Here is a 57,464-nt window from a genome sequence, read left to right as displayed (position 1 = left end):
CGTCGGCCAGCGTCATCGCCCGCACCCAGGCGTCGGCGCCGACGCCGACCGCGGCCCCGACGAGCAGCCGGCCGTCACTGTCCTTGGTGGCCAGCGGGTGCTGCTCGGTCTTGACGAAGTCCTTGACGGTGATCAGCCCGGTCAGCTTGCCGCGGCCGTCGACGATCGGCAGCTTCTCGATCTTGTGGCGGCGCAGCAAGCCCAGCGCGGCGTCGGCGGAGACGCCCTCCTGGGCGGTGATCAGCGGCGCCTTGGTCATCACCTCGGCGACCGGTTTGTTCTGGTCCACCTCGAAGCGCATGTCCCGGTTGGTGATGATGCCGACCAGTGAGCCGTTCTTGTCGACGACGGGCAGCCCGGAGATCCGGAACCGCGCGCACAGCGCATCCACCTCGGCCAGGGTGTTCTCCGGCGTGCAGGTGACCGGGTCGGTTACCATCCCGGCCTCGGAGCGCTTGACGGTCTCGACCTGACCGGCCTGCTCGGTGACCGGCAGGTTGCGGTGCAGCACGCCCATCCCGCCGGCGCGGGCCATCGCGATCGCCATCCGGGCCTCGGTGACGGTGTCCATGGCGGAGCTGACCAGCGGCACCTTGAGCGCGATGTTGCGGGTCAGCCGGCTTGAGGTGTCGGCGGTCGCCGGCACCACGTCGGAGGCCGCCGGTAGCAGCAGCACATCATCGAACGTCAGCCCCAGCATGGCGATCTTGGGTGGATGCCCACCGGCGACACCGCCGGTGGGCATCGCATCGTCGAACGTGCCGGCGGCACCGGGTGCACCGGGGGCATAGGGAATCGTCGGGGCACTGGGGTCACCAACGGACATCGGGAGCCTCCACTACGCAGCCGGGGTGAGACATCCATCCTAATCGCGGCGCGCGGCGGCGTTCGTTCCCCACCTACCCTTGCCGGTCATGCGGGCCGCTGAACGGCTCCGGGCACCGGCCGCTGGCATTCTGTCGTGACCTCTGCGTACCCTGAGGGCGTGCGTGACCACCTGCCACCCGGTTTGCCGCCTGACCCGTTCGCCGACGATCCCTACGACCCGTCTGCCGCGCTGGACGCCGTCGAACCGGGGCAACCGCTGGATCCGCAGGAGCGGACCGCGGTCGAAGCCGACCTCGCCGATCTGGCGGTCTACGAAGCACTGTTGGCGCACCGGGGCATCCGCGGCCTGGTGGTGTGCTGCGACGACTGTCAGCAGGACCACTATCACGACTGGGACATGCTGCGCGCCAACCTGCTGCAGCTGCTCATCGACGGCACCGTCCGCCCGCACGAACCGGCTTACGACCCCGAACCCGACAGCTACGTGACGTGGGATTACTGCCGCGGCTACGCCGATGCGTCGCTCAACGGGGCGACCTCGGAGGCCGACGGCTACCGCTGAGCCGCCGAGTCAGCCGCGCTGCCACCTACCGCCGCGGTGACGCACCAGCTCGGCGGCGTCGTCACGCAACTTCAGCAATTCCTCGACCGTGTCCCGCGCGCCGGCCGCATCGACCAAGTCGATCAACATGCAGGCCAGTGCCCATCGCAGCGGGACCAGACCCAGCCGGTCGGCGTCGTGTAGCGCCGTGTCGGCCACCGCGCGCGCTTTGTCGACGCTGCCGGCGCAGCACAGCGCCCCGGCCAGCACCACCCGGCTTTTCACCCGATGGCGCGCCATCGTCTCGGGAGTCAGTTCCAAGGCGTGCTCGGCGTGGCGCACCGCGGTGGCGCCGTCGCCGGTGACCATGGCCAGTTCGGCCGTCACCCAGTTCCGGCGCACCGCCAGGCGCGCCGGCGCCGTCGGTTGCGGCAGCCCTACCGCCCGTTCCAGCAGTGCCGCCGAGGCCGCGAAGCGCCCGACGCCCAGCGCGTCGGCGGCCAGCCCGACCAGCGCATCCGCGGTGGCCTCGGTGGTCTCCGGGTCGGCCTCGTGGTCGGTGCAGGCCAGCGCCAGCGCCCGGCCGTCGAGGCCGCGGGCCCGCTCGTGCCCACCGAGTTGGCGCAGGAACGACGCCTGCGTGCTGTGCGCCAGCGAGGCCAGCGGTCCGGCCGGCGCCTCGCGCAGCAGCGCCGCCAGATCGGTGCCGGCGCTGGCGTAACGCCCCTGGCCGCCGGCGGCGACCGCACGCAGCCACCGCTGCCGGGGGGTGGTTGCGGCCGGCAACGGCCAGCGGCCGGGCGCATCGCCGAACGCGGCGGCGGCCAGCGCCGCGTCTGGGTCCTCGGTCATCGCTGCGCGACGTTACGCGGCCGGGTCAACGTCGCGCCGTCCGCCCGGAAGAACATCCGCTCTCAGGGAATGTCCACCGCCTTAGGCCAGCCTTTCTTAACCGTCCCGTAGGTCTAACTTCAGACGCTTTCGTTACGGTCCCCCCAGCGCCGGATACCGCCGGCGCTGTTTTACGCGCACCACCAGACACCTCAACGGCCGCAACCGATCCGGTCGACCAGTTTTGAGAGGGGTTCCCATGCCACAGGTTGAGCAGCTGCCCGGCCGCAATGCGGACGTATGGGATTGGCAACTCCGAGGAGCGTGCCGGGGCGTTGACTCGTCGGTGTTCTTCCCGCCCGATGGGGAGCGCGGCCGCGCCCGGGCTCAGCGGGAGCAGAACGCCAAACGGTGGTGCCGCAGCTGCCCGGTGCTGGAGCAGTGCCGTGCGCACGCACTTGCCGTGGGTGAGCCCTACGGGATCTGGGGCGGCATGTCGGAATCCGAGCGGCACGCCGCGCTGCGCTGCCTGCGACCCAGCGGCTGAGCCCGGAAAACCCCGGTGACCCCGCTGGGCTGAAATCGCGCCGTTATCCGGTTTCACCGGCGGCAACACCGTTACGCTTCCCGCACGGCGCAGGCCGGCGACGGCGAGGGGAGTCACATGCGTAATCAGCTGCTGTTCGGGACCCTCGCGGCGGGGTGCGCCCTCGGCTTCCTTGCCGCGCCGGCGGCCAGCGCCGACGAGGAAGGGTTTCTCAATGAACTGCGGGCCAACGGCTTCCCCGGTTTGACGGTCGGCGACGCCCAGCTGCCCGACGGTGTGGTCGTGGCGAACGGGTGGATGGCATGCAACCGGCTGCATCTGGGCGAGAAGCCCGAACAGACGCTGGCCCAGGTGAGCCCGAATGACGTCGAGAAGGGCCGCATGCTGATCAACGCCGCGCAGCATAATCTGTGCCCCGACACGCTCTGAAACGTCGCCGGCGTCAGCGATCGCAAAAAACCACCGGGCGCAGTATCAGCGTGTGATAAGCACAAGCGGTGAAAAAACGGGGCGGGATCAAAAGCACGGTTGCGCAGGCCGCCGTCGTCGCCATGATGGCGGCTACGGCCGGGGTGGGGGTCGGCTCGTCGGTGCACGCGGCGGCGGCACTGCTGGCCGCCGAAGGCCCGCTGGCGGGCAGCCTGACGGCGCTCATCCTCGGCGGAACGACCGAACCGACGCCGTCGCCTGAATTCGCGCGGTCCGCCGAGAGCCTGTACCTGAATCCGCTGGGGTTCAACGGCGGCTCGACCGATTCGACGGTCTGCTACATGGACGGTACCGACCCGTGCAGCGCCCCACTGCAGGTGCTGACGACACCGGAACTGGTCCAGCAGGGACCGAGCAGCCTCACCGCCGCGTCGGCGATCGTGCTCGCCGTGCAGAACCAGTTCGATGCCAACCCCGGGGCGTTCGATGCCGAACACCCGCTGACGATCTTCGGCTACTCCCAAAGCGCCACCGCCGAGTCGATCGCGATGACCCGACTCGCCGAGGCGGGCATCCCGCTGGACTCGCTGCACTTCGTCTTCATCGGCGACCCCTCCACCCCGGACGGCATCTGGCAGCACCTGGAAGCGGCGATGCAGGCGACGCTCGGCCCGGATCTGACGAGCTATGTGCTCAACCTGTTCGGTATGACCGACGTGCTGGGGAACCTGACACCGAATGACCTGTATGCGGCAACCATTTACGGGCTGCCCGGTGACCCGGTCTCCAACTTCGCCGACGTCTTCGACGAAAAGGGACTGCTCGGCGCGATGCTGGATATCCTCTGGCCGCACGTGTGGTACCTGGGGCTGACACCGGAGCAGGTCGCCGACGCCACCACCACAGTCGACGGCGCCCTGACCTACGTCAACATCGACGACACCGACATCAACGGCCTCACCGCCTGGCTCGACGCGGTGCTCAGCGGCGGGGCCGCCAACAGCGGTCTGTTCGAGAGCCTCTGGGATTCACTGCAGTTGCTGTTCGGCAACTTCTTCTGAGTTGCCCACCGTCACCCCGGCGGCCCTCTCCAGCACCTTGACGATGCAGGTGAAGTCCGATTCGGGGCCCTGTTCTCGCAGCGTCGATTCCCACAGCGCGGCCACCGCGTCGGCGAGTTGGCTCGGCAGGCCCAGGGCACCGGCCTCGGCCAGGTACAGCCGTACGTCCTTGACCATCAGTCCGGTCGCGAAGCCATAGTCGAACGTCCTGGGCAACACCGCTTTTGGGAACTTGTCGCGACTGGCATGGGTTCCGCCCGAGCCGGCGTTGAGCACGTCGATCATCGCCTGCGGGTCGAGGCCGGCCTTGACGCCCATCACCATGACCTCGGCGGTGGCGGCCAGCGTGGTGGCCGCCATCAGATTGTTGACCAGTTTCATCGTCTGGGCGGCGCCGGGCTTCTCACCGACGAACACCGGGCGGCCGAGCTCGCCGAGCAGCGCCTCGGCGGTGTCGAACGCGGCGCGTGGCCCGGAGACCATGATGGCCAGGCTGCCCTGCGATGCCCCGCCGACGCCGCCGCTGACCGGGGCATCCAGGGCCGCGACGCCGCAAGCCTGCAATGTGGCGTGATTGCGCTGCGCGACAGCGCTTCCCACGGTTGACAGGTCGATGAACAGCTTGGTCTTCGCGTCGCCGGCCACCGCCTCGGCGACCGCCTCGACGACCGCCGAAGACGCCTGCAACGACGGCAGGCTGGCCAGCACGATCTCCGCCCGGTCGGCCACCTGCTGCGGCGAGGAGGCAGCGTGGGCGCCGAACTTCGTTGCGCGGTCGATCACTTCGCCGCGGGTGTCGTAGACCACCAGTTCGCGACCGGCTGCCGCCAACCGGCCCGCCATGGGAAACCCCATGTTGCCAAGGCCGATGAAGCCGATCATCGGCTGCTGTCGTATTCGGCGAACGCCTCGCGGGCGATCCGGAAGCTGTCCACCGCCGCCGGAACGCCGGCGTAGATCGCCACGTGCATGAAGATCTCGCGGATCTCCTCGCGGGTGACGCCGTTGGTGAGTGCCCCTTTGACGTGGGTGCGCAGTTCGTTGGGCCGGTTGAGCACCGCGATCATCGCGAGGTTGAGCATGCTGCGGGTCTTGCGCGGCAGGCCGTCGCGTCCCCACACCGCACCCCAGCAGTATTCGGTGACCAAGTCCTGAAACGGCGCGGCGAAGTCGTCACCGGCGGCGGCCTGGGCCACATACGCTTCGCCGAGCACGGCCGCGCGGATCTCGCGGCCCCGCTCATAGGTCTGTTGGTCCATGGGCCCTCCTAGTTCGATGCCGAACGCACCTTCTCGACGATGGCGAGAACGCTAGACTCAAAGATAAGAATGTGATAATCACATGTGATGCACAGCATGGGGGGTTGCCCTAAAACCCTGAAACCGCGGCGTCGGGGCGTCAACAAGGCAATTTCCGGGTTCGCCGCCGCCGGCCTGATCGTCGCCTCGACCGGCGCCGCGGTCAGCACGCCGGTCGGTTCGCTGCTGCTCGAGGCGGCACTGCTGGCCGTCGACGGCCCGCTGGCCGGCAGCCAGACCGCGCTCATCCTCGGCGGCACCGGCCAGCCGACCCCGTCGCCGGAATACGCGCGATCCGCCGAGAACCTGTACCTGAATCCGCTGGGATTCAACGGCGGCTCAACTGACTCGACGGTCTGCTACATGGACGGCACCGACCCCTGCAGCGCCCCGTTGCAGGTGCTCACGACACCTGAGTTGTTTCAGCAGGGCCCGAGCAGCCTCACCGGCGCGTCGCTGATCACGCTCGCCGTCCAGAACCAGTTCGCCGCCAACCCGGGCGCATTCGACGCCGATAACCCGCTGACGATCTTCGCCTATTCCCAGAGCGCCACCGCAGCGTCGATCGCCATGTCCCGACTCGCCGAAGCGGGCATACCCGCCGATTCGCTGCACTTCGTGTTCATCGGCGACCCGTCGACCCCGGACGGCATCTGGCAGTACCTGGAAGCCGCCATGTACGCAACGTTGGGCCAGGATCTCTCGGACTACCTGCTCAAGCTGTTCGGCCTGACCGAGGTGCTGGGCACCCTGACGCCCACCGACCTGTACTCGGCGACCATCTACGGTCTGCCCGACGACCCGGTCTCCAACTTCGCCGACGCGTATGACAACTACGGCCTGTGGGGCGCACTGCTGGGGATCTTCGGCCCCCACGTGGAGTACCTGGGCCTGACCCCCGACCAGATCGCCGACGCGACCACCACCGTCGACGGCATGCTGACTTACATCGAGATCGACAACAGCGAGATCAACGCCTTCGACGCCTGGCTCAGCGCCTTACTGTGGCACGGGGTCGCCAACAGCGATCCGTTCCAGGCCCTGTTCGACTCGATCAACCTGCTTTTCAGCAACTTCTTCTAGCACCCAGCCCGTTTTCGGGTCATTCCGGCGACCATTCCGGCCCGGCGCAGATCGCAGTGCGCCGGGCCGGAATTCCGGGTGTCACAGCGTGCTCAGCCGTGCGGCGCCTCGGATATCTTGCTGTCCGGCGTTCCCACCGTCTTGCAGTAAGTCGAAACCGACAGCCGGGTCGCCGAAATCTCCAGATTGGAGGGGTCCGCGCCGCTCTTGTCTTTGAGCATCTTGCTGATTTCGTCGTCCTGCTTCTTCTCGTCCTGCTCGACGAAATCCTTGCATCGGGTGTCGCCTCCGGTATTCATCACCTTCGACGCCGAGCACCCACTGGACAGCAGTACACCGACGGCCATGGCCGCAACCGCAACGTATTTCACCATTTCTCTTGCCCCTTACGCCTCGCGGCCGAACAGGCGCAGCAGCCACAGCAGGATGATTGCGCCCAGGATTGCAGTGAACAATGTGAACCACCAACCGCCGCTCGCGGTGTCCACGACGAAGCTCAGCAGAAAACCGCCGATCAGCGCGCCGACAACGCCCACAACAACGTCGGTGAGCAGGCCGTACTTGGTCTTCATGACCATGCCTGCTATCCAGCCGGCAATGGCTCCGATAATGATGTAACCGATCCACCCGACACTGGTCAACGTGCTGGAGCGGGCCAGAAATTCAGTTGCCGCCACTGGGTCCATGGTGATCTCCTTTACAGCGCCTTCAATACACCGTCCTGATCGACGACGCGGAGAATCAATACCCGTTCTCGGCGGTTATAAACGGACCGGCTCATCAAGGCCGCCGAGCAGTCCCCCGTAAGCGGGCGGTACCCCCAGCGAAAGCCCCCATTCCGGAGCCGGAATGGGGGCTTTCGCGTCTTGTCGCGCGGCAAGCGCGGTGGCTAGTGCGCGTGCCCGTGGTGCCCGTGGGCGTCGGCGGCCTCCTCGGCCGGCTTGTCCACCACCGCGGTCTCGGTGGTCAGCACCATGCGTGCCACCGAGGCGGCGTTGAGCACCGCGGACCGGGTCACTTTGACCGGGTCGACGATCCCGTCGGCGGCCAGGTCGCCGTAGGTCAGCGTCGCGGCGTTGAAGCCCTGCCCGGCCGGCAGCTCGGCGACCTTGCTGACCACCACCGCGCCGTCCACACCGGCGTTGCTGGCGATCCAGTACAGCGGTGCGCTCAGCGCGGCGGCGAACACCTCCACGCCCAGCTTCTCATCACCGCTGAGCGAGGACGCCAGCTCCGACAGCGCCCCGCGGGCCTGCACCAGCGCGGCCCCGCCGCCGGTGATGATGCCCTCCTCGACGGCCGCCTTGGCCGCCGCCACCGCGTCCTCGACCCGGTGCTTGCGCTCCTTGAGGGCGGTCTCGGTGGCCGCGCCGACCTTGATCACCGCCACGCCGCCGGCCAGCTTGGCCAGCCGCTCCTCGAGCTTCTCGCGGTCCCAGTCGGAGTCGGTCGCCTCGATCTCGGCGCGCAGCTGCTTGACGCGAGCGGCGATCGCCTCGGCGGTACCGGCGCCGTCAACGATGACGGTGTCGTCCTTGGAGACCACCACCCGGCGTGCGGAACCCAGCACATCCAGGCCGGCCTCCCGCAGCGTCAGGCCGACGTCGGGGTTGATCACCTGGGCGCCGGTGACGATCGCGAGGTCCTCCAGGAACGCGTTGCGCCGGTCGCCGAAGTAGGGTGCCTTGACCGCGACGGCCTTGAGCGTCTTGCGGATCGCGTTGACCACCAACGTCGACAGCGGCTCGCCCTCGACGTCCTCGGCGATGATCACCAGCGGCTTGCCCGCCTCGACGACCTTCTCCAGCAACGGCAGCAGGTCGGGCAGTGAGCTGATCTTGTCGCGGTGCAGCAGGATCAGCGCATCCTCCAGGACGGCCTCCTGCGAGTCGAAATCGGTGACGAAGTAGGCCGACAGGAAACCCTTGTCGAAGCCGACGCCGTCGGTGATCTGCAGTTCGGTGGAGAGCGTCGAGGACTCCTCCACGCTGACCACGCCGTCGCTGCCGACCTTGGTCATCGCCTCGCCGACCATTTCACCGATCTCCTCGTCGCGCGAGGACACGTTGGCCACCTGGGCGATCGACTCCTTGCCGGAGACCGGGGTCGCCGCGGCCAGCAACGCCTCGGATACCGCGTCGGCCGCCTTGGCGATACCGGCGCCCAGCGCGATCGGGTTGGCGCCGGCCGCGACGTTGCGCAGCCCGCCGGAGATGATGGCCTGGGCCAGCACGGTGGCGGTGGTGGTGCCGTCGCCGGCGACATCGTTGGTCTTGGTGGCCACCGACTTCACCAACTGGGCGCCGAGGTTCTCGAACGGGTCCTCCAGGTCGACCTCACGGGCCACCGTGACGCCGTCCATGGTCACCGTCGGGCCGCCGAACGACTTGGCCAGCACCACGGCGCGGCCGCGCGGGCCCAGCGTGACCCGGACGGCGTCGGCCAGTTTGTCGACGCCGGTCTCCAAGGCCCGGCGGGCGGCCTCGTTGAACTCAATCTGCTTGCTCACGAATGTCAACCCTTTCCCGTCACGCGTGCCGCCCCGGACATCACCCGTACTACGGGGACCTCCGGGGCGGGCACGGTGTCTGCTTTGGCTACTTGCCGACGATGGCCAGCACGTCGCGCGCGGACAGGATCAGGTACTCCTCGCCGGCGTACTTGATCTCGGTACCGCCGTACTTGCTGTAGATGACGACGTCGCCTTCCTTGACATCAAGCGGAATCCGCTTGTCGCCGTCCTCATCCCACCGGCCGGGGCCGACGGCAACGACGGTGCCTTCCTGCGGCTTCTCCTTGGCAGTGTCCGGAATGACCAGACCGGAAGCGGTCGTGGTCTCGGCCTCGTTGGCCTGAACGAGGATCTTGTCCTCGAGTGGCTTGATGTTCACGCTCGCCACGATTGGAGCCCTCCACATTGTCTGGATGCGACCCGGTTCGCTGCCTGGTCGCATCGGAACGTACTTACTTAAGGTGTTCGGCATTCGTGCGAACCCTCGCGTCGTCGTCGCGGGTGCCGAGCCAGGAATCGTCCGACTGCCACCTAGCACTCTATACACGAGAGTGCTAGCACTCAAGGTGGGGGCGGTGCTTCCTCGGTATCGGGCCTGCTCACCCGCGAGCGTGCGCAGAAACGGCAGCTCACCCGGCGTGTCGACCGGGGACCCGCACGCTCGCGCAAACGACCGGCAGACCGGGATCGGTGGCCACATCCAGCGGCGACGGCGGCACCCCGGCCGCGATCAGCTGCGCTGCGAACGCCGCGATCATCGCCCCGTTGTCGGTGCACAACCGCAGCGGCGGGATCCGCAGCGTCAGGCCCGCCGCGGCGCAGCGCTGCTCGGCCAGCTCGCGCAGCCGGGAGTTGGCCGCCACCCCGCCGGCGATCAGCAGCGTCGACACCCCCAGCTCCGTGGCCGCCCGCACCGCCTTGGCCGTCAAGACGTCGGCCACCGACTCCTGGAAGCCGGCCGCCACATCGGCGGGGACGAAGTCGGGGTTGGCCTCCACGTAGCGGGCCACCGCGGTTTTGAGCCCCGAGAAGCTGAACGCGTAGGGGGCGTCGCGCGCACCGGTCATCCCACGCGGGAACACCACGGCGCCGGCGTCGCCGGTGCGGGCCAGCTCGTCGAGCACCCGCCCGCCCGGGTAACCCAGCCCAAGCAGCCGGGCCACCTTGTCGTAGGCCTCCCCCGCGGCGTCATCGACGGTGCTGCCCAGCTCCACGATCGGCTCCCCGAGCGATCGCACGTGCAGCAGGTGGGTGTGGCCGCCGGAGACCAGCAGGGCAACACACTCGGGCAGCGGCCCGTGGGCGTAAATGTCGGCCGCCAGATGCCCGCCCAGGTGGTTGACCGCGTAAAACGGCACCCCCCAGGCGGCCGCATAGGCCTTGGCCGCGGCCACGCCCACCAGTAGCGCGCCGGCCAGACCGGGCCCGATGGTGGCAGCCACCGCATCGGGACGTTGCACCCCGGCCGTCTCGAGTGCGCGGCGCATGGTCGGGCCCAGCGCCTCCAGGTGGGCGCGCGAGGCGATCTCGGGCACCACCCCGCCGAACCGGGTGTGCTCTTCGACGCTGGAGGCCACCTCGTCGGCCAACAACGTCAGCGTGCCGTCGGCCGCCAGCTGGGTGATGCCGACACCTGTTTCATCGCACGAGGATTCGATGGCCAGAACTGTTGTCACGAGGGCGCCTCCCGCCGCATCAGGTAGGCGTCCGCGCCGTTGCGGTAGTAGCGCTTGCGCACACTGGTCTCGACGAAGCCGACGTCACGGTAGAGCCCGATCGCCGCGGCGTTGTCGGTACGGACCTCCAGGTGCACGACGCCGCCGTCGGCGTATTCCAGTAGGTCGGCCAGCAGCCGCCGCCCGATGCCACGGCCCTGGTGAGCCGGGTCCACCCCGATGGTGTGCACCTCGAACTCGAACGGCGGGGTGCGCCCCAGCCGGGCGATCCCGCCGTAGCCGACCAGCCGGTCACCGAGCCGGGCCGCGACATAGTGGTGGTCAGCGGCGCCGATGGCCCGGCTGAACGCCGCGGGCGGCCACGGGTCGTCACCGCCGAACAGCTGGGCCTCCAGTTCGGCGCAGCGCGCCGCATCGCTGTCGAACAGCGCACCGATCACCACCGGCGGCACCGCAGCATCGCGCGGTTTGGCATCGGGGCGGCGCAGGTACAACGGCACCAGCGGCGCCGGCTCGCTGTCCCAATCACGCACCGCCGCAACCAGTCCCATCGGTGTGGGATAAGCCACGTCGATCACCGGCAGGCCGAACAGGCCGGCGTGCGCCGGCGAGCCGGCCACCGCCGCGGCATCGCCGAGGTCGACGTCGGCCGGGGAACTGACCGCGGGGCCGGCCACCCGGACCCCGTCGCGGTAGCGCGCCCAGTACACCTCGCGACGCCGTGCGTCGGTGACCACCAGGGTCGCTCCGGTGGTGCAGACCCCGATGGCGTCCAGGCTGCAGACTCCGTGGACAGCGATGCCCAACGCATGTCCGTAGGCGGCGGCGCTGGCCATGCCGACCCGCAGCCCGGTGAACGGCCCCGGCCCGCAGCCCACCACCACCGCCGTCAGATCGTTCATGCCCAGCCCGGCGTCGGCCAGTGCGGCAATGACATTGGGGGTGAGCCGCTCGGCGTGCGCGCGCGCATCCAGGGTGACCCGCTCGGCGAGCACGCTGCGCCGGCCCGTCTCCGCTAGCACCAGTCCTGCGGTGACCGCCGGCGTGGCGGTGTCGATGGTCAGGATCGGCCCGATCATGGTGTGTGCCATCGCCAGGTCGCGGTGCGGGTCTCGGTGTCGGCGCCGCGGTCCAGCCGGATGTCCAGGTGCCGCTCCGAGAGTCGCTCGGCCAGTCCCTCACCCCACTCCACCACCACGACGGCGTCGTCGAGTTCGGTATCGAGATCCAGCGAGTCCAATTCAGCCAGCAGGTCCAGTCCCGATTCGTCGAGCAGCCGGTAGAGGTCGACGTGGATCATCGCCGGGTCACCGGGTCGGCGGGGCCGATGTTCGCGGGCCAGCACGTATGTCGGCGAGGTGACCGGACCCTCGACGTCCAGTGCCACGGCGATTCCCTTGGCCAGCACCGTCTTTCCGGCACCGAGCGGTCCGGACAACACCACGACATCGCCGGCGCGCAGCTGCGCGCCCAGGCGCGTTCCCAGCGCCACGGTGTCTTCGGTCGTCGCCAGGTGCTGCGTGTCAGCCACTGCGCCCGGCCTTCCGGCGCAGCCGGCGGGTCAGCGTGACCCGGCGGGGGGTGGCCCGCTCCACCAGCCGCACCAGCGCGTCGTCGATGATGTCGGGTTCCTCCAGCTGCACCAGGTGCCCCGCTCCGGGCACGATCACCAGCTCACAGTCCCACAGCGCGGCCGCCATCGCCCGTGAGTAACCGTCCGGGGTGAGCAGATCGCGGTCGCCGCAGGCAACCAGGGTCGGGATCTTGGCCAACGTCTCCAGTGCGGCACTCTCGTCGTGAACCTCCAGTGCATGCAGAAAACCGACCATGGTGGCCACCGGGGTGGTGTGCATCATCTCCTCGGAGAACGCCACCACGCTCGGGCTGATCTGGTCGGTGCCGTAGGAGGCGGCGCGCAGGATCGGCGCGATCACCCGGCGGGCCGCACCGCGGCCGCGGTGCACCAGGCCCGGGGCGTAGCGCACGGTGAACTGAACCGCCTCCAGGGCCGGGTTGCGCAGGATCTCCCCCAACGGTGATCGGGAAACACCTTTGGCCGCCGAGGAGATCAATGCCGCACCCACGATCCGGTTGCGGTAGCGCTGCGGAAACTGCCGGGCATGCGACAACACGGTCATGCCGCCCATCGAATGCCCGACCAAGACCACCGGCCCACGCGGCACCGTCGCGGTCAGCACCGCCTCCAGATCCTGACCGAGCCGCGGCACGGTGTAGGTATCCGGCGGGGCGACCGTGGAATCACCGTGGCCGCGTTGGTCGTAGAAGACCATCCGGACCTGGCGACCCCATTCGGCGGTCAGCCGCGCCCGCTGAAAGTGGAACGAGCCCATGCGCAGGCAGAAACCGTGCGCGAACACCACGGTCAGCGGCGCGTTGCGGGGGCCCACATCGCGGACCGCCAGTTCGACGCCGTCGTCGGTGACCACCACCGAACTGTGGTCGTGCGCGAGGATCTCGAAATCCTCGGCGGCATAGGGATCGTCGGCGGTGGTGCGGCGGGTCAGCGAGCGCGCGATGGTGGATCCGGCGATGGTGCCGACAGCGGTCAGCCCGGCCGCCCCGGCCAGCCAGCGGCCGGTTCGCAGCCGGGCGCGCCGCCGCTTAACGGCCATCGGACCCGGCCCCCCGGTAGGTTCTGGCGACCCGCCCGCGCGGTGAGTTCACCACCTCGTAGTGGATGGTGCCCAGCGCGTCGGCCCAGTCCTGGGCGATCGGCTCGCCGTTGGTGCCGGGCCCGAACAGGATGACCTCGTCACCCTCGGTCACGTCGACCGGCCCGGGGCCGAGGTCGACGACGAACTGGTCCATGCAGACCCGTCCGACGCTGGGCCGGCGCCGGCCGTTGATCAGCACGTCGAACCGGCCGCTCAGCGGGCGGAACACGCCGTCGGCGTAGCCCATCGGGACCAGCGCCAGCGTGGTGTCGGCCGCGGCGGTCCAGGTGTGCCCGTAAGAGACCGCCTCGCCGGCCTTGATCGAGCGGACCAGCACCACAATGGATTTCAGCGTCATGGCGGGCACCAGGCCCATGTCGCCACGCTCGGGGAGCGGGCTGAGCCCGTAGACGGCGATACCGGGCCGCACCATGTCGAAGGCCAGGTCCGGCCGGGTCATCACCCCGGCAGAATTCGCGAGGTGGGCCACCTCGAACCTCAGGCCCTCATCGCGGGCCAGCGCGAGCATATCGGAGAACCGTTGCGCCTGAATGTTGTTCACCGGGTTGTCGGCTTCATCAGCGCAGGCCAGGTGCGACATCAGGCCCCGCACCCGGATCGCGTCATCGGCGACAGCGCGGCGCAGCGCACTCAGCAGCGCGGGGTAGCCGGCGGCGCCGATGCCGTTGCGGTTCATGCCGGTGTCGGCCTTGACCGTCACCGTGGCGGTGCGGCCGGTACGGGCCACGGCGTCAAGCAACTCGTCGAGCTGCCGCACCGAGGAGACCGCGATCTGAACGTCGGCGGTCAGGGCGGGGGCGAAGTCGGTGTCGGGGCCGTGCAGCCACGCCAGTACCGGGGCGGCGATACCGGCCGCCCGCAACGCCAGCGCCTCATCGACGGTGGCGACCCCGAGTTCGGCTGCTCCGGCCGCCAATGCCGCTCTCGCCACCTGGGCGGCGCCATGGCCGTAGCCGTCGGCCTTGACCACGGCCATCACCTCGGCGGCGCCGGCCTGGTCAGACAGCACCCGCACGTTGTGGGCGATGGCATCCAGGTCCACCAGGGCTTCGCCGAGCAGGCCCGCCGTTCGGGATGTCACAGTCATGTCGGTCTCGATTGTCCCAGAACCCGCCGGATGCCCCCGTCCCCCCGCCGAACGTGCAACCACTGCGAAAAATCGGCCGGAAAATCGCAGCCGCTACACACTCGGCGGAAAAACGGGCTGCCGGGACCCAAAATCAGTGGGCGAAGTGCTGCTGATCGTCGAAATGGCCACCGGGCTTGAGCCGGTCCAGGGCGGTCACCGCCTTCAGGGTGTCATCGAAGAGCGCCCGGGCGAGGTCCGCGGAGAGCCCCTCGCGCACCACCACGCGCAGCACGGCGACGTCCTCGGCGCCCTCGGGCATGGTGTAGGCCGGCACCTGCCAGCCGAACGTGCGCAGCTCGTGGGAGACGTCGAACTCGGTGTAGCCACGATCACCCGCGAGGCGGCAGCTGACCACCGGGATCGCCGACCCATCGCTGATCACCTCGAAGTGCTCGCTCGCGGCCAGCTGGTGCGACAGCCAGCGGGCGGTGTCGGACAGCGTCCGCATCACCTCGGTGTAGCCGCTGCGACCCAGGCGCAGGAAGTTGTAGTACTGGCCGACGACCTGGTTGCCCGGTCGGGAGAAGTTCAGCGTGAAGGTGGGCATGTCCCCGCCGAGGTAGTTGACCCGGAACACCAGTTCCTCGGGCAGATAGTCGGCGCCCCGCCACACCACGAACCCGATACCCGGGTAGGTGAGCCCGTACTTGTGGCCGCTGACGTTGATCGACACCACCCGCGGCAGCCGGAAGTCCCACTTGAGGCCCGGGTGCAGAAACGGCACCACGAACCCGCCGCTGGCCGCGTCGACGTGCACCGGCACGTCCGCTCCCCCGCCGGCGGCCAGGGCGTCCAGCGCCTCGCAGATCTGCTCGACGGGCTCCAGTTCACCGGTGTAGGTGGTGCCCAGGATCGCCACCACGCCTATGGTGTTCTCGTCCACGGCGTCGACGACCTGCTCCGGGGTGATCACGTAGCGGCCCTGCGCCATCGGCAGGTAGCGGGGTTCGACGTCGAAGTAGCGGCAGAACTTCTCCCACACCACCTGCACGTTGGAGCCCATCACCAGATTCGGGGTGCGCCCCTGCCAATCCCCGACTCGCTGCCGCCACCGCCACTTCATCGCCAGCCCGCCCAGCATCACCGCCTCACTGGATCCCACGGTGGAGACCCCGATTGCGCTGGCGGGGTCGTCGTCGCGCAGGTTCTCCGCGTGGAACAGGTCGGCGACCATGGACACGCAGCGCTGCTCGATGGCCGCGGTGGCCGGGTACTCGTCCTTGTCGATCATGTTCTTGTCGAACGACTCCGCCATCAGCGCGGATGCTTCGGGGTCCATCCATGTGGTGACGAAGGTGGCCAGGTTCAGTCGCGAGCTGCCATCCAGCATCAGCTCGTCGTGGATGAACCGGTAGGCGGCCTGCGGCTCCATCGCCTCGTCGGGCATCCGCAGCGCCGGGACCGGTGAGGTGAACAGCCGCCCGGTATAGGCCGGGGCGATGGTGTGCGCGGGGACGGACGGGTGGGAATGGGTCACAGCGACTCCTCTTCTCAGAGCTCGGCCAGAGCGGTGCGGATGTGGGCCAGGATGCGCGACGCCGACGTGGGGGTGGCGCCGGGTCCGGGGTCGGCGGCTGAGGCCGCGGCCGCCCGGGTGTGCACGAACGCGGCTGCCGCGGCGGCCTGGGTGACGGGCAGGCCGGAGGCCAGCAGGGCGCCGATCATCCCGGACAGCACGTCGCCGGAGCCGGCGGTGGCCGCCCAGGATCCGCCCGGCGGGTTGAGATAGACCGGGCCGGCCGGGTCGGCGATGACGGTGACGTGGCCCTTGAGCAGCACGGTGGCGCCGAACTTCTCGGCCAGTTCCCGAGCTGCACCGACCCGGTCGGCGCCGGGCGGGTGGCCGGCCAGCCGGGCGTACTCCCCCGCGTGCGGGGTGAGCACGGTCGGCGCCGTTCGATCGGCCAGCAGCGACGGGTGCGCGGCCAGGATGGTCAGCGCGTCGGCGTCGACGATCACCGGCACGTCGGTGCCGAGCGCGAACCACAGCGCGGCGGCGCCGCTCTCGTCGGTGCCCAGTCCCGGCCCCACCGCCCAGGCCTGCACCCGCCCGGCGGCGGCCGGGCTGGGCGCGGCCACCACCTCGGGCCAGTGCGAAACCACTTCGGCGGCAGCACTTCCGGCGTAGCGCACCATGCCGGAGGTGGCGGCCACCGCCGCGCCGGCACACAGGATCGCCGCGCCCGGGTAGGTCGCCGACCCGGCCAGCACTCCGGTGACGCCCTGGGTGTACTTGTCGTCGCGCGGGCCGGGCGCCGGCCAGCACGCCTCGATGTCGGGGGCTTCCAGCGAGTGGGTGTCGGTGGCCGGCAGGTCCAGGCCGATGTCGATGAGTTCGACCCGCCCGCACTGTCCCAGCGCGTGTACCGGTTTGAGCCCACCGAAGGTGACGGTGAGTGCAGCCCGCACCGCGGGACCCTCGGCGGCGCCGGTGTGCGGGTCCAGGCCGCTGGGGATATCGACGGCCACCACCGGGATGCCGGCGGACTCCGCCGCGGCGAACACGTCGGCGGCGTTCGGGCGAAGCGCACCCCGTCCGGAGATCCCGACCACCCCGTCGATCACCAGATCCGTTGCGGGCGGCACCGTATCGACGATCCGGCCACCGGCCCGTTTGAATGCTGCCAGCCCCTTGGCGTGGGCGCGCTCCGGGTTGAGCAACACCGCGCTGGCGGTCGCACCGCGGCGACGCAACAGCGTTGCCGCCCACAGTGCGTCGCCGCCGTTGTCGCCGGACCCCACCACCGCGCACACGCTGCGGCCGGCCACCCCGCCGGTGCGCGCAACCAGCTCGCGCGCGATCGCGGTGGCCAGGCCGAACGCCGCCCGGCGCATCAGCACCCCGTCGGGCAGGCTCGCCAGCAGCGGCGCTTCGGCCGCGCGGATCGCTTCGACGCTGTAGTAGTTCCGCATCAGTGTCAGGCTACTTTCCGGGTGCGGCGGCTGGCGTCGACTTGGCCGAGGAGCGTGGCGCAGTCGGCGGCCCTGCCGGGTGCCGGATGACGGCGGTGATCCGCACCATGCGCTGATAACGTCTCCCGAGGATGTGACGATCCAGCTGCGACCCGGCGCCGATGGGATGAAGGGCCACCGATGAACGAACCGCACCGCCCGACCCGCAATCCCTACGATCCGACGCGGCAGACGCCGACCAACGCACCCATCGCGCCGGCACCGGGCGGCCCGTTCCCGCCAGCCTGGCCACCGGGGCCGCCGGCTCCCCCGCCGCCGGGCAACCGCCGGATGATCTGGCTGTTGGCGGGTCTGGTCTGCGTGCTGACAGTGATCGCGGTGGTGCTCACCGTGACCCTCGTCGGCCGTGATCAACACGAGAGCCCGCAATCGACCACGAAATCGTCGTCGGCGGCCTCCGACCGGTCACCGGTGCCCGTCTCCGCTCTCGACGAACTGTTTCCGGACAAGGAGCTCATCCGTAGCGCCGCCGCGGAACCAGGGCTGGGCTTAGTCGACAAGGGCGACGCCATGTTTCCGCCGACCGCGGTGGATGCCAGCTGCCAGGCGACCGACTTCATCGCCGCTAACCCGGTCTATGCAGGTTCGGGCTGGAGCAGCGTCCGCTGGCAGGCCTGGAACAGTCCCCCCGAAATCGCGCCCGAAACGTTGGTGCGTTCACTGCTGATGTCGGCGGTGAGCTATCCGTCTTCGGAGTCCGCTCAGGCGTTCTACACCAAACAGCGCGCCGCCTGGCAGTCGTGTGCGGGGCGCATCGTCAACTTGCGGATAACGAACTCGGAGAATGCCGCAGACTCATTCTGGACCGTCGGCAAGGTCATCGATGCCGACGACGTGCTCAGCACCGTTGTGATCGCCGAGGGCGGCGGCGCCTGGTCGTGCCAGAGCACGATGGCGTTGCGCAACAATATCGTCGCCCAGGTCAACATCTGCGGCGAAACCACGCCGAGCACGGCAGCCCGGGACATCATCGACGCGATCACCGCGAAGGTCGACGCGGCGGCGTAGGTTGATGCGCGGCTGCGACGCCGGTTAAGCGTTCAGTCGCGACCGACACTGAGGGGTGCGATGAACCAACCGCAGCGGTTGCCACCCGATCCCTACGACCGGACGTGGTTTGCGCCCGGCACCGGGCCCATCCCACCATCGGGCGGCCCGTTTCCGCCACCGGGCGCCGCGTTCCCGCCGGCGGGCAGCGGGTTCCCGCCTCACTGGCCGCCGGGGCCGCCGCCTCCGCCGCCGCGCGGCAACCGACCGCTGATATGGCTGTTGCTGGGCCTGGTCTGCGTGTTGACGGCGGTGTTGGTCACCGTGATCTTGGTCGGCCGCGACCAGAACGGGATCGCGCGAACCCCCACCGCAACATCGAAGCCAGCACCGGCGAAGACATCGGCGCCGGCCGGTCACGCACCGGTACCGGTGTCGGCGCTCGACGGCCTGCTGCCGGACCGGGGCTTCATCTCGTCCTCGGTGGGCGCTCCCGGCATCGACGTCGTCGCTCGCGGCGAAAACATCGACGTCGAAGATCTGGTGGATGTCGATTGCCAAGGAGTCGTCTCCGTCGCCTCGCGCGCCTACCTGGGCTCCGGCTGGACTGCCATCCGCTGGCAACACTGGAGCAACCCGCCCGACATCAATGCGCCCAGATTCACCAACCGTGTTGGGCTGTCGGTGACCATTTTCCCCCAAGCGGACGCTGCCCGTGCCTTTTACAGCAAGCAGAGCGCTGCTTGGCGCAAGTGCGCCCGCCGTATTGTCAACGGCCATCCCGTCAGTGCGAAGGAATTGACGGACCAGATCTGGGTCATCGGCGAGGTCACCGTCTCCGAGGGTGTAGTCGCCACCACCGCCATCAGCGCCCTCGGACCCGACTGGTCATGTCGACACCTGCTGAGCGTACGCAACAACGTTGCTGTCCGCGCCGCAGCATGTGGACGCACCGATCCGACAGCGGCGGCACAGACCATCCTCAACTCGATCACCCAGAAGATCGACGCCGCAGCGTGAGTTGGCACGCCCCGCTGGATCGTCGTGCTGACTTCCAGCGCCCGTCCTTGATCAACCGCGGTATGTCACGTATCGTCCGAACCAATTTCGCAACGCATGGTAGCGAATAGAGGGAAGGGGTCGAGTTTGGTGCGCAGCCGCTACGCCGGGCAGCCGTTCAACACGCCGACCCCCGACATCGCCGCCGCCCTGGAGCAGGTGAGTATCCCGACCCTGCTGCTGTCGTGCGTGCACATCACCGGCGACCCGCGCTTCATCCGGGAGTTCAAGCAGAACGGCATCTTCCTCAACGAGATCCAAGGATTCATGTCCGCCGACGACAAGGCCCGCGCCCGCGCCGAGGCGCTGGCGGCGATCGTCGACTATCGCGACCGGGGCTGCCCGCCGCACGCGCCGCTGCCCGACGAGCTGATCAAGGAGATGATCGACTGGGCGGCCTGCGAGACCGTGCCGGATGCCTACCTGGGTCTGCTCGCCGAGGAACTCGACCTGTGCGGTGTCGACCCGCGCCGACCCACGCCGCTGGATCCCGAGCGCGCCGCGCAGCTGCCCACCGTGGTGATCGGCTGCGGCGAGTCGGGTGTGCTGGCCGGAATCCGGCTGGCGCAGGCCGGTATTCCCTTCACCATCGTCGAGAAGAACCCCGGGCCGGGCGGCACATGGTGGGAGAATGATTACCCGGGCGCCCGCGTGGACGTCGCCAACCACTTCTACTGCTTCAGCTTCGAACCCAACAACAACTGGGGCCACTACTTCGCCGAACAGCCGGAGCTGCGAGCGTATTTCACCGATCTGATCGCCAAACACGAGCTGGGCAAGCATATCCGGTGGAACACCGAGGTCACCGACGCCGCCTGGGATGACGACACCGGAATCTGGACGTTGACGACGCGCACCGCCGACGGGGCGGCGTCGACGATGACCGCACGCGCGGTGATCACGGCAGTCGGGCAGCTCAACCGCCCACACCTGCCCGAGCTGGACGGCGCAGCCAGCTTCGCCGGTCGAGCATTTCACTCCGCGGCCTGGGACCACAGCGTCGACGTGACCGGCAAGCGGGTGGCGCTGATCGGGGCGGGCGCCAGCGGATTCCAGATCGCACCGGCAATCGCGGGAAAAGTGGAGCGCCTCACGGTGTTCCAGCGCACCGCACAGTGGATGTTCCCCAACCCGATGTATCACGACGCGGTCCACGACGGGGTGCGCTGGGCACTGCAGCATCTGCCGTTCTACGGCCGCTGGTACCGGTTTCTGCTGCTGTGGCCCGGTGCCGACAAGGGCCTGGAGGCTGCCCGGGTGGACCCGGACTATCCCGACCAGGACTACGCCGTCAGCGAGATCAACGCGCTGGCCCGGCAGATGTTCACCGCCTGGATCACCGATCAGGTCGGCGACGACGAGGAGCTGTTGGCCAAGGTGCTGCCGGACTATCCGGCCACCGGCAAACGCACCCTGCAGGACAACGGCAGCTGGCTCAAGACGCTGCAACGCGACAATGTCGACCTGGTCCGCACCCCGATACGCGCGCTCACGCCCGACGGCGTCCGGACCGAAGACGGTGTCCACCACGAGGTGGATGTGATCGTCTACGCCACTGGGTTTCGGCATACCGATGTGTTGTGGCCGATGCGCGTCACCGGCCGCGACGGCATCGATCTGCATGCGATGTGGGGCAGTCGGCCTTATGCCTACCTGGGCATCACCGTGCCCGGGTTCCCGAATTTCTTCCTGCTCTACGGCCCCGGGGCGCACCTGGCACACGGCGGCAGCCTGATCTTCAACTCCGAGTTGCAGATGCGCTACATCGACGCCTGCCTGGCCAAACTCGCCGACGAGCGACTGCACTGCATCGAGCCGACCGCTCAGGCGGCCGCCGAATGGCATCGGGTCACGCAGCAGGGCATCAAGAACACGGTGTGGGCACATCCGGCGGTCAAGCACTCCTACTTCAAGAACGCCGACGGCGAGATCCACACCGTGAGTCCCTGGCGGCTCGACGAGTACTGGGCGATGGTGCGAGAACCGGACTGGTCACAGTTCGTCATCTGCAAAGGAGCGGTGAAGTGAGCGGAGTCGTCATCACCGGTGCCGCATCGGGAATCGGCCGGGCGTGCGCCGAGGCACTGATCGCCGATGGACGCCGGGTTGCGTTGTGGGACATCGCTCCCGGGGTTCTCGAGGTGGCCGATCGGATGGCCGTGCCGGGCGCGGTAGTCGACGTCTGCGACGATGCCGCGCTGCCCGCCGCGGTCGCGGCCGCGGCCGATGCGCTCGACGGCATCGACGGACTGGTGCACGCTGCCGGGCGGGTGCTGCCCGAGCCGGTGGGCGCCTACACCGGCGAATCCTGGGATGCCGTCATGGATGTCAACCTGCGCGCCCAGGCGATGCTGGTGCAGCTGATGCTGCCACATCTGGAGGCGGTCGCCCGCGCCGGCGGTAGCCCGGCGGTGGTCGGTATCTCCAGCATCGAGGGCCTGACCGCCAACCCCTTCATCCCGGCCTACTGCGCATCCAAGGCGGGCCTGCTGGGGCTGACCCGGTCGATGGCCGCGCAGTTGGGCCCGGCCGGGATCCGAGTCAACGCGGTCTGCCCGGGCTTCATCGAGACTCCGATGCTGCAGATCGCACTCGACGTCGAGGAGGTCGCGGCCGGTTTCGTCGCCGCCGCACCGCTGGGCCGTATCGGGCAGCCAGCCGAGGTGGCTGCGGCGGTGGCGTTTCTGATGTCGCCGCGGGCCTCGTTCGTCACCGGCACCCAACTCGTCGTCGACGGCGGCGTCACCGCCCGGCATCCGTGAGCTAGAAGACCCAGCTCTGCGGTGCGGCGATGACGAACCCGTGGATCGCGACCGGACCGTTGTACACGCTGCGGGCAACCTGGGGTTCTTTGAGCACGCAGACCACGTCGGTGGACGGCGGAGTCCCGCAGACCATCGACTGGGCGGGTGAGAGATCCCAGAACGCGATCTTGTGGCCCACCGGAAGCCTCACCGCCGGTGACGGCCCGGCGCTCGGGTCTGGCGGTGGTGTGGGCACGAAACGGGCGGGCACACTTGACTTCCCGTAGACACCGGGCAACTGCACGGCCCCGGCATCGGGCGGTGCCCCCGGGATGTCGCCCGCACAGTTGATCTCATGGGTTAACTTGCCCTGCCGCGTCCGGCAGACCAGTCCCGAGTCGGTGACGAAGGCCACCGCGGGCAACCTGGGTAGCTCGCTGACGGAATCGGGCAGCGGTCCGCTGTCGTCGATCAGCGAGTCGACATCCGGGAAAACCGGTGTAGCAACGGAATCCGGCGCCGTCACCAGGAGAGCGGCCGAGGTGACCGCCACTGCCAATGCCCACCGCGCCACGTGGGTCAGACCTTATTCGACCGTGACCGACTTGGCCAGGTTGCGCGGCTTGTCGACGTCGTAGCCGCGAGCCTGCGCGACCCCGGCGGCGAACACCTGCAGCGGAATAGTGGATAACAGCGGCTGGTAGAGCGTTGGCACAACCGGGATCTCGATCAGGTGGTCGGCGTAAGGCCGTACCGTATCGTCGCCCTCCTCGGCGATCACGATGGTGACCGCGCCACGGGCCTGGATCTCGCGGATGTTGGAGAGCAGCTTCGAGTGCAGCATCGCCGCGTTCTTGGGTGACGGCATCACCACGATCACCGGCAGGTCGTCCTCGATCAGCGCGATCGGGCCGTGCTTGAGCTCGCCGGCGGCGAAACCCTCGGCGTGCATGTAAGCCAGCTCTTTGAGCTTCAAGGCGCCTTCCAGCGCCACCGGGTAGCCGACGTGCCGGCCGAGAAAGAGCACCGCACTCGATTTCGCGAACTGCCGCGCCAGCTCCGCCACCGAGTCGATGCCCTCCAGGACGCGCGCCACCAGTTCGGGCATCGCCTCCAACTGCAGGTATTCGCGCTCAACCTCGTCGGGGTATTTGGTGCCCCGGGCCTGCGCCAGCGCCAGACCGACCAGATAGTTCGCGGTGATCTGCGCCAGGAACGTCTTCGTCGAGGCGACACCGATCTCCGGCCCGGCGCGGGTGTAGATCACCGCGTCGCACTCGCGCGGGATCTGCGAGCCGTTGGTGTTGCAGACCGCCAGCACCTTCGCCTTCTGTTCCTTGGCGTGCCGGACGGCTTCCAGGGTGTCGGCGGTCTCGCCGGACTGGCTGATCGCCACCACCAGGGTGCTGCGGTCCAAAACCGGGTCCCGGTAGCGGAATTCGCTGGCGAGTTCCACCTCCACCGGCAGCCGCGTCCAGTGCTCGATCGCGTACTTGGCCAGCAGGCCGGAGTGGTAGGCGGTGCCGCAGGCCACCACGAACACCTTGTCGATCTCACGCAACTCCTGATCGGAGAGGCGCTGCTCGTCGAGCACGATGCGGCCGTCCTCGAAGTGCCCGAGCAGCGTCTCAGCCACCGCGGTGGGCTGCTCGGCGATCTCCTTGAGCATGAAGTACTCGTAACCGCCCTTCTCGGCGGCCGACAGGTCCCAGTCGATATGAAACGGGCGGGCAGTGGCGGTCATGTCCTGGCCGGCGAAGTCGGTGATGCGGTAGCCGTCCGCGGTGATCACCACCGCCTGATCCTGGCCGAGCTCGATCGCGTTGCGGGTGTAGGGGATGAACGCCGCCACGTCGGAGCCGAGGAACATCTCACCGTCGCCGATCCCGACCACCAGCGGGGTGGACCGGCGCGCCGCCACAATGGTGCCGGGCTCGTCGGCGTGGGCGAAGACCACGGTGAAGTGGCCTTCCAGCCGGCGCACCACGGCCAGCGCCGACGCCACGAAGTCTCCGGCGGTGTCGCCGTGACGGTACGCGCGGGCCAGCAGGTGGACGGTCGCCTCGGTGTCGGTTTCGCTGGTGAACTCCACTCCCTCGCGCTCCAACTCGTCGCGCAGCGCAGTGAAGTTCTCGATGATGCCGTTGTGGACCACGGCGAACTGGGAGGCGGCATCGCGGTGCGGGTGAGCGTTCTGGTCGGTCGGCCGGCCGTGGGTGGCCCAACGGGTGTGGCCCAACCCGGTGCCACCGACCAGCAGGGCCGGATCGGTGTCGGCCAAGTCGGCTTCCAGGTTGGCCAGCCGGCCGGCGCGGCGCCGGATGGTCAGCTGCCCGATCCCGTCGACGACGGCGATTCCGGCGGAGTCGTAGCCGCGGTATTCCATACGGCGCAGCGCCTCGACGACGACCTCGCGAGCGGGGCGTTGCCCGACGTAGCCGACGATTCCGCACATAGCTGTTCAGGGTAGTGCACTGCCGGGCAAACCGAGACAATCGTGCAGGTCAGCGAAGCCGTGATCACCGTCGTCCGCGGTGCGTTAACGTCATCGGATGGCCAGCATCAAGCGCCTCTACACCACACTGACCCGGCCCGGCCCACATCGCGTGCTGCGCGGCGACCTGGCCTACGCCGGGCTTGCCGGTGTGGTCTATACCCCGGAGTCCGGTTACCGGCTGCCCGTCGTGGCGTTCGGTCACGACTGGCTGACTGGAGCCGACCGCTACGCGGGCCTGCTGGAGCATCTGGCGTCGTGGGGCATCGTGGCGGCCGCGCCCGACACCGGACGCGGGCTGGCGCCGTCGGTGCTGGAATTGGGCGCCGACCTGGGCCGGGCCCTGGAGATCGCCACGGAGATCCGGTTGGGGCCGGGCCGTATCAGCGTGGACCGCAACCGGCTGGCGGTGGCGGGTCATGGCTTCGGCGGTTCAGCGGCGGTGTTCGGTGCGGCCGGGTCGGCGGTGCAACCCAAAGCGGTGGCGGCGATCTTTCCGGCGGTCACCAGCCCGGCCGCCGAGCTGGCGGCGACGACGCTGGATGTGCCCGGTGTGGTGTTCGGCGCTCCCGGCGACCCGAAGACGCTGCGCTCCAATGCTGTCGAGCTGGCGCGGGCGTGGCCGTCGGCGACGCTGCGGGTGATCACGAAGGCCTCACCGGCCGGTCTGGCGAAAGGCCGCCGGCTGGCCGGATTCTTCGGGCTGCCGACGTCGGATCGTCGGACCCAGCGGCAGGTGCGGGCGCTGCTCACCGGATACCTGCTGGCGCAGCTGGTCGGCGACAAGACCTACGCCGAGTTCGCCGATCCACAGGTACAGCTGCCGCGCACCGAGGTGCTCGACGAGCTACCGGAGCCGGTGAGCCCCGAGGAGAAGGCCGTCGCGCTGCTCAAGTAGCGCGCCCTGTGGATAACTATCGCCCACCCGGCATTGTCCGGCGGTATTCTGCCCGTCATGGAGCCGGAGAACATCGAGGAGCGCGTCACGGCACTAGAAGCCCAAGTCGGCGAATTGAATCGACGGGTGCGGGCCAGCGAGCACGACGCTCAGGCGGCCCGGGTGCTCGCCGGTGCCGCCGACCGTGACGTTGCCGATTTAGGGGGCGAGCTGCGAGATCTCCGCGGGGAGGTCGGCACCTTCCGCGGGGAGGTCGGCACCTTCCGCGGGGAGGTCGGCGCCTTCCGCGGGGAGGTCGGCGCCTTCCGCGGAGAATTCACCGAGTCCCGCGGGGAGTTCCACGACTTTCGTCGGGCCACGGTGGCCGCCTTCAACGCGCTACGTGCGGACATGAACGACCGCTTCAGCCAGGTGAACGACCGCTTCGGCCGGGTCGACAAGGGGTTTATCGAGATGCGCGGCAAGTTCGACGCGGCCGCGGCCGGCCAGCAGGAGATCGTTCGGCTCATCCAGGGCTTGATCGACGATCGCAGCGAGAACGGACGTTGACGCAGCCAAGCATGTAGCGCTGCCGCCGCTGGGAGCGGCCACCCGAGGAGACGATCGCCGCGCAGCAAGTAGGGCGTTAGCAAACGATCGTGGCCGCCGGGCAGGGGTCCGGCGGTCGCGATCGGCCATGCGATATCTCGATGTCGGACCGCAAGTCACCGAAGAGTGACGCGACGCGGGAGCCGGCGTCGGTCATGGGCGTGCTGCTCGGCAGCGGCTGGGATGGCAAGGGCCCGCTGAAACGACCGCGGCCGCCGGATCCTTGCGGACCCGGCGACCGTGGTCGCTCTCAACTGTCGGCTAGGCGCCTGGGTTACCAGGGTTGCCCGGGGCGCCGGGGGCGCCGTTTGCGGCGCCGCCGGTGCCGGTACCGCCGGCCCCGGCCGCTCCACCAGCGCCGCCCGCACCGCCGAGCGCAGCGCCGGCGCCGTCACCGCCGTCACCGCCGTCCGCGCCGTCGCCGCCGTCACCGCCGGTGTTGTCACTGCCTTGGGCAGTGCCGCCCTTGCCGCCGGCACCACCGGCACCACCGTCGCCGCCTGCGCGGTCGGCGCCGTCGGCGCCGTCGCTGGCCCCGCTGCCGCCGGTCCCGCCGGTCCCGCCGTCGCCGCCGGCGCCACCGACCCCACCGTTGCCGCCGTCGAAGCCGTCGCCGGTGGCGCTGGTGCCGCCATTGCCGCCGGCACCGCCGGTGCCACCGGTACCGGCAAGACCACCGGCGCCGCCGGCACCGCCGGTACCACCCGTCGAGGTGCCGCCGGCTCCACCCTTACCGCCGTTACCGCCATCGCCGGCCGCACTGCCGTTGCCACCGGCCGCATTGGAGTTGTTGACACCGGCAGCGCCATCACCACCGGCACCACCCGCGCCACCGGCGCCGCCGGCCCCGCCGTCGCCGTCCGCCCCGGCACTTCCGGCAGGCCCGCTGGTGCTGGTACCGGCCGCACCGCCGACGCCGGCCTTACCGCCGATCCCGCCGTTGCCGCCATTGCCGCCGTCCAGGCCCGTGCCGCCGGCTCCGCCGTCACCACCGGCTCCGGCGGCCCCGCCGGTGCCGCCGACGCCTCCGGACCCGGCCGCACCGGTGCCCGAGCTGCCGCCGGCTCCGCCGTTTCCGGCGGCTCCGCCGTTGCCGCCGTTGGTGCCGTTACCGCCGGTGCCGGTCGCCGAGCTGGCACCATCGGTGCCGTCCGCTCCGGCCCCGCCGTTACCGCCGGCGCCGCCCTGACCGCCGGTGCCGTCGAGTCCGACGGTTCCCGCGCTGCCGGCGGTGCCGCTGGTGCTCGCACCACCTGCGCCGGCCGCACCACCTGCGCCGGCCGCGCCGCCCTTACCGCCGTCACCGCCGGCCAGGCCGTTGCCGCTGGCATCGGTGCCGCCGTTACCGCCGGCCCCACCTGCGCCACCGGTACCGCCGTCGCCGCCGTCACCGCCTTGGCCACCGTTCCCGGTGTTCGCGGCACCACCGGCACCGCCCTTGCCGCCGGTGCTGCCGGCCGCGCCGTCGCCGCCCTTACCGCCGGCCGCGGTGTCGCTGGTGGTGCCGGCGTCGCCGGCCGCTCCGGCCGCGCCGGTGCCGCCGTTACCGCCATTGCCGCCGTTACCGCTGCCGGTCGCCGCTCCGCCGGTGCCGCCGTCACCGCCCCCGGTGCCGCCGTTACCGCCGTTACCGCCGTCGGCCGTACCGGCACCGGCCCCGCCGGCGCCACCCTGGCCACCACCGGAACCACCGTTACCGCCGTTGCCGCCGTGGCCGTCACCGGCTGCGATGCCGAGCGGGTTGTCGACCGGCGCCGCCGCGGTACCACTGCTCGCACCACCGGCACCGCCGTTACCGGCCTCACCGTTCGTGCCACCGATACCGCCGCCGCCGCCGGCCCCACCGTTACCGCCGATGACTGTGCCGCTGCCGCCGGCACCACCGGCGCCGCCGTTACCGCCGTTCGTCGAGTCGCCGGTGAGTCCGGCTCCGCCGGCACCGCCGTTACCGCCGGCACCACCGTTACCGCCGACGCTGACACCGGTGGACGCGCCGGCGCCACCGGCACCGCCGGCACCGCCGACACCGCCGTCAGCACCCAGGAGGCCGGACCCATCGCCGGCATTGCCGCCGGCACCGCCGTTGCCGCCCCGGCTGTAGACACCGGTGCCGTTGTTCCAGCCGGTGGCGTTACCGCCGACGCCACCGTTACCGCCGCCACCGGCCATGTACTGCCCGGCGCCCCCGCGGCCGCCGTTGCCGCCGGCGAAGGTCCCGACACCACCGGCACCGCCGTTACCGCCGTTACCTCCAGGGCCCCCGCTTCCGAACCCGCCGCCACCGCCGGCGCCGCCCGCTCCACCGGTGGTCTGCACAGTGGCATCGTTGGTGGCACCGGCACCACCGGCACCGCCGGCACCGCCGTTACCGGCTGCCCCGGTGCCGTTGCCGCCACCGCCAGTGCCACCGGCGCCGCCGGCCCCGCCGGTGCCCGGTCCACCCGCGGAACCGGTGGCGGCACCACCGGCGCCGCCGTTGCCGCCGTTACCCCCGGCGTCGGCCCCGAAGCCGTTACCACCGCTACCGCCGCTACCGCCGATGCCACCGTTGATACCGGCACCACCGGCACCGCCGGCGCCGCCGTCTGCTCCGGCGCCGGCCGTCGCCCCGAAGTTCTGGCCACCGCCTTGGCCGCCCGATCCGCCACGGCCGCCGTTGCCGAGGAAGGCACCGGTGTCGTCCTTGGCCGCGTCACCGCCGGCGCCACCGTTACCACCGGCCGAACTGGCACCGAGCTGGCCGGCCGAGCCGAGGGAGCCGGTGAACTTCTCACCCCCGATACCGCCGGCGGCGCCGGCGCCACCGGAGCCGCCCATACCGCCGTTGAGGTGGGTGTCGTCACCGTCAGCGGCCGCGCCACCGTCGCCGGCCTTCCCGGCCGCGCCGCCGCTGCCGCCGTTGCCGAAGGTGTACCCGCTGCGTCCGCCGTCACCGCCGGCACCGGCCGCGCCACCGCTAGTGCCGTTGCCGCTGCCGCCGTTGGCGAAGGTGCCGGCCAAACCATTAGCGCCGTCACCGCCGACACCACCGACACCGCCGTTACCGAAGAACCAGGCCACCGAGGCACCGCCGTCGCCGCCGGCACCACCGGCGAAGCCGGCCGTGATGGCGTCGCCGCCGGCACCGCCGGCACCACCGTGGCCCATGAACCAGCCACCGGCACCACCGTCACCACCGGCCGCACCGGCGCCGCCGTCGCCGCCGGCACCGCCGTTACCGATCCAGCCGAGCGCGCTGCCGCCGTCGCCACCTGCGACACCGGCCGCGTCGCTGCTCCAACCGGCGCCGCCGTCGCCGAACCACAGGCCACCATCGCCGCCGTCGGGATTGAGCGCCGTTCCGTCGGCACCGTCACCGATCAGATACAGCCCGGCCATGGAGTTGATGGCACCGTTGACCATCTCACCGAGCGGGTTGTTGATCCACAGTTCGAGCATCGAGTGGATCGGCAGATAGAAGAAATTGTTGAGCAGGTCCGTGCCGAAGTCCGCCGCAGGCCCGGGGTCCAGACTGAAGTCCGACGGGGCGACGTCCGACTGGAACATGCTGGAAAGCCAGTCGAGGTCGAGCAGATCTTCGAAGTCGGCTTGCGCCGCGGGCGCGGTCCCCAACGGGGCCATGCCGAATGCCAAGAACGCGGCGACAGCGCTGCCGGCGCCGGCCACTCGGCTATGGCGCCGCGGCCCGGGCTGAGTGCCACGCTGGCTGCTGGTGTGACGACGATTCATTTTCGAACACCTCTCCTGTGAACAGTCCTGTTGAGCGGTTGTGACTTCTCAGTTCGGGTCATGCGGGGTCGTGGTTGTGCCGGCTTACGGGTTCCAGCTGAGGATGGCGTCCAAGAGAGCCGACCAATCGACCGAACCGTCGGCACCGCCGGCGTCAACACCGCCGTCATCGAAGAAGTCGGAGGGGATGATGGGGAACGAGAACCCGGCCAGCGGCGGTTCTGCTGGCGGCGGCGCGCCATCCTTGCCGGACCAGCTCCAGGCATTCCCGCCCAGGAACCCGGCCACGGCCTGCTCCCAGCCCATCCACGCACCGAGCGGGCCGACGGCGTGGCTTTGAATGTCAAGCGTCAGCGGTTGCCCCAGCAAGGCCGAGGCGTCGAGGGTGATGCCGACACTGTTGAAGATCGAGCCGCCGACCGCGGGTACCGCGTCGACGACGTTGCCGGAGGCGTCGTAGAACGTGTACGCGGCGTTGGAGACCACGCCCGGACTGAGCAGCCCTCCCAGCGCGAAATCCAGATGCGTAATGGTGCCCGGCGGCACCACATCGTCGAGCATCGGCAGGATGAAATCGAGGTTGAGGGTGGCACCGTTGTAGAAGGCGCCGGTCATGTTGGCCATGATCTCGTTCAGGGAGTCGCCGTCGTTGATGCTGTTCATCAGCGCGACCCAGGGGCTCAGCCCGGGCCCCAGCATGCCCATGATGATGCCGCTCATCGGCGACGAGATGAAGTTGATGATCGGCAAAATCGCCTCGGCATCGGTACCTTCGGGCAGGAAGGCCGGCAACAGTTGCGGCAGGAGCGCGAACAGCAGGTCATGGCCGATGCTGAAGGTATTGAGGTCAGAGCCACTGAGGGTGTGCAGAACCGCGCTAGTCGCGATGGGATCGTCCGCGGCGATGTTCCACATGGAGTAGCCCTCGGTCACCGCGCGCAGCTGCTCCTGCATCTCGTTGACCACGACGGGAATCTGCGAGGGGTCGTCGAGGATATCCTGGATCCAGGCCTGGGAATTCGCAATGAGCTGCTGCATCGCCACGCTGGGAGCGACGTAGAAGTTGTTGGCGAGCACCGTGGCGTTTTCGGCCGCGATGTTGTACTGGTCGATCCACGGTTGCATCGCGTCGGTCAGCATGCTGGTGAGTGCGATGTCGCGGCCGACTTGCACATCGGGCGTCGTCACAGCGAGCGGGGTGACGGCGATCAGACTGGCGCCCACAACCGCAATACCTGTGGTGGCGTAGGGGCGAAGGGTTTTCTGCACAACCATCTCCTTTAGTGAGGTGCCGCCCGCGGCGAGCGCTCCGGGGGCTGGGGCGGTGCCGTGTTGTTGCTGAATTCACACTTATGCACTGATGTGAATCGAAACACTAGCCGTGAAAAAGCTAAGACACAAGCATCTTCGTCAAATATTTCACGCAGCATTACCGGAGGTCAGCGCCAGGAGGACGTTAACTTTGGATAGCTATCCAATGTGTAATCTAAGAATTTTTCGGAAAGCTGTGCACCTGAGCGCACTAATAATGGTCTTTCCGGCACAGTTCTGTCCGATATGAGCCAGCGCACGGAACGCTGTGCGAAACGCTATTTTGCGCCCGCCGTGTTAGCGGGAGCTGAATTTCGGCGACGGTGTGAAGTGGCCGCCGTCGACGGCGCGGCCGAGCCGTCGCGCAGCCCGTGAGCAACCTGGTATTAGTCGGAGATGCGAATCGGTGTACAGCTGTCCTATGCGGGTGGATTCAAAGAGGCCGCCGAGCAGGTCGTCGAGCTCGAACAAGCCGGGATCGACGTGGTGGCCGTGGCCGAGGCGTATTCGTTCGACGCCGTCAGCCAACTGGGCTATCTGGCGGCCAAGACCTCGCGTGTGGAGCTCGTCTCCGGCGTCGTGCCGATCTACACCCGCACTCCCGCCCTGTTGGCGATGACGGCGGCGGGCCTGGACTTCGTCTCCGACGGCCGGTTCCGGCTGGGCATCGGCACCTCCGGACCGCAGGTAGTGGAGGGCTTCCACGGGGTGCCGTTCGACGCCCCACTGGGCCGCACCCGTGAGGTGGTGGAGATCTGCCGGGCGGTGTGGCGCCGGGAACGGGTGCGCTACCACGGCAAGCACTATCAGCTGCCGTTGCCGGCAGACCGCGGCACCGGGCTGGGCAAGCCGTTGCAGTTGATCAATCATCCGGTGCGGGAACGGATTCCGATCTCGATCGCGTCGCTGGGACCGAAGAACGTCGAACTGACCGCTGAGATCGCCGACGGTTGGCAGCCGGTGTTCTTTTATCCGGAACGCGCCGCCGAGGTGTGGGGCGACGCCTTGAAAGCCGGTGCGGCCAAGCGGAATCCGACACTCGGGCCGCTCGACGTCATGGCGGGAGCATCACTGGCCATCGGCGACGATGTCGAGGACCGGCTGGCGTGGGCGAAACCGCAATTGGCGCTCTACATCGGCGGCATGGGGGCCAAAACCCGCAACTTCTACCACAACCTGGCCACCCGCTATGGGTTCGGCGAGGTGGCCGACCGCATCCAGGAGCTGTACCTGTCCGGCCGCAAGACCGAGGCGATCAACGCCGTCCCCGACGAGTTGGTGCGACACACCTCGTTGATCGGGCCCCGCGGGCTGGTTGCCGAACGGATCGCCGCCTACGCCGAAGCGGGTGTGACGACACTACTGGCCGGGCCACTGGCGAAGGACCCGAGTGAGGCGCTGCGCTACATGGCGGAACTCCGCGAGCTCGCGCCAGTCTGACGCGCCGGCCGTTAGCGGTCCCCCGGGTTGCTGTGACGACGACACAGTTGCGAACACCAAAACGACTACGGTCGCCGGGTCCGGGTGGACTCGGCGACCGTAGTCGCTCTCAAGCTGTCGGCTAGCTGCCGGGCTGGCCGTCCGCGCCGCCAGTGCCGGCGCTGCCCGCCGCGCCGTCGTTGCCGGGCGTGCCGGTGCCGTCACCTGCCCCGCCGGCGCCGCCAGCACCAGCCGCGCCACCGGTCCCACCCGAGCCTGCGGCCCCACCGTCGCCGTTACCGGCGCCGCCGGCGCCGTGGGCGCCACCATTGCCGCCGGTGCCACCGTCGCCGCCGTTACCCCCGTCGCCACCGTCGTAGCCGTTGCCGGTGACGGGGTCGGTGCCACCCGGCCCACCGTTACCACCGGCGCCGCCATCGCCGCCGGCACCGCCCGCACCACCGTTCCCGCCGGTTCCGCTGGTGGAGCCGCCGCCGACACCGCCGCTACCGCCGGTGCCCCCGGCCGTGCCGTCGCCGCCGTCACCGCCTGGAGTGTTGTCGCCGCCGAGCACGGGGTTGGGAATACCGCTGGAACCAATGGCCCCGGTTTCGCCGCGGCCGCCGGTGCCGCCGGCCCCGCCATCGCCGCCATTGCCGGCCGCGGCGGTGCCACCGGCGCCGCCATCGCCACCGGCGCCGGGAGTGCCCGCGGTACCGCCCGTACCCCCTCTACCTCCCGTACCGCCGTCGACGTTCCCGGCCGCATTGCCACCGGCCCCGCCGGTACCACCGTCACCGCCAACCCCATCGGCAGTCGATTGGCCGCCGTTACCACCGGCCCCGCCGTTACCGGCGTGGCTTGAACCAGTGATCGGCCCGTCTGCCGGAGTCTCGACGCCGCCGCTGTCACCCCCGGCGCCACCGTTGCCGCCGGCACCTCCGTTGCTGCTGGTGCCCAGGCCTGCGAACCCGGGACCGCCGGCGCCGCCGCCACCGCCGTTGCCACCGGATGCGGTGCCGTCGCCACCGGCGCCGCCGTCACCGCCGTTGCCGGTCGTTCCGCCGCTGCTGCTGCCGCCCGAGCCGCCGAAGCCGCCGTTGCCGCCCTGGCTGACCACGCCCGTGCCGGTCGCGCCGTCGGCGCCGGCCGAGCCCGCACCGCCGTTGCCGCCGGCGCCGCTGGTGCTGCTGCCACCGGCACCGCCGGAGCCACCGTTGCCGCCGATGCTCCAGGTGTTGGTGCCGTCGCTCCAGCCCAGGCCCTCACCCGCGACACCACCGTCGCCGCCGTTGCCGCCGTCGCCACTGGTGCTACTGCCGCCGCGGCCACCGGACCCGGCGTTGCCGCCGCGGAGAGTTCCGTCACCGCCGTTACCGGCGGCACCGCCGGCACCGCCGTTGCCGCTGGTGCTCTGGCCACCGGTGCCGCCGCTGCCACCGTTGCCGCCGGTGGTAGCCACCGTGTTGTCACCGGTGCCGCCGTTACCGCCGAGGCCGCCGGCGCCGCCGCTGCCACCGGTGCCGCTCTCGCTCTCGCCGCCGGCACCGCCGGTGCCACCCGCGCCACCGCGGCCGAGCACTCCCAGGCCGCCGGTACCGCCGTCACCGCCGTTGCCGCCGGCATTGGCACCCAGCGAGTCACCGCCGGCGCCACCCCTGCCTGCCGCTCCGCCGGTTCCGAAGGCGGCGTCCGGGTTGGTCGGGTTCACGCCGGTGCCGTCGCCACCGTTACCGCCGGTTCCGCCATTGCCACCGGTGTCGCCGTTACCGGCGTTACCACCCACGCCGCCGTTACCGCCGATGCCGAGGTAGTCACCGTTGACGTCAGTGGCCGCGTCGGCACCATTGCCGCCGGCGCCGCCGTCAGCGCCGTCGCCGGCTTGTCCGGCGCTGCCGTAGAACGCGCCGGCGTAGTAGTCGGAGCTGCGGGCGCCGCCGGCGCCACCGCTTCCGCCCTGGCCGCCGCTGCCGCCGTTCGCGCCGTTGGCATCGCCGGTGACGCCGTCACCACCGTTGCCCGCGGCGCCGCCGGCGCCGCCCTTGCCGCCGTCACCGAACATGTAACCGCTGCGGCCGCCCGCGCCGCCGTTGCCGCCTGCACCGCCGGCCCCGCCGACTCCATTGGCGGCGGCCCCGGCCGCGCCGTCCATCCCGGCGCCGCCGACACCACCGGCGCCGCCGTTGCCGAAGAACCAGGCGGCGGCCGCGCCGCCGTTACCACCGGCACCACCGACACCGCCGGCAACTACTGCGGCGCCACCGGCACCGCCGTCGCCACCGTTGCCCATGAACCAGCCACCGGCGCCGCCGTCGCCGCCGACCGCGCCGGCACCCCCGGCGCCGCCGTCGCCGCCGTCGCCCAGCCAGCCGAGCGCCGAGCCGCCGTTACCGCCGGCCACACCCGCTTCGTCGCTGCTCCAGCCGTCACCACCGTCGCCGAACCACAGCCCGCCATCACCGCCGTCGGGCGAGGCCTCCGTGCCGTCAACACCGTTGCCGATCAGGTACATACCCGACCAGTCGTTGATCATCCCGTTGATCGACTCACCCAACGGACTGGTGATCCAGAGCTGGGTCATGGCGTGCAGCGGCTCGTAGAACCACTGGTCCATGATCCCGGTCCACGAGAACATGTCGGCCGCGCTGCCCGGGTCCGCCGCACCGAACAGCGCGTCGAGGTCCCAGGTCGCCGCGGCGTCACCGACGTCGGCCGTGGACCACGCGGCCGCCAGATCGCCGAAAAGGTCACCCAAGAAATCGACATCGGCGTGTGCCGCCGGTGCCGCGGCTAACGGGGCCATCCCGAAAGCGAGGAACGCCCCCACCGAACTGGTGGCACCAGCCACCCGCTTGCGGTACCGCGATCCGGTCTTACCAGGCTGGCTGGTGCTGTCACGACGAGTCATTTGCGAACACCTCTCCTGTGAAGCGGTTCTGTTAGGCAGTGTGTTGAAGGTTGGTTATAGGGAAATCGGTTTAGCGGGCGGCTCACAGGCTGCTCAGCGCCGCGAGGAAGTCGTCCAGACCCATGCCTCCCAGCAGATCGACGCTCGAGCCCGGATCGACATCCGGGGCCACGCCACCGTCGTCGAACCAGCTGTCGGGGATGATCGGGAAGCCGATGCCGGCACCTGGCGGGGTAACCACCACCGGATCCTTGCCGTCCCAACCAGATCCGAGCAAGGATCCGACGGTTTGCCCCCAGGCCTCCCAGGCTGCGATCGGGCCGATCCCGTGGCTGTCGATGGTGATCTGGAGCGGCAGGCCGATCGCCGAGGCGTCGAGACCGATGCCCAGACTGTTGAAGATCGACCCGCCGACGGCAGGCACCGAGGCCACGATGTCGGTGCCGTCGGATACCTCATACGGGCCGGAGGCCACGTCGCCACCGGTGAGCAGACCGCCGAAGGCGAAGTCCAGGTGGGTGATGGTGCCCTCCGGCATCGGCAGCAGGCCGGAGTCCTCGATGATCGGTATCAAGAAGTCGAGGTTGAGGGTGGCGCCGTTGAGGTAGCCGTCCATCCAGCTGGCCATGATCTGGGTGAAGCCGTCACCGTCTTGGATGCTGTTCATCATCGCGACCCAGGGAGCGATCGCCGGCCCGATCGAGCCCATGATGATGCCGCTGAGCGGCGACGCCAGGAAGTTGATGATGGGCGTCATGACCTCGGCTTGGTCGGCCGGCAAGAACTGCGGAAGCAGCGCGAAAAGCAGGTCATGACCGAAGGCGGGCGTCGGACTGTTGAGGTCCGTACCGCTCAGGGTGTGCAGGATGACTTCGCCCACCGTGCCGGTGAACCCCTCGTTGATGTCGACGCCGCCGCTGGCGTTCCACAGTGAAAAGCCGGTCAGATAGGCGTCCAGGTTGTGCTGCATCTGCTGCATCACCGCCGGGATGGTCGACGGGTCGTCGAGAATCGATTGCCAGAAGGTCGTCTGGTTGGCCAGCATCTGCTGGAAGGCGATCCCCGGCGCGATGTAGTAGTTGTTGAGCAGCTGACTGGCGTTCCGGGAGGCCTCGTTGAACACCTCCGTCCACGGCGCCACCAGGTCGGGGAGGCCGCCGCCCGCGGTGAGTGCGACGTCTCGGATGGTCGGGACACTTGCCGACGGAGTCACGGCCGGGGTGGCCGCGATCAGGCCGGAGCCGACAATCGCGATGCCGACGGTGACGTAGGGGCGAAGAGTTTGCTGCACAGCCGTCTCCTTTTGTGAGGTGCCGCCCTCGGCGAGCGTCTCAAGGGGCTTCGACGCCGCCGTGTTGCTCCTGGATTCACACTTATTCACTGATGTGAAATAGAACACTAGCCGTGAAGAACCTAAGATACAAGCATCGCGGTCAGATATTTCAGGCGGCATTTCCAGAGCTCAGGGCCTTCGGCCCTTCCCTTCCACCCACGAACTGTATGTGAACACTTAGAGCGAGTGGAAAGCGGTGCACTTTTCCGTTGGTATCGGGCCCGTCCAGCTTGATTTCTGCCGGTCGGTGCGAATCGGTGCACAGCTGTCGTTAGCGGGCGGATCGAAGGCGGCGGCCAGCTGCGCGGTCGAGCTCGCCCGGGCCGGAATCGACGCGGTCGCAGTCATGGCGGCCTATACGTTCGACACCGCCGGCCAGCTCCCCGATTCACCGCAGGGGGCCGAATGTGGTCCAGAACACCTCGGGGGCCAAGATGGGGCCATGGATTTCACGCCCACGGTGACGACACCCATCGCGCAAACCCTGGTTGAACTGGCACAACGCCAAGCCGAGCGATTCGGCGACAAGGTGGCGTTCAGCTTCTCCTACAACGGCGACGACGAGGGCCGCAGTGAGCTGAGCTTCCGTGACCTGGACCTGCGCGCCCGGGCGATCGCGGCCAGTCTGCAGCGCCACGACATCGCCGGGGAGCGGGTGCTGGTCCTGGTGCGCCCGGGTCTGGACTTCATCGCAGGATTCTTCGGCTGCCTCTATGCCGGGGCCGTGGCCGTGCCGGTGCACCAGAAGCTGGCGCCGCGGTTGCAGGTGGTGGTTCCCGACGCGCAGGCCCGGTTCGCCCTCACCGCCGGGGAGACCCAGCAGGCCACCCGCTCCGCAGTCGCCGGGATCCCCGGTGAACCCGAGCATTGGTTCTTCACCGATGCCGGCGCCGACCCGGACGCCTGGGTGCCCCCCGCCATCGGCACCGACTCGCCGGCCGCCATCCAGTACACCTCGGGGTCGACCCGCTCACCCAAGGGTGTGCTGCTCAGCCACGGCAACATCCTGCACAACGTCGACGCCATCCGGCAGGCGTGGAACGGCGACGAGAACGCCAAAGGCGTGTTCTGGCTGCCGCCGCACCATGACCTGGGGTTGATCGGCGCGATCCTGTCCATGGTCTACATCGGGGCCAGCACCGCGCTGATGTCGCCGACCGCGTTCATCAAACGCCCGATGCGCTGGCTGGAACTGGTGTCGGCGCATCGCGGCGTGATCACCGCGGCACCCAACTTCGCCTACGACCGGTGCGTGGAGACCAGCACGCCCGAAGAACGCGCGGCACTGGATCTTTCCTGCATGACGGTGGCCATGAACGGCGCCGAGGCGGTGCGCGCCACATCGTTGGCGGCGTTCGCCGATGCCTTCGCACCGGCGGGTTTCCAGATTTCGTCGTGTTACCCGGTGTACGGGCTGGCCGAGGCCACCTTGTGTGTGTCGGCCGGATGCGCCACCGGGATGCCGGGGGTGCGCTACCTCGACCGTGCCGCGTTGGAGCAGGACCGCATCGTCGACATCGCACCCGACGACCCGGCCGCGGCGACGTTCGTGGGTTGCGGTCAGCCGCGCCAAACCGACGTCGCCATCGTCGACCCGGTGACCCACCAGCCGTGCGGCCCCGACCAGGTCGGCGAGATCTGGGTCGCCGGCCCCAATGTCGCCCTCGGTTATTGGCGTCGCCCCGAGGAGACCGCCGCGACGTTCGGAGCACGGCTGGCAGCGCCGGGTGACCCGGCGCGCGGACCGTTCCTGCGCACCGGGGACTACGGGTTCCTCTGCGCGGGTGAGCTTTTCACCACCGGTCGCTGCAAAGATCTGATCGTCGTCGACGGGCACCGGTACTACCCCAACGACATCGAGTTCACCGTGCAGCAATGCGACCCGGTACTGGTGTCCGGCCGGGGCGCGGCATTCGCCACCGACGCGCCCCCGGGAGGCATCGAGCAGCTGGTCGTGGTGCACGAGGTGGACAGCGGCCGGATCGGTGAAACCGACTTCGACGACGTCATCGACAAGATCCGCACCGCCGTCGCAACCCACCACGGCATCGCGGCCGACGCCGTGGTGCTGGTGCACCACGTGTCGATGCCCACCACCTCCAGCGGCAAGATCCAGCGGGGCAAGACCCGCGAACTGTTCATCGACGGCGCACTTGCGGTGGTTGCCGAATGGCGCACCCCGACCGAGGAGCTGTCGCTGGAGCAACTGGAGGCCGCGGCCAAGATCGTTTCGGCGCTGCAGACCTGGGGCTCGCGCCAGGGGTGAGGTGAGCCCGCCGGCCCTACTGCGGGGTCAGCGGGCTCATACGCTTGGCGCATCACGCTGCGACCAGCGAAGCCTGCTGCTGCGGCGTAGCCCGGTCACTGCCCGACCTGGGGCAACTGTTCAGCGGCGACCTCGCATGGCGTCTTCGGTGCGCCGTCGGCGGAGGGCTCAGGAGACTGGCCGGAGTCGTCGGCTTCGGTGGTTTCGGCCGCGGGCTCAGCTTGGGCGCCGGCCTCGGTTTCCGGGTCCGACGGCGCGGATTCCGATTCGGTCGGTTCACCAGAGTCCTCGGCGGCGGCCTCCTCGACAACGGCCTCGTCGCCCGGCTCGTCCGGCGGGTCACCCTCGGAGTCATCCGGCTCGGGGTCCTCGTGGTCATCAGGGTCGCGGTCATCGGTTGCTGCGCGGTCCTCGAACGGATCGCCGAACCCGTCGGACGATCCCGGGTCACCGAACGCGTCGGCCAGCCGGGGAATCAATCCGCCCAACCCGCCGAGCCCACCGCCGGCGGGCAGCCCGCCCGTCGGCAACCCCAGATCACCGGGCAGGCCGAGGCCGGCCGGAAGTGCTGGATCGGCAGGCATGTCAGCCAGTGCCGCGGCGGGCTCCGGGACGGCGGCGTCTTGCCTCCCGTCCGGCGCCGCCGGGACACCCGCCGGTGCGACATCGGACGCCGGCGCGATCTCCGCTGCGACGGGGGCCGCGGTCGCCGGGACGGCCGGCGCGGCACCGGTCGGGTGATCGGGTGGCACGACCGGACCAAGATCACCGGGTACCGGAAAAACCGTCCCCGGCGCCGGGTCGGCCGACCCCGCCGCCGCCCGGTAGGCGCCGGCCACCCCGTCTCGCGCCGACTGCACGGCCGGCACCCACTCACCCCGAACGTCGTGGTCCACGTAAGGGATCAGCTGTTTCTCGATGACCTCGGCGGCATGCTCGTCGCCGGAGCCGGAGTTCACCGCCTGTGCTGCCGCCAGCCACGCCGGCCGGTGCGCGCCGGCCCGGTCGTCGACGGCGGTCACCGCCGCCACCTTGGTGTCGACCAGCCGCCACAACTCGTCACGCAATACCTCGCAGCCGGTGGCGGCCGCGCGCAACCGCGCCGTCAGCTGTGCCCCGGCCTCACAGTGCCGGCGCACAAACTCCGTAGCCGCGTCGGCGCCGGGGCCCCGCCAGGCCGCCGCCAGGGCATCGAGTTGACCGTGCTGCCGGCGCAGCGCGTCCTCGGCCGCGCCGGCCAACGCCGCCAGTGCGGCGCAGTCGGCGTCCAGGCGCTGCAGATCCAGGCCGGCTTCGCTGTCGTAGCGGTCGGCCAGCTGCCCGTCGTAGCCGGTGAGATCGGGATGGCCATAACCGCGCCGATGACACGCCGACACGTAGGCCTGGGTGTGGGCTACCGCTTCTCGGCCCTCGGCCAGCCGCGCGGCCACGTCGTATCGCGGCGCCACCTCAACCGACCCGGTCCGCCGCGAACGACTCGGCGGCGCCGTAACGCGCCAGTCCGGCGCGCAATGCCGCGGCGATCTCGGTGCCCGCGCGCGACCAGCGCGTCAACTCCGGCGCCCAGGCGTCTAGCGCACGCCGCAGCGCCTCCCCCGCGGCGACATGATCACGTCCGGCAGCGCTACCGTCGAATACCAGCCCGCCCAACCGGATTCGGACGGCAACGTCGATGGCTGCCGCCGTGTCGTCCAAACAGTCCGCCACGCAGCGCAGCGCGGCGGCATCGAGATACAGCGGTTGTCGTCCCATAACGGATATGACGGCGCCGAAGCCCCCGCGGTTCCCTCAGTGCGGGATTCAGTGTCCGGTGCGGACCGTGTCGGCGACGCTGACCGCGATCTGGTGCGCGGTGTCCTCGTCGGCGGCTTCCACCATCACCCGGACGAGCTGCTCGGTTCCGGAGGGCCGCAACAGGATTCGGCCGGTGTCGCCGAGCTCCTCCTCGGCGCGCCGGACCGCGGTGCGCACCGCCAGGCGGCTCACCGCGTCGGCTTTGTCGGCGACCTCGACGTTGATCAGCACCTGCGGCAGTGTGCGCATCGCCGCGGCCAACCCGGCGAGCGGAGTGCCGGTCTGGGCCATCCGCGCCATCAGGCGCAGGCCGGTGATGATGCCGTCGCCGGTGGTGGCCAGTTGCGGAAGCACGATATGGCCGGACTGTTCACCGCCGAGGGTGAAACCGCCGGCCCGTAGTTGCTCGAGCACGTAACGGTCACCGACGTCGGTGGTCTGCACGTCGATGCCCGCCTCGCGCATCGCCAGATGCAACCCGAGGTTGCTCATGACCGTGGCCACCAGGGTATTGCCGGCCAGTTCGCCGGCGTCCCGCATGGCCAGCGCCAGCACGACCATGATGGCGTCACCGTCGACCACATTGCCGGCCGCGTCGACGGCCAGGCACCGGTCGGCGTCGCCGTCATGGGCCAGGCCCAGGTCGGCGCCGTGGGCGAGCACCGCGGCACGCAACGGTTCCAGGTGCGTCGAACCGCAGCCCTCGTTGATGTTGAGCCCGTCGGGATCGGCGTTGATGGCGATCACGGTGGCACCGGCGGCCCGGTAGGCGCGCGGTCCGGCCTCCGACGCCGCGCCGTGCGCGCAGTCCACCACGACGGTCAGCCCGTCGAGCCGGGTCCGGTTGGATTCGCCGAGGTGGCGCAGGTAGCAGTCCAGGGCGTCCTTGGCGTCCACCACCCGGCCCAGCCCGGCGCCGACCGGTCGCAACCCCGGCCCGGCGGCGACCAGATCCTCGATCTGGTCCTCGGTGGCGTCGTCGAGTTTGTGGCCTCCCGGGCCGAAGAACTTGATGCCGTTGTCGGGCATCGGATTGTGCGACGCCGAGATCATCACCCCGAAGTCGGCTTCATAAGCGCTGGTCAGATAGGCCACCGCCGGCGTGGGCAGCACGCCGGCTCGCAGCGCGTCGACGCCCTGGCTGGTCAGCCCGGCGATGACCGCGGCCTCCAGCATCTCGCCGCTGGCCCGCGGGTCACGGCCGACGACGGCGACCCGACGCTCGGTGCCGGTGGACAGCCGCTGTGCGGCCGCACTGCCCAGGGCAACGGCGAGTTCTGCGGTCAGTTCGCGGTTGGCGACCCCGCGGACACCGTCGGTGCCGAAAAGACGACCCATAACTATCCTTTATCGCCGCGAGCGTGCGTGTTCCCGGTCCGACACGCCGGTGTGGGGCCGGAAACACGCACTCTCGAAAGCAAGCCGGGGGTACCTCCCTCGTGCGGAAGATACCCCCAACTCGCTGCCAAAATGCAACCGCAGATCAGCGCTTGCTGTACTGAGGCGCCTTGCGGGCCTTCTTCAGGCCGTACTTCTTGCGCTCGGTGGCCCGTGGGTCGCGAGTCAAGAAGCCCGCCTTTTTCAGCACCGGCCGGTCCTCGGGCTGCACCAGGATCAGCGCGCGGGCCAGCGCCAGCCGCAACGCGCCGGCCTGCCCGGAGGGGCCGCCGCCGTCGAGGTGGGCGTAGACGTCGAAGCTCTCCAACCGGTCCACCGTGACCAGCGGAGCCTTGATCAGCTGCTGGTGCACCTTGTTGGGGAAGTAGGCCTCCAGGGTGCGCCCGTCCAGGTTGAACTTGCCGGTGCCGGGCACCAGCCGGACACGCACCACGGCCTCCTTGCGGCGGCCGACGGTCTGGATGGGGCGGCCCAGGTCGTGCGGCTCGTAGGCCGGTGCGGCGTCTGACTGCACCGCCACGGTCTCGTCGGCCTCAACAGCCTCAGTGACCTCAGGGGTCTCAGGGGTGCCTTCGATGTCGGTCTCGGTCATTGCGTCACCTGCTTGATTTCGTACGGGACCGGCTGCTGCGCGGTGTGCGGATGCTGCGGGCCGGCGTAGACGCGCAGCTTGCGCTTGATCTGGCGGCCGAGCTTGTTCTTGGGCAGCATGCCGAGGATCGCCTTCTCCACGACACGGTCGGGACGGGTCTCCATCAGCTCGCCGATGCTGCGCTTGCGCAGCCCGCCCGGGTAGCCCGAATGGCGGTAAGCCATCTTCTTCTGCAGTTTGTTGCCGCTCATGGCGACCTTGTCGGCGTTGATGACGATGACGAAGTCACCGCCGTCGACATTCGGCGTGAACGTCGGCTTGTGCTTGCCGCGCAGCAGCGTTGCTGCCGCGACGGCGAGCCGGCCGAGCACCACGTCGGTGGCGTCGATGACATACCACGACCGCGTGGTGTCACCCGCCTTCGGCGTATAGGTGGGCACAGCGCTTACCTCTCGTTATTCGGGTTGCTACCCGGTTCTGCGGATCCCGGTACGAGCCGGGTGCCGGTCCGGCGTGGACGGCGGGGGTGATTCTCGGCGACCGACAGTGACCCGAGGACCCGCTGCGCCAACAAGGCACCGCACGCCAACGGAGCAGCTTACCGGCGGTGATCCGGGCAGGTCAAAACGGGCGACAGCTCGATGGCGCCCTCACGGCCGGTGGACATGGCGGTGTGGCCCCGGCGGCTCTTTACCGATCGGGGCCACACCGTGTCCGGGGGCGGTCTCTCCTTACCTCCCCCAAGCCCCTGCCGCGCGGCGATCGGCGTCGGCGACGTCGGCGGCACCGTCGCGCACCGCGCGGCCCAAGTCGAACAGGATCTGGTTGAGCGCGCTGACGGCGTGCTGCCATCGCAGCTGCTCGGCGTGGTAGGCGCCGGCCGCTTCCCGGGTCCACACCTGCTGCAGCGGCGCGATCTGTGAGCGGAGTTGCTCGAGCGCGCCGTTGAGCCGACTGGCCGTGGAGTGGATCTCCTGGCGGACGGCGTATTCGATCTCCTCGAAGTTGTAGGACAGTGTCGCGTCCACGGCTGCTCCTCAGATTCCGTCGCCGGCGGCAGCGATGTGGTGCGAGTGGCTCTCGGCCACCTCTCGCAGTGCGCGCTCGTTGTGGCGGATGGTCTCGGCGATGCGCGCCAAGGCGTGGTGCAGCCTCAGCGATTCGGTGTTCCAGCGGTCCAGCACGTCTTGGAATCGGGCCGCGGCCATGCCCGACCAGACCGACGGCGGAACGGCGCGCATCCGGGCGACGAAGGATTGCAGCATCCCCCGGATCTCCTCGTTACGGGCATCGGTGGTCGCCGCGACGGCGCGCATGACGTCGAAGTCGGCGCTGAGCGCGGTGGTGCCCGGGGGGCCTGCGGGTCCTGGCGGTATAGCCACGTCTGTCCCTATCGTCGGTTGCCTTGGCTGATATGTAGTTCGACTCCGGTGGGCTCATTTCGGTTCCCGCCGATCAGCTCGCGGGCCGCACCTCCAGCGCATGGGCGGAGCGCACCGCCTGCTCGCACACCGGGCGCAGCGCGTCGTCGTCGCCGGGTCCGCTCTGACACCCGATACCGATCCGCACCGCACGGTCGACCAACACCGCCCAGTCGACGTGATGGCCGGCGCGAACCTCCCGATAGGTCACCGCCGGCCGTCCCGCGCTACTGCCGGCGGGATCGAAACCGACGAACACCCCGGGCGTTTCGGTGTCGGCCAGCTGCAGGCCCCGCTGCAGGGGTTCGGCGACCGCGGCCAGGGTGTCGGCGGCGGCCGGCGCCTGGGTGACGTGCAGCACCAGCCGCGGGTCGGTCGGCGACGTCACCTCCACCCGGGCCGATCCGGATCCGGCGGCGACGCGGCGCACCGGCCAGCCCGCGGGAACCTGCACGGTCACCCGCCCCTCCACCAGATACGCCGCGGGTGGGTCTGGGGCCGGCGACCGGTGGTGGGGGGCGTGCATGCCCCAGGCGACGACGCACAACGCCGCCGCCACGGCCGCCGGCAGCCGTCGCCGACCCTTGCGACGGGCCGGCGCCGGGCACGGCTGCGGCGCGGTGGCGGGCTCGGCCATGCCGTCGGCAGGCAATGCCTCGACCACTACCACCTGCATCGCGCTTGGTAGCCGGTCGGCGATCATCGCCGCCAACGCGGCGGCGCCACCGACTCCCACCGGGGCGTCGATCACCACCGCGGCGTCCGGGCCGGTAGAAGCCGCCAGCACGCGGCGAGCCACCGCCGCGGCCACCTCGTCGGGCGGGCCGATCCGCGGCTCGGCGGTGATCCCGGCGCCGCTGACCGCGACCAGCCCGGCGGCGATCTCGACGACGGCCCCGGCCGCAAAGCTGTCGAACAGCGCCCGGGAGCGCGTCACGGTGGTGATGTCCGCGGTCAGACCGCGCGCTGCGGTGGTGAGCAGCTCGACCCGCCGGTCCGGCCACCATGACGGGTGCACGATCACCATCGATTCGACGGCCGACGGGCAGGCCAGCACGCCGCGCAGCAGCTCGGGCAGCTCGACGGGCCGGCCGTCGACCAGTGCGAATGGCTCGTCGATCCACTCCATCGCCGCCGTGGCGCCAGCCGATTCAGCTGCGCCGCAACACAGTCGGTGCACAGTCGCAGGGCCGGCCTCGATGACGGCACGGTGCGTCACGGCTCCCACGCCACCTGGATCAGCCGCTGCCCACCGGCCCGGGTGGCCAGGGTGCCGCGCCCGGGCGGCAGCGGGCCCGGCCGCACCGCACCGATCAACGGGGTGTCGGTTGCGTCACCGCTCATCGTCAGCCCCATGGCGCCCAGATCGTGCAGTGCGGCCAGCACCGGCTCGTACAGCGAGCGCGCCGCCCCGCCGCTGCGGCGCGCAACCACCAGGTGCAAGCCGAGATCGCTTGCGTGCGGCAGGTATTCCAACAGCGGAGTCAGCGGGTTGCCGCCCGCGGCGGCGACCAGGTCGTAGTCGTCGACCAGTACATACAGCTCCGGTCCCGACCACCAGGACCGGTCACGCAGTTGCTGGGCGTCGATGTCCGGTCCGGGCATCCGCCGGGCCAATCGGTCGGTCAGGGCCGCCACCAGGGGCGCGCAGGCAGCAGCCGAGATCGCGTAGCCGGCCCGGTACGCGGTGTCGACGACCCCGAGCAGGCCGCGTCGATAGTCGACCACCAGCAGCTGCGCCTGCTGTGGGCCACGGGTCCGCACCAGTTCCCGGCACAGCGTGCGCAACACGGTGGTCTTGCCGCACTCATTGTCGCCGAAGATCAGCAGGTGCGGTTGCCGACCGAAATCGACTGTCACAGCGCCGCGCTCGTCGACACCCAGCACCGGGTGGTCAACGCCGGCGGTCAGCGCCGCCCGGTCCACCACCGTCGGCAGCAGCGGGATGGGCGCCACCGTGTAGTCGTCGCGCCGCAACGGCTCCCAGCCTTGCGGGCGCGCCACCAGCAGGTGCAGGCCCTCCGCTGTCAGGCCCCGCCCAGGCCGGTCGCCGGGCACCCGCTGCGCCTGACGCCGGTCCAGCTCGGATTCGGCCGGATCGCCCAGCCGCAGTTCGATCCGGGTGCCGATCAGATCGCGCAACGCCGGCCGGATCTCGGCCCACCGCGACGCGGACAGCACCAGGTGGACGCCGTGGGACAGGCCGCGCGCGGCAACGGCGGTGATCGTTGCCTCGACATCGAATTCGCGGCACAGCGCTGCCCATCCGTCGATCACCAAGAACACGTCACCGGCCGGGCCACCGCCGGCCGCCTCGCATCGCGCCTCCCGCCGTTCCAAGATCGCCTCCAGCTCGGCGACGGTGCGCCGCACCAATTCCGGTTGGCCGCGGCCGGCCACCGTTCCCACCTGCGGCAGCGAACCCAGCGCGGCGAGGCCGCCGCCACCGAAGTCCAGGCAGTACAACGCCACTCGCCGGGCGTCGTGGGTGGCGCTCAGCGCGGCGATCAGCGTGGACAGCGTCGTCGACTTACCCGACTGCGGCGCGCCGACGACGGCGACGTGCCCCGCGGCGCCGTCCAGCCGGATTAGCAGCGGGGTGCGCCGCTGCTCGAAAGGGCGGTCGACGATCCCGATCGGCACGCTCAGATCGGGATAGCCGCCGTCGAGCAACTCGCCCAACGCCGGTGAGTCGCCCAGCGGCGGCAGCCACACCTGTCGGGCTGGCGGGCCGTGTCCGGACAATCGCTGCAGAACCGCCTGCAGCACGGTGCGCCCGGCAGCTCGCGGCTGAGGCCCGGCCGAGCCGATCGGCGCGGCGGTGAACAGTCGAACTTGGCTCGGCGCCGGCCGCGCGATGGGGCATGCGCCCGAGACGTAGGCCGTCTGGAATCGCCGCAACTCACCGTCGGCGGTGCGCAGGAAACCCGAGCCGGGGGTGTTGGGCAGCTCGTGGGCGTCCGCAGTGCCCAACACCAGCCGGGATTCGGCGGCCGACACCGTCTTGAGGCACACCCGGTAGGACAGGTGCGACTCCAGGCCGCGCAGCCGGCCCTCCTCGAGCCGCTGGCTGGCCAGCAGGAGGTGAATACCCAGGGACCGCCCCAGCCGGGCGATCGCGACGAACATGTCGATGAAATCGGGCTGCTGATCCAGCAATTCGGAGAATTCGTCGACGATGACGAGCAGCGCGGGTAGCCCCGGCAGTGCCGCTGCGGCAGCCCGCCGGGCCTGCCGGTAGCCGCTGATCCCCGCCACCCCGGCGGCGCGCAGCAGTTCCTGGCGCCGTTGCATCTCACCGGTCAGTGCTTCGCGCATCCGTTCCACCAGCGGCGCTTCATCGGCCAGGTTGGTGATCACCGCTGCCACGTGGTCCGCTTCCTCGAATCCGAGAAACGTTGCACCGCCCTTGAAGTCGATCAGCACCAGGTTCAGCTCCGCCGGCGAATGCCGGACCATCATGCCGAGCACCAGCGTGCGCAGGAACTCCGATTTCCCCGAACCAGTGGCGCCGATGCACAGCCCGTGCGGGCCGCTGCCTTCTTCGGCGGCCTCCTTGATGTCCAGCCGCACCGGGTCGCCCTGCGGGTCGGTGCCGATCGGGACGCTCAGCCGCTGCGCCGGTGCGCCCGGCCACACCGCGGGCGGGTCGAACTCGTCGACGGCGCCGACGCCCACCAGCTGCGCCCAGCTTCTCGGGCCACCCGGTTGCGCCGCCCGGCAGCCGGCCAGTCGCTGGGCGCAGGCCAGCGCGTCCGCGGTGCCGAGGAAATCCGGGCGGGTGCCGTCGCAGTCGCCCAGCGTGGTCGTGCTCACCCGAAGCCGCCGGGCCCGCCCGGCATCCCAGGCCGCTGCTTCGGTCAGCGCCAGTCCCATGACCGGGTCGTCGATGACCAGCACCGCCGGGCGGCCGGCCAACGCGGCTTGCGCAGCGGGCAGATCGGGGTAGGTCAGCCGTAACGGCCCGGTGGCGTCGACGGCCGACGGATGTTGATGGTGGGGCAACCATTTCAGCCAGTCCCAGTGGCCGGGCGGGTCGCCGACGACTGCTGCGATCAGCAGCGCGTCGGGGCCGTGCAGCATCGCGAGCTGGCAGATCATCGCTCGCAGCAGGCCGCGCGCCCGGTCCCGGTCGCCGTCCAACTGCAACGGCGCCGACGCCGGCAGCGGCATCGTGATCGGCACCTCGGGCACCGTCGCGTGGGTGTGCAGGAAGCGGCGCAGCGCGGCCGCGGTGACGGGGTCGGCGCGGCCGGCCGGCTCATCGGGTGGCGGTATCAGCCGGGTCGCCAGGGCGACCGGGCCGATGCCCACCCGGACCCGGCCGGCCTCGGCGTCACCGGGCCGGCGCTGCCACATCCGGTCACTGCCTGCCAACGTCCACAATGCCTCGGGGTCCGGGTGCGCCCACGCCAGAAACGAACGTTGCGCCGCGGCGGTCGCGGTAACCGACTCCCGCAGCGCAGCAAGATAACCCAGGTAGTCGTCCCGGTTACCGTCGAGATCGTCGCGGCTTCGGCCGGCCAGCACCGCTGCCGCCGCAGACGCCAGCATCAGTAGCGGCAGCAACACGAACACCGGGCTGCGCGCGACCGGCGAACCCGAGCGGTAGAGCACCGCGGTCATGGCGAGCATCCCCACCGACATGACAAGCGGCAGTAGCCGGGTCAGCGCCACCGGGGAATTCGGGCGCTGCACCGGGGGCGGTGCCGCGACGGTGATTTCACCGGATGGCGGCGCCGGCGGCGGGCTCGCGACACGTCCCAGCTCGGTCATCGGCCACACCGTAAACAGCCGCCGAATCACTCGGCAAGTCAGCTGTGGAACACCGAAAACACGCGGTCTGCCGTCGCGGTAGCGTTCGCGCAACGCGAGCGCGAGGAGGCGGCGGTGGCTGGTGCGGATTCGGGTCTGCGGCGGGTCGCGGTCTACGCCGACACCGGCCACGCCGATCTGGCGCTGCCGGCCGCGGTCCCGGTGGCGCTGCTGGTCGGCGCCGTCGTCGACCTCGTCTCGGGAAGCGATGGCCCGCAGCCGGCATCGGGCCCCGCCGGTCCGCTGCCACTGCGCCCCTACCGGCTCGCGCAACCCGGCCGCCCGCCGTTGGACGGCTCGAAGACACTGGGGCAACAGGGGATCTGCGACGGTGCCGTGCTGGTGCTGACATGCGCCGACGACGTCGCACCAAAACCGCGTTTCGACGACCCCGCCGAGCAGGTGGCGGCCGGCGCGCGGGCGGCGACGCACCCGTGGCGCCCAACCGCCCGGCGGCTGACCGCCGCGCTCGCGGCATCCGGCCTGGCCGGGGTCGCCGGGTTCGTGGCGGTTCCGGGTGGGCCCGGCGCCCCGAATGTGTTGCTCGCCATGGCCGCGGCCGCAACGGTGGCTGCCATGGCGGTGCCGTCAAGCGGCTGCGGCGAGCCGGCGCGAGCGATACTGTGCTGCCTGGCCGGGTTGGTGATCCTGGCCGCTGTCGCCGGAATGGCCGGTGTGGCAACCGGTGTTTCGGTGCAGGCACTCGGCGCGGTGGCGGCGGCCGGCGGGATCGGCCTGACCCGGGTCGCGAGCCGGATCGCGATGCTGGGTGCCGGGTTGTCGCAGCGGCCGACGGCGAGCCGTGCCGTTGCGGCCCGAGATCTGTTGTGCGGGCTGATCGCCGGGGCGACGGCGGCGGTGGTGCTGGGGGCCGCCGGGGTTGCCGCCGGGAAACCGGTCGGCGGTGTGCCCAGCCTGGTCGGTGCCGCGTTCGTGGTGGCAGCCGGCACGGCGCTGCTGCTGCGGGCCCGCTCCCATACCGACGCCGCGCAGATCGCCACCCTGCTGGTCGGCGGTGCTGCCGCGATGGGCATCGCCGTATTGTCAGCCGCGCTCGCCACAGCACCGCACCGGCCTTGGCCGGCGGTGGTGGCGGTGGCAGCGTCCGGCGCCGCGGTCGTTCTCGGTTTCACGGCGCCGATCCGGTCCCCGTTGGCCCGCCGCGGCGCCGAGGTGCTGGAGGGTGTGGCATTGGGCGCGCTGCTGCCGCTGGCCTGCTGGCTCTGCGGGCTTTACGGCGCCGTTCGCGGACTGAATCTGGGCTGAGTGATGCGCGGCGCCAAGGTCATCCGGATCGCCCGGCTCTCGGCGGCGGCGCTGATCGCTGGGACCACGCAGTGTGTACCGCCGGCACACGCGGTCGCGCCGCCGCCGATCGACAGTGCGCTGCTGCCTGCCGCCGGGCCGGCCGCACCGGTACGCGCCACGGTGCAACGCGAGGTGTGCGGGGTCCCGACGCTGCGGCCGGATGTGCCGGTCACCCAGCTCGACGGGCTGGACCTGCCCGCGGTGTGGGCGCTGACCCGCGGTGCCGGCCAGCGGGTGGCGGTGATCGACACCGGGGTCGCGCCGCATCGGCGGCTGCCCGGCCTGGTGGGCGGTGGTGATTATGTGTCCACCGGCGACGGCGCCCAGGACTGCGACGGGCACGGCACGCTGGTCGCCGGAATCATCGGGGCGGCAGCCGATCCGGCGACCGACCGGTTCGCCGGCCTGGCGCCGCTGGCCACCGTGATCGGAATCCGCCAGTCCAGCGCCAGGTTCGCCGCCGCCGGGGACACCCCGGGCGTCGGCGATGTCGACACGCTGGCCAAGGCGGTGCGCACCGCCGCCGACCTGGGGGCGTCGGTGATCAACATCTCGGCGGTAGCCTGCCAGCCGGCCGGCTCCGGTCTCGACGACCGGGCGCTCGGCGCCGCGCTGGCGTATGCGGTCGAGGTGAGAAACGCCGTGGTGGTCGCCGCGGCGGGCAACACCGACGACGGGTGTGATGCCGACGGGCCGATGATCGTCACCCCGGCCTGGTACGACGACTACGTGCTGACCGTCGGCTCGGTGGACGCCCACGGTGCGCCGTCGGCATTCACCTTGCCCGGTCCCTGGGTCGACGTGGCCGCCCCCGGCGAGGCCGTGCTGTCGCTGAGCACCGTGGCCGACGCGATGGCCAACACCGTTGCCGGATCGCCGGTTCACGGCACCAGTTTCGCCGCGCCGGTGGTCAGTGGTCTGGCGGCGCTGGTCCGGGCCCGCTTCCCGGATTGGACACCGCGGCAGGTGATGGACCGGATCAAGGCCACCGCTCACCACCCGCCCGGTGGACGCGACGACGTGGTCGGCGCCGGGGTGATCGATCCGCTGGCGGCGGTCAGCTCGGAGATAGCTGAGCCCACATCCGACGTCCGGGTCCCCGAACCGGCTTCCCCGCCGCCGGCCGCCGAACCCGTCGCCGCTTCGGCCGGGCTGCGCACCGCGATCACCGGCACCGCCGTCCTGCTGGCCTTGCTGCTGGCGGTGGTCACCGGCCGGGCGGCGGCAGTACGACGTCGCGGGCCAGCAGCGCCTGCTCCCGACTGAGCCGCGGGCCGGCCGGCAGCCCGGCGAGCATCGGCCAGGGCGCCCCGACAGGCGTCTCCGGCAGACCCAGGCTGCGTGCCGCCGCGGCATCGTCGACGGTGAACCGCACCCCGGCCTCGGTAATCAGGTAGTCGGCACCAGCGGGGCGACCGGAGGCACCGACGGCCCGAACATAGGCACTGCGGCCCGGCGGCAGATAGACGCCATCCAGGGCGGGGCCGGGACCGTCGGCCTGGGCCAGCACGGTCGCCGCCGCGCCCGCCGGCAAGGGCAGGCCGACACCGGCCGACAGCATGATGCCGCCCGGATCGTCGGCGCGCCAATGAGCGCACAGCGTGACGGCGGCGGGCAACGTCGTGAGGTGGCCGGCGAAGTCCGTCGCCGGCGGGGCCTCGGATAGCGCATTGAGCAGCAGACCCGAAACCCGCCGCGGTGTTGCGGATTCCAGCATCGGGTCGGCCGGGTTGACCGGGGTCCGTCGGCCGCGCAGCAGCAGGTACGCAGTTGCCGACTCCGAGCTGACCGGCACCGCCGCGGCGGTGTCGATACGCGCCGATTGCGGCGGGTCGGCCCCGGCGACAAGGGTGGTGCCGGTCGGGTCGTCGCACAACGACCAGGCCGCCGTCGCCGCCAGGGCCTCCCCGAGCACTCCGGGGGCACCCGGGATGCCCACCGGCGGGCCGCGTCGCGCCCGGCCGATCGCGTCCCCGGCCACCGGCCGCGGGTCGGCGGGGCCGGCGATCAGGCGGGCCGAGGCGAGGTTGAACACCGGATGGACCGTGTCGCCGACCCGGACATACAGCGCCCCCGAAGCGCGGTCCAGCAGGATCGGCGCGTCACCGAGGCCCGGTTGCGGCCGCACAACGGCCAGTACCACGGCGCCGGCCGCCACGATCATGCTGAGCAGGCCACCCAGCACCAGGCCAGCCCGTCCCGGTGCTGGGCCGCCCGCCACCTGGCCGCACCGCAGCGCACGCTCCATGCGGCGCGCGCTGAATCGGTGCGCATTCAGCTGTAGCTGGGTGGTTGTTCGCCCTGTCATGCGTCCCCGTTTCCGTGCCGACGACGCTAACCGCGGCAGCGGCCCGGCGGCCTCCGGCCATCCACAGGGCTGTCCTCGACGAAACCGGCTTCGGTACCATTCCGCTATGCGTTTTGTTCGATTGAGCAGCATTTTCTCGGCGGCGTTGATGGCAGCCGCACTGCTGACCGTCCCGGCCGTGGCCCCGTCCGCCCTCCCATCGGCGGCCGCCTACGACTGCCCGGACGTCGAGGTCATCTTCGCCCGCGGGACCAGTGAGCCCCCCGGCGTCGGCCGGGTCGGCCGGGCGATGATCGACTCGCTGCGCCAGCAAACCTCCAAGAAGGTCGACGAGTACGGCGTCAACTACCCTGCCGGCCGGCTGCAGCTCGGTGGTGGCGACGGTGCCAACGACGTGATCCGGCGCGTCAAAGCCGCCGCCGACGTGTGCCCGGACACCCAGTTGGTGCTCGGCGGGTATTCGCAGGGCGCCTCGGTGATCGACATCGTCACCGGCACCCAGGTGGGCGGTATCAGCTGGGGCAACCAGCTGCCCGCCGAGTACGCCGACCAGGTGGTGGCCGTGGTGGCGTTCGGCAACCCCGCCGTCCGCACCGGCGGGCCGATCAGCGCGCAGAGCGCCCTGTTCGGCGCCAAAGCCCTCGACCTGTGCAACCCGGGTGACCCAATCTGTCACGAGGGGCCTGGCAACGAGTGGACCGACCACACCGACGGCTACATTCCGGCGTTGACGAGCCAGGCGGCCAACTTCGTCGCCGGCCGGCTGCGGGCACCCGGTCCGGTACCCGATGTCGAGCCGCTGGTTCGCTGACCGACCCTGACCTGCGGCGACGTGGTTAGTTAGCTAATCAACCCTTTATTTCGCTACTATCTCTGGCTGTGAAGGCATTCCGCATCCTGGCGGCGTGCGCCGCCGCTGCCGCGCTGCTGATCAGCCCCGTCCCGTCGTCGCCTGCTTTCGCCGACGGGTGCCCGGACGCCGAGGTGGTCTTCGCCCGCGGCACCGGCGAACCACCGGGTCTGGGCCGGGTCGGTAACGCGTTCGTCGGCGCGCTGCGGAACCAGACCTCCCGGTCGATCGGCACCTACGCGGTGAACTATCCGGCCAGCTACGATTTCGGCCGGGCCGCCGACGGTGCCAATGACGCCAGCGGTCACATCATGTGGATGATGGAGAACTGCCCAGCCACCCGCCTGGTGCTCGGGGGGTACTCACAGGGCGCGGCGATCATCGACATCATCGCAGCGGCACCGGTGCCCGGTTTCGGTTTCACCGCGCCACTGCCGCCCGAGGCCGCCGACCATGTCGCTGCCATCGCGGTGTTCGGCAACCCCTCCAACAAGATCGGCCAGCCCTTGACGAACAGTCCGGTCTACGGGTTCAAGACGATCGACTTGTGCACCGACGGCGACCCGGTCTGTTCCCCCGGGCGCATGTTCTCCGCGCACTCGGGATACACGCCCGGCATGACCAATCAGGCCGCCTCGTTCGTCGCCGGCCTGCTGTAGTCCCCCTTGGGCGCGAGCGTGCGTGTTTGCCCGGCGACGCGCCGCTGCGACCGTACAACTGTGCCCGCTCGCTCCGGACGGCTAGCGGGTCCGCAGGTCCCGGGTGATGACGGTGCGCGCCGCCAACTGGTCGTCCGGCGGGTAGTCGACACCGACCAGGGTCAGCCCGCGCGCCGGCGCGGCGGTGAAGTCGCTGGAGCGGCGACTGGCACTCAGCAACCCCGCTAACCAGGCCGCATCACGCCGATGCTCGCCGACCGCCAGCACCGCCCCGACCAGCGAGCGCACCATCGACCAGCAGAACGCGTCGGCGCTGACGTGCGCCGTGACCAGGTCACCGTCGCGCACCCAGTCCAGGCGCTGCAGTTCGCGAATGGTGGTCGCGCCTTCGCGGTGGCGGCAGAACGCCGCGAAATCGTGCAGTCCCAACAGGCTTCGTGACGCGGCCGCCATCGCCTCCACGTCCAGCGGGCGAGACCAGGCGATGACGTAACGGGCCTGCTGGGGTGCCACGCCGTAGGGCGCGGTGGACAGCCGATAGGCGTAATGGCGCCGCAGCGCCGAGAACCGGGCATCAAAGCCAGGAGCAGCCCGGTCCACCCGCAGCACCCGGACGTCGGTCGGCAGGAAACGCGCCAACCGCCGTGTCAGCGCCAGGAATTCCGGCTCGTCGTTTCGCCGGGTACGCGAATACGCGTACGGCAACGCCGAATCCGGGACATCGACGTGGGCCACCTGCGCGGTGGCATGTACCCCGGTGTCGGTGCGCCCCGCCGCGAACAACCGCACCGGCGTGCGAAACACCGTCGTCAGCGCCTCATCGAGGACACCGGCGACCGTGCGCTGCCCGGCCTGAACCGCCCAGCCGGCGAACTCCGTGCCGTCGTAGGCGATGTCGAACCGAAGCCGGACAGCCCCGGTGGTGCTGTCAGGACTCGTCGGTGCCCTCAGCGGTCTCGGCCTCAGCGGTCTCGTCGGCTTCGGTCGCTTCAGTCTCCTCGACCGCTTCGGCCGCTTCGGTCTCCTCGACCGCCGGCTCTTCGGCCTTCTCCGCCTCGGCAGGCTTCGCCGAGGCCTTCTCGGCCTTCGCGGCCTTGGCCCCCGCCCGGCGCGCCTTGTCGGCCTCGGAGGTCACCGTCCTCTCCCGAACCAGCTCGATCACGGCCATCGGGGCGTTGTCGCCCTGCCGCGCCTCGACCTTGATGATGCGGGTGTAGCCGCCGTTACGGTCCGCGAAGTGCGGGGCGATCTCGGCGAACAGCGAGTGCACCACGTCCTTGTCGCGGATCTTCTTGAGCACCTCACGCCGGTTGTGCAGCGTGCCCTTCTTGGCGTGGGTGATCAGCTTCTCGGCGTACGGCCGCAATGCCCGCGCCTTGGACTCGGTGGTCTTGATCCGGCCGTGGGTGAACAGCGAGGTGGCCAGGTTGGCCAGCAGCGCCTTCTGGTGCGAGGACGACCCGCCGAGACGGCGACCCTTGGTGGGCTTGGGCATTGGGGCTTCTCCTAAATGGGGCCGGCCCCCGTATCAGGTAGGGCCGGGACGGAATTCTGCTACAGCTGTTCGGTTTCGGCGTAGTCCTGCTCTTCGTAACCGGTCTCGGCCGACCAGGTGCCGGTGGCGGCGTCGTAGCCCGCCACCTGCGACGGGTCGAAGCTGGCCGGGCTGTCCTTGAGCGACAGACCGAGCTGGTGCAGCTTCACCTTGACCTCGTCGATGGACTTCTGCCCGAAGTTGCGGATGTCGAGCAGGTCGGACTCGGTGCGGGCGACCAGCTCCCCGACCGTGTGCACGCCCTCACGCTTGAGGCAGTTGTAGGACCGCACCGTCAGATCCAGGTCGTCGATCGGCAGCGCGAACGACGCGATGTGGTCCGCTTCGGCCGGCGACGGCCCGATCTCGATACCCTCGGCCTCGACGTTGAGTTCGCGTGCCAGGCCGAACAATTCGACCAGGGTTTTACCGGCCGAGGCCAGCGCGTCCCGCGGGCTGATGGAGTTCTTGGTCTCCACGTCCAGCACCAGCTTGTCGAAGTCGGTGCGCTGCTCGACACGGGTGGCCTCGACCTTGTAAGTCACCTTGAGCACCGGCGAGTAGATCGAGTCGACCGGGATGCGGCCGATCTCGGCGCCGGAGACCTTGTTCTGCACGGCCGGGACGTAACCGCGGCCCCGCTCGACGATCAACTCGACCTCGAGCTTGCCCTTGTCGTTGAGGGTCGCGATGTGCATGTCGGGGTTGTGCACCGTCACGCCCGCCGGCGGCACGATGTCACCGGCGGTGACGGCACCCGGGCCCTGCTTGCGCAGGTACATGGTGACCGGCTCGTCCTCGTCGGAGGAGACCACCAGGCCCTTGAGGTTCAAGATGATGTCGGTGACATCCTCTTTGACGCCGGGGACCGTGGTGAACTCGTGCAGCACGCCGTCGATGCGGATGCTGGTGACCGCCGCGCCGGGGATCGACGACAGCAGCGTGCGGCGAAGCGAGTTGCCCAGGGTGTAGCCGAATCCCGGCTCCAGCGGTTCGATGACGAACTGGGAGCGGTTGTCGGCCACTACCTCTTCGGACAGGGTGGGACGCTGCGAGATCAGCATTGGTGTTCTTTCTCCTTCTGGCACCCGCTATTTGATGCCTTTTGGGGGTCCCGGGGGCGTTCCCCGAGTGTGGTGTTACTTCGAGTAGAACTCGACGATCAGCTGCTCGGCGAGCGGGACATCGATCTGTGCGCGCTCGGGCAGCTGGTGGACCAGGATGCGCTGCCGCTCCCCGACCACCTGCAGCCAGCCCGGGATGGGGCGGTCGCCCGCGGTCTCCCGGGAGATCTGGAACGGCACCGTGTTGATCGACTTGTCCTTGACGTCGATGATGTCGTACTGCGACACCTGGTAGCTGGGCACGTCGACCTTCACACCGTTGACGGTGAAGTGGCCGTGGCTGACCAGCTGCCGGGCCATCCGACGAGTGCGGGCCAGGCC

52 protein-coding genes and 2 pseudogenes (2 of these 54 cut by a window edge) are annotated in these 57,464 nt (G+C 70.2%); 17 read left to right on the top strand and 37 right to left on the bottom strand.

Annotation, left to right across the window (positions count from 1 at the left end; translation table 11 throughout):
* Positions 1 to 745, bottom strand: partial view of an IMP dehydrogenase gene (gene guaB / locus ACAG20_RS05395; RefSeq protein ID WP_370492059.1) — the beginning only. Its footprint begins 767 nt before the window's first position; 745 of the gene's 1,512 nt are visible here — the first part of the coding sequence; its start codon is at positions 743 to 745; the stop codon falls past the left edge of the window.
* 240 nt (positions 746 to 985) lie between these two features.
* On the opposite strand from guaB, the gene ACAG20_RS05390 reads away from it, so the two are divergent.
* Complete coding sequence (locus ACAG20_RS05390; protein ID WP_041320144.1) at positions 986 to 1,390, top strand: DUF5319 domain-containing protein; 405 nt, start codon at positions 986 to 988, stop codon at positions 1,388 to 1,390.
* 9 nt (positions 1,391 to 1,399) lie between these two features.
* On the opposite strand, the gene ACAG20_RS05385 is transcribed toward ACAG20_RS05390, so the two are convergent.
* Complete coding sequence (locus tag ACAG20_RS05385) at positions 1,400 to 2,221, bottom strand: tetratricopeptide repeat protein (protein WP_370491821.1); 822 nt, start codon at positions 2,219 to 2,221, stop codon at positions 1,400 to 1,402.
* Between the two features lie 238 nt (positions 2,222 to 2,459).
* On the opposite strand from ACAG20_RS05385, the gene ACAG20_RS05380 reads away from it, so the two are divergent.
* The 3 genes from ACAG20_RS05380 (at position 2,460) to ACAG20_RS05370 (ending at position 4,237) form a co-directional block, all read left to right on the top strand.
* A complete protein-coding gene (locus ACAG20_RS05380) occupies positions 2,460 to 2,747 on the top strand; it encodes a WhiB family transcriptional regulator (RefSeq protein WP_041318590.1) in 288 nt (95 codons plus the stop codon).
* Positions 2,748 to 2,864: 117 nt separating this feature from the next.
* A complete protein-coding gene (locus ACAG20_RS05375; protein ID WP_370491820.1) occupies positions 2,865 to 3,176 on the top strand; it encodes a DUF732 domain-containing protein in 312 nt (103 codons plus the stop codon).
* A 68-nt stretch (positions 3,177 to 3,244) separates the two neighbouring features.
* On the top strand, positions 3,245 to 4,237 hold the full coding sequence (locus tag ACAG20_RS05370) for a PE-PPE domain-containing protein (protein WP_370491819.1): 993 nt from the start codon (positions 3,245 to 3,247) through the stop codon (positions 4,235 to 4,237).
* On the opposite strand, the gene ACAG20_RS05365 is transcribed toward ACAG20_RS05370, so the two are convergent.
* Together ACAG20_RS05365 and ACAG20_RS05360 are read right to left on the bottom strand one after the other, a co-directional pair.
* Complete coding sequence (locus tag ACAG20_RS05365) at positions 4,205 to 5,119, bottom strand: NAD(P)-dependent oxidoreductase (RefSeq protein ID WP_370491818.1); 915 nt, start codon at positions 5,117 to 5,119, stop codon at positions 4,205 to 4,207. The two genes, ACAG20_RS05370 and ACAG20_RS05365, sit on opposite strands and share 33 nt — an antisense overlap.
* Entirely contained in the window at positions 5,116 to 5,496 is a 381-nt protein-coding gene (locus ACAG20_RS05360; protein WP_370491817.1) for a carboxymuconolactone decarboxylase family protein, read from the bottom strand. Before ACAG20_RS05360 ends, ACAG20_RS05365 begins: the two co-directional genes overlap by 4 nt.
* An 87-nt stretch (positions 5,497 to 5,583) precedes the next feature.
* On the opposite strand from ACAG20_RS05360, the gene ACAG20_RS05355 reads away from it, so the two are divergent.
* Positions 5,584 to 6,618 (top strand): PE-PPE domain-containing protein, encoded by a 1,035-nt coding sequence (locus ACAG20_RS05355; RefSeq protein ID WP_370491816.1) that lies wholly within the window; start codon positions 5,584 to 5,586, stop codon positions 6,616 to 6,618.
* A gap of 92 nt (positions 6,619 to 6,710) precedes the next feature.
* Here ACAG20_RS05355 and ACAG20_RS05350 read toward each other — a convergent pair whose 3' ends face one another.
* From ACAG20_RS05350 to ACAG20_RS05290, 13 genes and pseudogenes are all read right to left on the bottom strand, one after another.
* Positions 6,711 to 6,992: a hypothetical protein gene (locus tag ACAG20_RS05350; RefSeq protein WP_112688537.1), complete on the bottom strand. Its 282-nt coding sequence runs from the start codon at positions 6,990 to 6,992 to the stop codon at positions 6,711 to 6,713.
* 12 nt (positions 6,993 to 7,004) lie between these two features.
* Positions 7,005 to 7,304, bottom strand: coding sequence for a GlsB/YeaQ/YmgE family stress response membrane protein (locus tag ACAG20_RS05345; RefSeq protein WP_370491815.1), 300 nt, complete (start codon positions 7,302 to 7,304; stop codon positions 7,005 to 7,007).
* A 203-nt stretch (positions 7,305 to 7,507) separates the two neighbouring features.
* Complete coding sequence (gene groL / locus ACAG20_RS05340) at positions 7,508 to 9,127, bottom strand: chaperonin GroEL (RefSeq protein WP_370491814.1); 1,620 nt, start codon at positions 9,125 to 9,127, stop codon at positions 7,508 to 7,510.
* A gap of 88 nt (positions 9,128 to 9,215) precedes the next feature.
* The gene (groES, locus tag ACAG20_RS05335) at positions 9,216 to 9,518 is read right to left on the bottom strand and encodes a co-chaperone GroES (RefSeq protein ID WP_019736720.1); all 303 of its coding nucleotides are present in this window, start codon (positions 9,516 to 9,518) and stop codon (positions 9,216 to 9,218) included.
* A 241-nt stretch (positions 9,519 to 9,759) separates the two neighbouring features.
* On the bottom strand, positions 9,760 to 10,806 hold the full coding sequence (tsaD, locus tag ACAG20_RS05330; RefSeq protein WP_370491813.1) for a tRNA (adenosine(37)-N6)-threonylcarbamoyltransferase complex transferase subunit TsaD: 1,047 nt from the start codon (positions 10,804 to 10,806) through the stop codon (positions 9,760 to 9,762).
* Entirely contained in the window at positions 10,803 to 11,258 is a 456-nt protein-coding gene (gene rimI / locus ACAG20_RS05325; RefSeq protein ID WP_370492058.1) for a ribosomal protein S18-alanine N-acetyltransferase, read from the bottom strand. The genes tsaD and rimI overlap by 4 nt, the downstream gene beginning before the upstream one ends.
* Positions 11,259 to 11,270: 12 nt before the next feature.
* A pseudogene (gene tsaB, locus ACAG20_RS05320) lies at positions 11,271 to 11,897 on the bottom strand (tRNA (adenosine(37)-N6)-threonylcarbamoyltransferase complex dimerization subunit type 1 TsaB); the annotation flags it as partial.
* Positions 11,882 to 12,337, bottom strand: a complete 456-nt coding sequence (tsaE, locus tag ACAG20_RS05315; protein ID WP_370491812.1) for a tRNA (adenosine(37)-N6)-threonylcarbamoyltransferase complex ATPase subunit type 1 TsaE — start codon at positions 12,335 to 12,337, stop codon at positions 11,882 to 11,884. The gene tsaE and the pseudogene tsaB, both read right to left, overlap by 16 nt.
* The gene (locus ACAG20_RS05310; RefSeq protein ID WP_370491811.1) at positions 12,330 to 13,439 is read right to left on the bottom strand and encodes an alpha/beta fold hydrolase; all 1,110 of its coding nucleotides are present in this window, start codon (positions 13,437 to 13,439) and stop codon (positions 12,330 to 12,332) included. The genes tsaE and ACAG20_RS05310 overlap by 8 nt, the downstream gene beginning before the upstream one ends.
* Positions 13,429 to 14,589: an alanine racemase gene (alr, locus tag ACAG20_RS05305; RefSeq protein ID WP_370491810.1), complete on the bottom strand. Its 1,161-nt coding sequence runs from the start codon at positions 14,587 to 14,589 to the stop codon at positions 13,429 to 13,431. The genes ACAG20_RS05310 and alr overlap by 11 nt, the downstream gene beginning before the upstream one ends.
* A gap of 133 nt (positions 14,590 to 14,722) precedes the next feature.
* A complete protein-coding gene (locus ACAG20_RS05300; RefSeq protein ID WP_370491809.1) occupies positions 14,723 to 16,108 on the bottom strand; it encodes a glutamate decarboxylase in 1,386 nt (461 codons plus the stop codon).
* Positions 16,109 to 16,122: 14 nt separating this feature from the next.
* Positions 16,123 to 17,544 (bottom strand): NAD(P)H-hydrate dehydratase, encoded by a 1,422-nt coding sequence (locus ACAG20_RS05295; RefSeq protein WP_370491808.1) that lies wholly within the window; start codon positions 17,542 to 17,544, stop codon positions 16,123 to 16,125.
* A 212-nt stretch (positions 17,545 to 17,756) separates the two neighbouring features.
* The gene (locus tag ACAG20_RS05290; protein ID WP_370491807.1) at positions 17,757 to 17,933 is read right to left on the bottom strand and encodes a hypothetical protein; all 177 of its coding nucleotides are present in this window, start codon (positions 17,931 to 17,933) and stop codon (positions 17,757 to 17,759) included.
* Between ACAG20_RS05290 and ACAG20_RS05285 the strand changes: the two genes are divergently transcribed.
* The 4 genes from ACAG20_RS05285 (at position 17,923) to ACAG20_RS05270 (ending at position 22,412) form a co-directional block, all read left to right on the top strand.
* Positions 17,923 to 18,612 (top strand): sensor domain-containing protein, encoded by a 690-nt coding sequence (locus ACAG20_RS05285; protein WP_370491806.1) that lies wholly within the window; start codon positions 17,923 to 17,925, stop codon positions 18,610 to 18,612. The two genes, ACAG20_RS05290 and ACAG20_RS05285, sit on opposite strands and share 11 nt — an antisense overlap.
* A 261-nt stretch (positions 18,613 to 18,873) precedes the next feature.
* Complete coding sequence (locus tag ACAG20_RS05280) at positions 18,874 to 19,611, top strand: sensor domain-containing protein (RefSeq protein ID WP_370491805.1); 738 nt, start codon at positions 18,874 to 18,876, stop codon at positions 19,609 to 19,611.
* 129 nt (positions 19,612 to 19,740) lie between these two features.
* Entirely contained in the window at positions 19,741 to 21,678 is a 1,938-nt protein-coding gene (locus ACAG20_RS05275; RefSeq protein WP_370491804.1) for a flavin-containing monooxygenase, read from the top strand.
* Positions 21,675 to 22,412, top strand: coding sequence for an SDR family NAD(P)-dependent oxidoreductase (locus ACAG20_RS05270; protein ID WP_370491803.1), 738 nt, complete (start codon positions 21,675 to 21,677; stop codon positions 22,410 to 22,412). Before ACAG20_RS05275 ends, ACAG20_RS05270 begins: the two co-directional genes overlap by 4 nt.
* Position 22,413: 1 nt before the next feature.
* On the opposite strand, the gene ACAG20_RS05265 is transcribed toward ACAG20_RS05270, so the two are convergent.
* Both ACAG20_RS05265 and glmS read right to left on the bottom strand, forming a co-directional pair.
* The gene (locus ACAG20_RS05265) at positions 22,414 to 22,968 is read right to left on the bottom strand and encodes a hypothetical protein (RefSeq protein ID WP_370491802.1); all 555 of its coding nucleotides are present in this window, start codon (positions 22,966 to 22,968) and stop codon (positions 22,414 to 22,416) included.
* Between the two features lie 12 nt (positions 22,969 to 22,980).
* Positions 22,981 to 24,849 carry a glutamine--fructose-6-phosphate transaminase (isomerizing) gene (glmS, locus tag ACAG20_RS05260; RefSeq protein ID WP_370491801.1) on the bottom strand — a complete coding sequence of 623 codons (1,869 nt, stop codon included), beginning with the start codon at positions 24,847 to 24,849 and terminating at the stop codon, positions 22,981 to 22,983.
* Positions 24,850 to 24,946: 97 nt separating this feature from the next.
* Between glmS and ACAG20_RS05255 the strand changes: the two genes are divergently transcribed.
* Entirely contained in the window at positions 24,947 to 25,786 is an 840-nt protein-coding gene (locus ACAG20_RS05255; RefSeq protein WP_370491800.1) for a dienelactone hydrolase family protein, read from the top strand.
* 57 nt (positions 25,787 to 25,843) lie between these two features.
* A pseudogene (locus ACAG20_RS05250) lies at positions 25,844 to 25,978 on the top strand (hypothetical protein); the annotation flags it as partial.
* Between the two features lie 657 nt (positions 25,979 to 26,635).
* Here the strand turns inward: ACAG20_RS05250 and ACAG20_RS05245 are convergent.
* Both ACAG20_RS05245 and gjpA (ACAG20_RS05240) read right to left on the bottom strand, forming a co-directional pair.
* The gene (locus ACAG20_RS05245; RefSeq protein WP_370491799.1) at positions 26,636 to 30,103 is read right to left on the bottom strand and encodes a PGRS repeat-containing protein; all 3,468 of its coding nucleotides are present in this window, start codon (positions 30,101 to 30,103) and stop codon (positions 26,636 to 26,638) included.
* A gap of 84 nt (positions 30,104 to 30,187) precedes the next feature.
* Positions 30,188 to 31,378 carry an outer membrane porin GjpA gene (gene gjpA, locus ACAG20_RS05240; protein ID WP_370491798.1) on the bottom strand — a complete coding sequence of 397 codons (1,191 nt, stop codon included), beginning with the start codon at positions 31,376 to 31,378 and terminating at the stop codon, positions 30,188 to 30,190.
* Positions 31,379 to 31,810: 432 nt separating this feature from the next.
* Between gjpA (ACAG20_RS05240) and ACAG20_RS05235 the strand changes: the two genes are divergently transcribed.
* Entirely contained in the window at positions 31,811 to 32,854 is a 1,044-nt protein-coding gene (locus ACAG20_RS05235) for an LLM class F420-dependent oxidoreductase (protein WP_370491797.1), read from the top strand.
* A gap of 121 nt (positions 32,855 to 32,975) precedes the next feature.
* Here ACAG20_RS05235 and ACAG20_RS05230 read toward each other — a convergent pair whose 3' ends face one another.
* Positions 32,976 to 35,741 carry a PGRS repeat-containing protein gene (locus ACAG20_RS05230; RefSeq protein WP_370491796.1) on the bottom strand — a complete coding sequence of 922 codons (2,766 nt, stop codon included), beginning with the start codon at positions 35,739 to 35,741 and terminating at the stop codon, positions 32,976 to 32,978.
* A gap of 82 nt (positions 35,742 to 35,823) precedes the next feature.
* Positions 35,824 to 37,032 carry an outer membrane porin GjpA gene (gene gjpA / locus ACAG20_RS05225; protein WP_370491795.1) on the bottom strand — a complete coding sequence of 403 codons (1,209 nt, stop codon included), beginning with the start codon at positions 37,030 to 37,032 and terminating at the stop codon, positions 35,824 to 35,826.
* Positions 37,033 to 37,516: 484 nt separating this feature from the next.
* Between gjpA (ACAG20_RS05225) and ACAG20_RS05220 the strand changes: the two genes are divergently transcribed.
* Positions 37,517 to 39,340, top strand: a complete 1,824-nt coding sequence (locus ACAG20_RS05220; protein ID WP_370491794.1) for a fatty acyl-AMP ligase — start codon at positions 37,517 to 37,519, stop codon at positions 39,338 to 39,340.
* Positions 39,341 to 39,435: 95 nt separating this feature from the next.
* On the opposite strand, the gene ACAG20_RS05215 is transcribed toward ACAG20_RS05220, so the two are convergent.
* From ACAG20_RS05215 to eccCb, 9 genes are all read right to left on the bottom strand, one after another.
* Positions 39,436 to 40,788 (bottom strand): hypothetical protein, encoded by a 1,353-nt coding sequence (locus ACAG20_RS05215; protein ID WP_370491793.1) that lies wholly within the window; start codon positions 40,786 to 40,788, stop codon positions 39,436 to 39,438.
* Position 40,789: 1 nt separating this feature from the next.
* A complete protein-coding gene (locus ACAG20_RS05210; RefSeq protein WP_112689287.1) occupies positions 40,790 to 41,092 on the bottom strand; it encodes a type VII secretion target in 303 nt (100 codons plus the stop codon).
* Positions 41,093 to 41,140: 48 nt separating this feature from the next.
* Positions 41,141 to 42,472 (bottom strand): phosphoglucosamine mutase, encoded by a 1,332-nt coding sequence (gene glmM / locus ACAG20_RS05205; protein ID WP_370491792.1) that lies wholly within the window; start codon positions 42,470 to 42,472, stop codon positions 41,141 to 41,143.
* Between the two features lie 145 nt (positions 42,473 to 42,617).
* Positions 42,618 to 43,124 carry a 30S ribosomal protein S9 gene (gene rpsI, locus ACAG20_RS05200; protein WP_112689284.1) on the bottom strand — a complete coding sequence of 169 codons (507 nt, stop codon included), beginning with the start codon at positions 43,122 to 43,124 and terminating at the stop codon, positions 42,618 to 42,620.
* A complete protein-coding gene (rplM, locus tag ACAG20_RS05195; protein ID WP_085083157.1) occupies positions 43,121 to 43,564 on the bottom strand; it encodes a 50S ribosomal protein L13 in 444 nt (147 codons plus the stop codon). The genes rpsI and rplM overlap by 4 nt, the downstream gene beginning before the upstream one ends.
* A 291-nt stretch (positions 43,565 to 43,855) precedes the next feature.
* On the bottom strand, positions 43,856 to 44,152 hold the full coding sequence (locus tag ACAG20_RS05190; RefSeq protein ID WP_370491791.1) for a WXG100 family type VII secretion target: 297 nt from the start codon (positions 44,150 to 44,152) through the stop codon (positions 43,856 to 43,858).
* Between the two features lie 9 nt (positions 44,153 to 44,161).
* The gene (locus tag ACAG20_RS05185) at positions 44,162 to 44,506 is read right to left on the bottom strand and encodes a WXG100 family type VII secretion target (RefSeq protein ID WP_370491790.1); all 345 of its coding nucleotides are present in this window, start codon (positions 44,504 to 44,506) and stop codon (positions 44,162 to 44,164) included.
* A 73-nt stretch (positions 44,507 to 44,579) separates the two neighbouring features.
* Positions 44,580 to 45,764, bottom strand: a complete 1,185-nt coding sequence (locus tag ACAG20_RS05180) for a type VII secretion-associated protein (RefSeq protein WP_370491789.1) — start codon at positions 45,762 to 45,764, stop codon at positions 44,580 to 44,582.
* Positions 45,761 to 49,321, bottom strand: coding sequence for a type VII secretion protein EccCb (eccCb, locus tag ACAG20_RS05175; RefSeq protein ID WP_370491788.1), 3,561 nt, complete (start codon positions 49,319 to 49,321; stop codon positions 45,761 to 45,763). Before eccCb ends, ACAG20_RS05180 begins: the two co-directional genes overlap by 4 nt.
* Positions 49,322 to 49,435: 114 nt before the next feature.
* Here eccCb and eccD point away from each other — a divergent pair, with 114 nt between their 5' ends.
* Both eccD and mycP read left to right on the top strand, forming a co-directional pair.
* Complete coding sequence (gene eccD / locus ACAG20_RS05170; protein WP_370491787.1) at positions 49,436 to 50,626, top strand: type VII secretion integral membrane protein EccD; 1,191 nt, start codon at positions 49,436 to 49,438, stop codon at positions 50,624 to 50,626.
* Positions 50,627 to 50,629: 3 nt separating this feature from the next.
* Complete coding sequence (mycP, locus tag ACAG20_RS05165; protein ID WP_370492057.1) at positions 50,630 to 51,934, top strand: type VII secretion-associated serine protease mycosin; 1,305 nt, start codon at positions 50,630 to 50,632, stop codon at positions 51,932 to 51,934.
* On the opposite strand, the gene eccB is transcribed toward mycP, so the two are convergent.
* Positions 51,876 to 52,976: a type VII secretion protein EccB gene (eccB, locus tag ACAG20_RS05160; RefSeq protein WP_370491786.1), complete on the bottom strand. Its 1,101-nt coding sequence runs from the start codon at positions 52,974 to 52,976 to the stop codon at positions 51,876 to 51,878. The two genes, mycP and eccB, sit on opposite strands and share 59 nt — an antisense overlap.
* A 106-nt stretch (positions 52,977 to 53,082) precedes the next feature.
* On the opposite strand from eccB, the gene ACAG20_RS05155 reads away from it, so the two are divergent.
* Positions 53,083 to 53,787 carry a cutinase family protein gene (locus ACAG20_RS05155; protein ID WP_370491785.1) on the top strand — a complete coding sequence of 235 codons (705 nt, stop codon included), beginning with the start codon at positions 53,083 to 53,085 and terminating at the stop codon, positions 53,785 to 53,787.
* A gap of 68 nt (positions 53,788 to 53,855) precedes the next feature.
* Positions 53,856 to 54,485, top strand: coding sequence for a cutinase family protein (locus ACAG20_RS05150; protein WP_370491784.1), 630 nt, complete (start codon positions 53,856 to 53,858; stop codon positions 54,483 to 54,485).
* An 81-nt stretch (positions 54,486 to 54,566) separates the two neighbouring features.
* Here the strand turns inward: ACAG20_RS05150 and truA are convergent, their stop codons facing one another.
* From truA to rpsD, 4 genes are all read right to left on the bottom strand, one after another.
* Positions 54,567 to 55,451 carry a tRNA pseudouridine(38-40) synthase TruA gene (truA, locus tag ACAG20_RS05145; RefSeq protein WP_370492056.1) on the bottom strand — a complete coding sequence of 295 codons (885 nt, stop codon included), beginning with the start codon at positions 55,449 to 55,451 and terminating at the stop codon, positions 54,567 to 54,569.
* Positions 55,414 to 55,980: a 50S ribosomal protein L17 gene (rplQ, locus tag ACAG20_RS05140; protein WP_370491783.1), complete on the bottom strand. Its 567-nt coding sequence runs from the start codon at positions 55,978 to 55,980 to the stop codon at positions 55,414 to 55,416. The genes truA and rplQ overlap by 38 nt, the downstream gene beginning before the upstream one ends.
* A 59-nt stretch (positions 55,981 to 56,039) precedes the next feature.
* A complete protein-coding gene (locus ACAG20_RS05135; protein ID WP_370491782.1) occupies positions 56,040 to 57,083 on the bottom strand; it encodes a DNA-directed RNA polymerase subunit alpha in 1,044 nt (347 codons plus the stop codon).
* A 75-nt stretch (positions 57,084 to 57,158) separates the two neighbouring features.
* On the bottom strand, positions 57,159 to 57,464 hold the 3' portion of the coding sequence (rpsD, locus tag ACAG20_RS05130; protein ID WP_013830210.1) for a 30S ribosomal protein S4. 300 nt of this gene lie beyond the right edge of the window; 306 of the gene's 606 nt are visible here — the last part of the coding sequence; its start codon lies off the right edge, out of view — the gene reads right to left on this strand; its stop codon occupies positions 57,159 to 57,161.

Origin of the sequence: Mycobacterium sp. pW045 (genome assembly GCF_041287085.1) — a bacterium.
Lineage (GTDB): Bacteria > Actinomycetota > Actinomycetes > Mycobacteriales > Mycobacteriaceae > Mycobacterium > Mycobacterium algericum_A.
Note: the sequence above shows the minus strand (reverse complement) of the source record. Positions and strands in the feature narration are given on the sequence as shown.

Coding starts and splice junctions, on each gene's coding strand:
- ACAG20_RS05385 (WP_370491821.1), bottom strand. CDS start 2,221: ATGACCGAGGACCCAGACGCGGCGCTGGCCGCCGCCGCGTTCGGCGAT.
- ACAG20_RS05380 (WP_041318590.1), top strand. CDS start 2,460: ATGCCACAGGTTGAGCAGCTGCCCGGCCGCAATGCGGACGTATGGGAT.
- ACAG20_RS05375 (WP_370491820.1), top strand. CDS start 2,865: ATGCGTAATCAGCTGCTGTTCGGGACCCTCGCGGCGGGGTGCGCCCTC.
- ACAG20_RS05365 (WP_370491818.1), bottom strand. CDS start 5,119: ATGATCGGCTTCATCGGCCTTGGCAACATGGGGTTTCCCATGGCGGGC.
- ACAG20_RS05360 (WP_370491817.1), bottom strand. CDS start 5,496: ATGGACCAACAGACCTATGAGCGGGGCCGCGAGATCCGCGCGGCCGTG.
- ACAG20_RS05355 (WP_370491816.1), top strand. CDS start 5,584: ATGCACAGCATGGGGGGTTGCCCTAAAACCCTGAAACCGCGGCGTCGG.
- ACAG20_RS05350 (WP_112688537.1), bottom strand. CDS start 6,992: ATGGTGAAATACGTTGCGGTTGCGGCCATGGCCGTCGGTGTACTGCTG.
- ACAG20_RS05345 (WP_370491815.1), bottom strand. CDS start 7,304: ATGGACCCAGTGGCGGCAACTGAATTTCTGGCCCGCTCCAGCACGTTG.
- ACAG20_RS05310 (WP_370491811.1), bottom strand. CDS start 13,439: ATGGCCGTTAAGCGGCGGCGCGCCCGGCTGCGAACCGGCCGCTGGCTG.
- alr (WP_370491810.1), bottom strand. CDS start 14,589: ATGACTGTGACATCCCGAACGGCGGGCCTGCTCGGCGAAGCCCTGGTG.
- ACAG20_RS05295 (WP_370491808.1), bottom strand. CDS start 17,544: ATGCGGAACTACTACAGCGTCGAAGCGATCCGCGCGGCCGAAGCGCCG.
- glmS (WP_370491801.1), bottom strand. CDS start 24,849: ATGTGCGGAATCGTCGGCTACGTCGGGCAACGCCCCGCTCGCGAGGTC.
- ACAG20_RS05255 (WP_370491800.1), top strand. CDS start 24,947: ATGGCCAGCATCAAGCGCCTCTACACCACACTGACCCGGCCCGGCCCA.
- ACAG20_RS05245 (WP_370491799.1), bottom strand. CDS start 30,103: ATGAATCGTCGTCACACCAGCAGCCAGCGTGGCACTCAGCCCGGGCCG.
- gjpA (WP_370491798.1), bottom strand. CDS start 31,378: ATGGTTGTGCAGAAAACCCTTCGCCCCTACGCCACCACAGGTATTGCG.
- ACAG20_RS05235 (WP_370491797.1), top strand. CDS start 31,811: ATGCGAATCGGTGTACAGCTGTCCTATGCGGGTGGATTCAAAGAGGCC.
- ACAG20_RS05230 (WP_370491796.1), bottom strand. CDS start 35,741: ATGACTCGTCGTGACAGCACCAGCCAGCCTGGTAAGACCGGATCGCGG.
- ACAG20_RS05220 (WP_370491794.1), top strand. CDS start 37,517: ATGGATTTCACGCCCACGGTGACGACACCCATCGCGCAAACCCTGGTT.
- ACAG20_RS05210 (WP_112689287.1), bottom strand. CDS start 41,092: ATGGGACGACAACCGCTGTATCTCGATGCCGCCGCGCTGCGCTGCGTG.
- glmM (WP_370491792.1), bottom strand. CDS start 42,472: ATGGGTCGTCTTTTCGGCACCGACGGTGTCCGCGGGGTCGCCAACCGC.
- rpsI (WP_112689284.1), bottom strand. CDS start 43,124: ATGACCGAGACCGACATCGAAGGCACCCCTGAGACCCCTGAGGTCACT.
- eccCb (WP_370491788.1), bottom strand. CDS start 49,321: ATGACCGAGCTGGGACGTGTCGCGAGCCCGCCGCCGGCGCCGCCATCC.
- mycP (WP_370492057.1), top strand. CDS start 50,630: ATGCGCGGCGCCAAGGTCATCCGGATCGCCCGGCTCTCGGCGGCGGCG.
- eccB (WP_370491786.1), bottom strand. CDS start 52,976: ATGACAGGGCGAACAACCACCCAGCTACAGCTGAATGCGCACCGATTC.
- ACAG20_RS05155 (WP_370491785.1), top strand. CDS start 53,083: ATGCGTTTTGTTCGATTGAGCAGCATTTTCTCGGCGGCGTTGATGGCA.
- rplQ (WP_370491783.1), bottom strand. CDS start 55,980: ATGCCCAAGCCCACCAAGGGTCGCCGTCTCGGCGGGTCGTCCTCGCAC.
- ACAG20_RS05135 (WP_370491782.1), bottom strand. CDS start 57,083: ATGCTGATCTCGCAGCGTCCCACCCTGTCCGAAGAGGTAGTGGCCGAC.